Below are 57671 nucleotides of genomic sequence, written 5' to 3'. Positions count from 1 at the left end.
CGCGTTGCACGAAGGCAATCTGCGGATCATCGCACCGGAGCGGCCCTATTTCGGCTCGGCGCCCGGTTGCGGCCGCCGGGTTTCGGACATGGTCGACGGGGTGGCCGGTGACGTGCTCGAAATCCTCGATGCGCTCAAGCTCGAGCGGGTGGCCGTTGTCGGCCACATGGCGGGGGCGGTCTATGCTTATGGCCTTGCAGCGCGCGCGCCCGACCGGGTGTCGGCGATCGTGAACGTCTCGGGTGGCGTGCCGATCCGCTCGATCGCGCAGTTCAAGCACATGTCGCGCCGGCAGCGCACGATTGCCTACACCGCGCGTTTCGTTCCACGTGCCCTGCCGCTGCTGCTTCATGCCGGCGTGCGACAGATCGAGTTTGGTGGCATTCGCGATTTCGTCGAGGCGCTCTACGAGTCCTCCGAACCTGACAAGGCGCTTCTGGCCGACGCTGCGGCGGCGGGGTCAATCATGGATGGCATCAAGTTCGCGGTGGGCCAAGGCTACAAGGGTTTCGAAATCGACAGCTATCACGTGGTGCGTGACTGGTCGGCCTACCCGGAAGCGACCCGTTGCCCCGTGCACCTGATACACGGGCGCCACGATCCGGTTGTGGCGTTCGCCTCGGTCGAGGACTTCGCGAAAAGGCTGGGGCCAAGATGCCGGTTGATCGGCGTAGAAGAGGCCGGGCAGATGGTGATCTATGCCCGGCCCGATCTGCTGCTTGAAACGCTGGCGGCGCTCTGAACCCGGCTTACGCCTCGGCCTCGGCCACATTCGGTTTCGCGGCCTTCTTGCCTTTCTTCGCCGCCGCGGCGGGAAGATCGGAGATCCGCTGAACGAGGTGGCCCATGTGCCCCAGCGAGGCGAGATGGAAGTGGATCAGCGCCAGCGTATCGTTGCGGAACAACTCGGCGATCGTATCCGTCTCGAGCGCGGCGAGCTTGGCGCGGTTGACACGGCGGAAGCCGGTCAGCGAATGCGACTGGCCATCGGGCAGCTTCATCGTGGCCACCGCCGGCTCAAGCAGATCCAGCTCGACCAGCCGGGCGCAGAACGACCGCGTGAGCACGTGCTGGGTCTGGTAGTCGGAGGTGAACTGCAGCATGTTTTCGAGGTAACGGGTGCGCTCGCCGTCGCTGTCGAACAGGCGCTCGCCGCGGCCCTCCTTGTTGAGCCCCTCGAACCCCTCGTCGATGCAAAGCGTGAGGGTTTCGCCGTTCTCGCCGCTGGCCGCGAAGACGAAGGGATAGCGGCGCAGAAAGGCCGGCACGTATTGCCCCGTCCAATTGCCCTCGGGCGAGACGAACAGGTTTTCCTCCGCCCGCAGCCCAAGCAGGGCGACCGGCGCAACATCGTCTCCTTCACCGGCGAAGACGATCGGCATCTCGATGCAGGCCGGCTCGAATTCGGCAGCCACGATCGGCACCGAGTTCAGCGTTTTCGAAAAGGCCCAGTTCGCACCGGTGCGCACCGAGATATCTCGATGGGTTTCCGCCGAAATCGGAACGGCGTTTTCGTAGATCAATAGCTGGTTGGTCATATCTGTTCTGCCTTTATGTTCGTTGCCCGCATCGCAAGGACACCGGTACGGGGCCGGAAAACGCTCCGGCGAAAGCCTCACAAGGATTGGGAAACGCGACCAAAAGTCAAGACGCCCTCTCCCCTGCGAAAGCCGCTTCGCACGCGCTGCGAGGGTCAGGAGATTGCGAGCCCGCCTTCGTCTTCGATGAAACGCACCACCTGTTCAACCCCGATACCGTTGCGCAGCTGGGCCAGAACGTAAGGGCGCGCCCCGCGGGCGTGTTCGGTGTCGGCCTCCAGCCGGGCAAGATCGACGCCCACGTGTGGCGCGAGGTCGGTCTTGTTCACCACGAGAAGGTCCGATTTCGTCACCCCGGGCCCGCGCTTTCGGGGAATGTCCTGCCCAGCGGCGGTGTCGATCACGTAGATCGTCAGATCGGCAAGCTCCGGGCTGAACGTGGCGGCGAGATTGTCGCCCCCCGATTCGATCAGGATCAGGTCGAGATCGGGGATCGTCCTGCGCAGATCGGCGACGGCGGCGAGGTTGATCGAGGCATCCTCGCGGATCGCGGTATGCGGGCAGCCGCCGGTTTCGACCCCCCGGATCCGCTCACCCGGCAGAACCTGCGCGCGGATCAGGAACTCGGCATCCTCGCGCGTGTAGATATCGTTGGTGATCACCGCCATCGAGCAGCGCGCGGCCAGCGCGCGGGCGAGGTGCTCCGTCAGCGTCGTCTTGCCCGCGCCCACCGGTCCGCCGATGCCCACCCTGAGCGGGCCGCTCATCTTGCCTTTGTTCATGTGCGGAAAATCCTCACCTCCATGGTTTCGTGTTGCAGCGCCGCAAGGTCGCCCGCCAGCGCGCAGCCGGCGAGATCATCGAGCGGCGCGACGGCGGCGGCTTCGGCCAGCGAAGCGGTCAACGGCTGCAACCGGTGCAACACCGCTTGCGCCTCGCTCTGGCCCAGCGGGACGTGCCGCGTGGCGATGGTGACGAGATTGCCCGCGAAGCCTTGCAGGTGCAGCGCCGCGACATCCGCCTTGGGCAGGCCCAGCCCCCGCGCCGCCTCGCCCAGCGCCACCGGCAACATGCGCGCAGGCAGCGCGCGCCCGGTGATGGCCGCCACGGTGCGGGCGAGGGCCGCACCCTGCTCCTGCCCCTCCTGCAAGCGTTCGGCGGAGGGCTGAAGCGCGCGGGCGAGATCATCGAGCGCCTCGGTGTCGGCATCGGCATCAAGGGCGTGAGCGAGCAGCACCGCGTCTTGCCAGCCGGCACCGAACCGCAGGATGTTTTCCAGCCAAAGCTCAAGGCTGGCTGCGTCGGTCACGTTGCCCAGCGCGATCTCGCGCTCAAGCCCATGCGAATAGGCGAAGGCGCCGGTGGGAAAGGCTGGCGAAAGCCATTGCACGAGCGCGAGGTGGGCCGGCGTCAGCATCAGGCGTGGGAATGGTCGTGGTGGTGGTCGTGTCCCATGGTGCGGCCTGCGCCATAGGCCCCGCCCTCGGGGCGGAACGGGCCTGTGACCGGGCGCAGCCGGGCGCCGAGCTGGGCGAGCATCGCCTCGATCACGTGATCGCGGCGGATGCGCAGGGCCGCGGCCCCGATCTCGCAGGGGGTGTGCCGGTTGCCGATGTGCCAGGCCAGCCGCGCCAGATCGCCCGTCACTTCCACAAGGTCTTCCGGCGCGGGCTCCACCCCGATCGCGCGCCCGTCTTCGAGCTGGAAGCCCCAGTGATCGTCAAGGTTGGTCACCTCGGGAAGATCGGCGAGGAAGGCCAAGCCTCCCTTTGTCACCAGCCTGCGGCGGCGCAGCAGGCGTTGGTCATAATCCAGGACCACATGGTCGACGGCTTGCCCCGGGGGATGTTTCAACAGGCTGCGGGAAATGGGGAGATCAGTCATCAACCAGCCTCAATACATGAAATAGCGTTGCGCCAGCGGCAGTTCGCTGGCCGGTTCACAGGTGAGCAGCACCCCGTCGGCGCGCACCTCGTAGGTTTCGGGGTCAACCTCGATCCGCGGCGTGGCGCTGTTGAGCTTCATGTCGGCCTTCTGCAAGCCACGGCAGCCTTCGACGGCCACGGTATCCTTGCGAAGCCCCAGCCGCGCACCGACCCCGTCGGCCTGCGCCGCGGCGCTCACGAAGCTGACCGAGGATCGCTCAAGGCTGCGGCCCAGCGCGGCGAACATCGGCCGGCCATGCACGGGCTGCGCCGGGATCGACCCGTTGGGATCGCCCATCTGCGCCATCACGATGCTGCCGCCCATCAACACCATGTCGGGCTTGGCCCCGAAGAACGCGGGCGACCACAGCACGAGATCGGCGCGTTTGCCCGGCTCGATGCTGCCGATATGGGTGGACATGCCATGCACGATGGCCGGGTTGATGGTGTATTTGGCGATGTAGCGGCGCACACGCAGGTTATCGTTGTCGCCGGTTTCGCCGTCGAGCGGCCCTCGCTGGCGCTTCATCTTGTGCGCGGTCTGCCATGTTCGGGTGATCACCTCGCCCACCCGGCCCATCGCCTGGCTGTCGGAGGCCATCACCGAGAAGGCCCCCAGATCGTGCAGGATATCCTCGGCTGCGATGGTCTCGCGCCGGATCCGGCTTTCGGCGAAGGCCACGTCTTCGGGGATCGCCTTGTCGAGGTGGTGGCAGACCATCAGCATATCGAGATGCTCTTCGATGGTGTTGACGGTGTAGGGCATCGTCGGGTTCGTCGACGAGGGCAGGATGTTCTGCGACGACACCACCTTGATGATGTCGGGCGCGTGGCCGCCGCCCGCCCCCTCGGTATGGAAAGCATGGATCGTGCGGCCCTTGATCGCGGCGAGGGTGTTTTCGACGAAGCCGGATTCGTTGAGCGTGTCGGTGTGGATCATCACCTGAATATCGGTGTCCTCGGCCACGCCCAGGCAGCAATCAATCGCGGCGGGGGTGGTGCCCCAATCCTCGTGCAGCTTCAGCGCCGAGGCCCCGGCGCGCACCTGCGCGTGAAGCTCATCAGGCAGGCTGGCGTTGCCCTTGCCGGCGAAGGCGAGGTTCATCGGCAAGCCATCGGCAGCTTGCAGCATCCGCCCGATGTGGAAGGCCCCCGGCGTGCAGGTCGTGGCGAGCGTTCCGTGGGCCGGGCCGGTGCCGCCGCCAAGCATCGTGGTGATCCCCGATTGCAGCGCGTCGTCAACCTGCTGCGGGCAGATGAAATGGATATGCGAGTCGAAGCCGCCGGCGGTCAGGATCTTGCCCTCGCCCGCGATGATCTCGGTCCCCGGACCGATGATCACGTCAACGCCCGGCTGGGTGTCGGGGTTTCCGGCCTTGCCGATCGTGTCGATACGCCCATCGTGCAGGCCGACATCCGCCTTGTAGATCCCGGTATGATCCACGATCAGCGCGTTGGTTATGACGGTATCCATCGCACCTTCTTCGCGGGTGATCTGGCTCTGGCCCATGCCGTCGCGGATCACCTTGCCGCCGCCGAATTTCACCTCTTCGCCGTAGGTGGTCAGATCGCGCTCCACCTCGATGATCAGGTCGGTATCGCCCAGCCGCAGCCGGTCGCCAGTGGTGGGGCCAAACATGGCCGCGTAGTCGCGGCGGGAGATCGTCCAGGACATTTCAGAGCTCTCCCATCACGCCGCCATTGAAACCGAACACCCGCCGCGCCCCGCCATAGGGCACCAGCCGAACTTCGCGCGCCTGCCCGGGCTCGAACCGAACCGCCGTGCCGGCGGGAATGTCGAGCCGCTGCCCGCGCGCGGCGGCGCGGTCGAAGTCCAGCGCCGGGTTGGCCTCGGCGAAATGGTAGTGGCTGCCGACCTGCACCGGGCGGTCGCCGGTATTGGCCACCATCAGCACCGTGACCGGCGCGCCCGCATTCAACGTGATCTCGCCCTCGGCGGGCATAGTTTCTCCGGGGATCATCGGCGCCTCCTATCGGATCGGGTTGTGCACGGTGACAAGCTTGGTGCCGTCAGGAAAGGTCGCCTCGACCTGCACCGAGTGGATCATCTCGGGGATTCCCTCCATGCATTGCTCGGCGGTGATCACATGCGCCCCCGCGGCCATCAGGTCGGAAACGGCACGGCCATCGCGCGCGCCTTCGACCACGAAATCGGTGATCAGCGCCACCGCCTCGGGGTGATTGAGCTTCACGCCACGTTCCAGCCGCCCGCGTGCCACCATGGCGGCGAGGCTGATCAGCAGCTTGTCCTTTTCCCGGGGAGTGAGGTTCATCTCGTCGGTCTCCTAGATCTGCCATACCCGCGGCGGCGGGCCCGGCTTGAGCACCGCCAGCAGCCGCAGGATCTGTTTTCTGAGCGGCCACCCATCCGCCGCCATGAGCCGGACCACCAACTTGCCGTCGAACCCCGAAGCGCCACCGGATACGCCCGCCTCGTCCAGCTGCGCGCGCACCGGACCCACGGCGTCTTCCGCCCCCGGCCTGACCATGACCAGCGTCGCGAAGGCGCGCGCGCCGTGCAGAACGGCCACGCCGGAGGTGAGCGCCTCGGTGCCCAGCCGAAGCGGCTCGATGAACACGTGGCGCCCTTCGCGCAGGATGCGGCGCCGGTCGGAGAAGGCGATACGGGCAAGGGTTTCTCCCATCGCCGCGCGGCCCAGAACCACGGCTTCCAGCATCAGGCAGGCGGCGCCCCTGCCCAGTTCGATCACCGTCTCGCGGCGCAGGGCGCTGTCGTCGAACAGGATGGTTTCCTGCGGCAGCCAATCGAGCGTCGCCCCCGCGCCGAGCCGGTGCTCGACGGAAACTTTCGCCTCCGGCCCGTTGCTGCGGTAAGCGCGCTCGGCGGTCTGGGTGGTGGCCGTTGCTTGGCAGCCGGCCGCCAGATCGAGCCGATAGCGCAAGTGGTCGCCGCCGGCGAGGCCACCCGAGGTGTTGAGAAACACCACCTCCAGCCCGGACACCCCGCGATGAATGAACGCCTTCGCCGATCCAGCCTGTTCCAGTCCTTCCAGCCGCGCCCCCGCCGGCCCCGGGCGCAGCCGTACATGGGCCAAGCCGTGGCTGCGCTCGAAACGGGGGATCGCACTCGTGTTCGGGGGCATTCGCGGCTCCGGCTTTGACGAGTCGAACGCTACGCCTTGCGCCGGTGCGGACCAGACCAAGCGCTGGATCAGGGCCAGCGTTCCAGTCATGATGATCCGGATTGCCCATTTTTCGGGCGGGATGTCGTGGAATTCAGCAACAGGCGGATCGACAGGGCGAACTCCGCGCCCCCGGTCACGACGGCGCAACTTTCGAGGCGCTCGATTGAGTGGCATCGCGGCACTCCAGGCCCGAGCGCAGGAGCGGTATTCGAATGGGAACACGTCGCGGGCCGCGCCCGGGTTACCGGGCACGCAATCACGCCGAACCAGCGAAGCGGGCATCCGAAGAGGCGTAAGCGTCCGGTTAGGCCGCGTATTTTGACCAGTTCCACGGCAGGAGATCATCCACGCGGGTGATTTTGTAGTCGGGGATGCAGGCCAGCGTATCGGCGAGCCATCCTTGCGGGTCCACACCATTCAGCTTGGCCGTTTCGATCAGGGTGTATACGATGGCGGCGGCGCGGCCGCCGGTCTGTGAGCCGACGAACAGGTAGTTCTTGCGTCCGATGGCCACCGATCGCATGGCGCGCTCGGCTGTGTTGTTGTCCAGTTCGAGGAAGCCGTGATCAAGATAGGGCTGAAGCCGCTTCATTCGCGTCAGTCCGTATCGGATCGCCATGGCCAGCGGCGACTTGCCGGAGATCGTCGGCAGTTGGTCGTGAAGCCAACTTTCCAACCCATCGAAGATCGGCGCAGCTCTTGCTTGGCGGATCTCGACACGCCGGTCCGGCGGCGATCCCCGCGCCTCCTTCTCGATGGCATAGAGCAGCGCGATGCGCCGGATGGCCTCGTCGGCGATCGCCGATCCCTGGGCCCTGTGGACGTCGACGAACTTGCGCCGGATATGGGCCATGCAGGCGACCTCGTGGATGTCGCTGGACCGGTAGATGTCCTCGAACCCGGCGTAGCCATCGGCGTGCATCCAGCCTTGATAGCTTGCCAGATGATCCTTCGGATGCTGTCCCTTCCGGTCGGGCGAGAAGCAATACCAGCTGGCGGGTGGAGCATCGCCATTCCAAGGCCGCTCGTCCCGACCATAGGCCCAGAGACGCGCTGTCGCCGTCTTGCCGGTGCCGGGCGCCAGCATCTTCACCGGGGTGTCGTCCGCGAAGATCGCCTGTCCGGCCAGCACATGCCGTCCGATGGCATCGGCGAGCGGTTCCAGCAGTGCGGTGGACTTGCCGACCCAGTCCGCCAGCGTCGAGCGGTCGAGGTCAAGCCCCTCGCGCTCGAAGATCTGGCTCTGGCGATAGAGCGGCAGATGGTCGGCGTATTTGGAGACCAGGACATGGGCCAGCAGACCAGGACCGGGGCGACCGCGCTCGATCGGTCGCGATGGCAAAGCGGCCTGGGTGAAGGCTTCGCAACCGGAACAGGCCATGCGGGGACGGACGATCCGGTTTACGATGAACCAGCCCGGAACATACTCCAGCTCTTCGGTCACGTCCTCGCCGAGGCGGCGAAGGGTTCCGCCGCAATGGGCACAGTCCTCGTCGCCGGTGGTCAGTTCGATCTCTTGGCGCGGGATGTGATCGGGGATGGGACGACGCTTCGGCTTGTTCTTCTCCTCGTCCGGAAGCCGCAGCTTCGCGGTCATCTTCGCGACGGCGACCTCGCTCGCCTCGAGTGCCAGCTGAAGCTGTTCGATCGTCTCCGACGAGGTGCCAAAGCGATGGCTTCGGTGACCGGCCAGCTGATGACGCAGCTTCTCTATCAACATCGCCTGCGACTTCACTTCGGCGAGCAGAAGCGCCGTGAACCGCCGCAGCTCCTCGGGGTCTTCTGGCAGGGATTTGGCCACATCCAGCATGGCTAATCATAGCAAAACAAGGATGAAACGGGAATCCCGAACATGCTGTCGCACTCGGTTTATCCTGCCTTGAGCGGCGGCCAGCTACGCTGCGGCAGACGCCAGTCGATCCCCTCCAGCAGCATCGCCAGCTGCGCTGGCGTCACGGCGATCTTGCCCTCCGTCGCCGACGGCCACACGAACCGCCCCCTCTCCAGGCGCTTCGAGAACAGGCATGCGCCCTGACCGTCCCACCAGATGATCTTGATCAGATCACCGCGCCGACCGCGGAAGACGAACATGTGCCCCGCGAACGGGTCCTGCTTCAGCACCGTCTCAGCCTGGGCCGCGAGCGTGGTGAACCCGCGCCGCATGTCGGTCACCCCGGCCGCCAGCCAAACCCGCGTGTTTGCCGGGACGGGGATCATCCTGACAGGCCCCAGATCAGCCGGACCAGCGCATCGGGGTCGTAGGCCCCGCTGATCCGCAGCTTATGACCACTGACCTGCTCCCGTGAAAGGTCCTCGGTTTGAGGTTAGCCTGTTCTCCAACTGAGGAGACAGACGATGAAGAGAAGCCGTTTCAGCGAAGAGCAGATCATTGGCATCTTGAAGGAGCATCAGGCTGGGCTCGGTGCGAAGGAGCTGTGCCGCAAGCACGGGATCAGCGACGCGACGTTCTACAAGTGGCGATCGAAGTACGGCGGCATGGAATTGTCTGACGCACGGCGTCTGAAGGCGTTGGAGGCGGAGAACGCCAAGCTGAAGAAGATGCTGGCCGAGCAGATGCTCGACGTGGCCACTCTCAAGGAGATGTTGGGAAAAAACTTCTGAGGCCCGGTTCGAGGCGACGCGCCGTGGACTGGGCCATGAAAGAGAAGAGCTATTCGCAGCGCCGTGCCTGTGCGCTGGCCGGGATCGATCCGCGTGTCTACCGGCGGCAACCGAAGCGGTCGGAGGATACGACGCTGCGCCGGCGGCTCCGCGAGCTGTCTGCCGAACGGCGACGGTTCGGCTATCGGCGGCTCCACATCCTGCTGAAGCGGGAGGGCTGGGAAGTGAACTGGAGGAAGCTCTACCGGCTCTACAAGGAGGAAGGGTTAACAGTGCGTAAACGAGGCGGGCGCAAACGCGCTGTTGGCACCAGGGCACCGATGGCGATCCCGCAAGGTCCGAACCAGCGCTGGTCGCTCGACTTCGTGTCCGACACGCTCTCTGAGGGGCGCAGGTTCCGTATCCTGAACGTGATCGACGACTTCAGCCGGGAATGCCTGGCCTCGGTGGTCGACACGTCTCTGTCGGGCATCCGTGTCGCCAGGGAGCTGGACCGGATTGCGGAGATGCGGGGCTATCCTTGCATGGTGGTGTCAGACAACGTCCTATGTCGGGAACATCTGGCTGCTTAGGTCAGCAGGTCGTGTGGCATCCGGCTGTCCGGATACCGTGATAAGGTTGCCCAGACGGGCTCTGCCGTCAAGAAATGATCTCTTCCATAGCAAACACAGGGTACGCGCAGCGGCGGCCCTCACCGTCCTTAATACGAGATCCCAAATCCCAAGCAGAAGGCCCGAACATTATCTACGAGGTCAGATGCCTGCCTCCACGGCTCATGTCAGAGAGAGGTCCTTCCGCCTGGGCTCACCCCCTCAAAGAAGGGGCGATAGGGTTCGCCGTTTTTGACCACGGCGTGTACTGTGCGCGCCATCTTTGCCGCGATAGCGGTGTAAGCCTTGCGGCGCAGATGGGCGTTATGTCGATCCTTCGAGATGTATCGTTCGAATTTGTCGCGGAAGCTGTTGGTCCGCTTGAGAACGGCTGTCTGGCCGGCCATCCAGAGCGTACGACGCAGGCGGGCATTGCCGTACTTCGAGATGCGGCTCTGGCCGCGGAACATGCCGGACTGAACCGTGGCAAGGTCCATGCCGCAGAACTTCAGGAACTGCCGGTGATGTCGGAACCGACGCAGGTCGCCTGCTTCGGCCAGGATGGTCATGGCGTTGATTGGACCGATGCCGGGAATGGTTGTCAGCAACTGGTAGTCAGGCAGATCGGAGAGCAACTCGACCGCCCGGGCCTCAATCTCGTTGCGCTGGCGGACAAGGCTCCGCCCTTCGGCGAGAACGAGACGAAACATGCGGACAGCGTCGGAATCCGGATCCACCGGTAGTCCGACAGAGTCGACGGCAGTGGCGTAAATATCTGAAAGCAGGCGCTCTTTGGAGACCTTCTTGCCAACCACCTGCCAGGCATCAGCGATGAAGGCGTCCCGGCCCATGGTCGTGATCATCATCGGCGTTGGATACTTCTCAAGGAACGCCAGGAACCAGTCGGTTCGCGAGCTGCGATGAAACCGTTCGGCCTCTGGGAAGTAGAGCGGCAGGTAATGCGTCAGGATGCGGTGCCACAGCTCGGTCTTCGACCGCGAGACGATCTCGTGGGTCTTCGACAGCTCCTGGATGTCGGCGGTGCCGGACGCCAGCGGGTCATGGAAGAACTGCACCGCGCCGATCTCCAGCATGTGCAGGATGACCTGAGCATCCTTCGGGTCATTCTTGTCCCAGCTGTTGTGCAGCGCCTCGCGCGTCCGGGCCAATCCGACGGACGACACCAGCTTCAACTCGAACCCGAGCTGTCCGAGATGATGCGCGAGGGGCCTGTGATAATTGCCGGTCGCCTCAAACCCGATCCGAACCGGCAGGTCGTAGCTGGCAAGGGCCGTGGAGAGGCGCTGGAAGTCCTCCAGGGTATTCATAACCGTCAAACGACGGCGGCGCTTCTTCCCCGGAACAGCGATCAGTACCTCGTGGCGGTGCTTGGAAATGTCGATGGCGACCAGAACGGTCGCGGCGGTAGTATGGTGGACGGTCATAGCCGGTCTCCTCAGCGGTGTGGTTCAGCAAAACCACTGTTGAGACCTGAGACCCGGTTATGGCCACCCGCTGCGCAATGTGGAGGCTGCGCGCGCGGCCATAACCTGTCGGCAGCGCCTGTTCCCGACGTGCTATGGGACGGAGCTGACCTCGAATGCGATCCTGAAATGGCAGCAAGAGCGCGGCGTCGAATGGCACTACATCGCGCCGGGCAAACCGATGCAGAACGGGTTCGTGGAAAGCTTCAATGGCCGCCTGAGGGACGAGTGCCTGAACGAGCATCTCTTTGCCAACCTGCGCCACGCCCGCCATTTGATCGCGGCATGGCGCGACGACTACAACCATCACCGCCCCCACTCGAGCCTCGACGGGCTCACCCCATGGGAGTATCATCAACGGTCAAGAGAGGACCAAACCCTGAACAGAGCTAACCAATAAACGCGGACTCTCGGGGGAGCATGTCAATATGGCCAAGCGCGTGTCCAGCTGTCGTGGGTTTCTCGCGGAACAGAGGCAGCAGTAGGTCGAAGATCTCTCGCCTGCGGATCTGGTTGATCGGGCGCTCGCCCAGCGTCGGTGCGATGTGGTGTTCGTGGATCGCGCGTGGCCGGCGTCGACTGGGACCTACCTGAAGCGTAGGTTCCACGTCCGCGAACCAGAGTTCCCACATCTGTGAGTAGGTGGGAACGGCTGATGTCCTGTCATGGCTGAGACCAGCCAAGAGCTCGCCTCGGACAATCCCCTCCAGCTCCACGCCGGTTCGGCAGTTTTCGAATCCGCGCTTCAAGGCAGAGTTCGGAAACCCCTCTTTCTTGAGGCGCTTCGCAACGACAGCCAGTTCCCGGGCGGTCGCCAGGCTCACATCGGGGTAGTCGCCAATTTTCAACCACGTTCCGGTCCGAAAATAGAATGCCTTGGCGCCACTGGGCCAACCACGAACATACAGGCCATCACGCCCACCTGTGCTGCGAGCTTCACCTGGGCCCGCAGCTCTCCACTTGCGGATAGATAAATCAGTTGAGAGTGATTTGGGCATCGGCGGAATCGTGGATACAGTTAGAGACACTTTTTGTGTGCCATTTACTGAGGCTGGCTGCAAGTCAATGATACCGGATGATGTATTATATCAATAATATCAGTTAAATAGGCAAAATCTACGGAAGGGTGGCAAGGCTGGTATTGCTCCCATCCCCTCCGCCACTTGCCCTTTGACCCTCCGGGCAAGTCCAGATCTCAAGAGCGAAACTGACGAATCCGGCTTCTGTTGCCGGACACCGGCACAGCAGGTGCGCCGGGGTGGCATCACGTCGCGGCAGGTGCCCCCTGACCATCTTGAAAAGCCGGGCGAGCCGAGTTTCGACATCTTCAAGACCTGTTTTCCGAGCCGAGCCGCACGTCAGGCCCGCTTTTTTCGCGTGCCCCGGCACCAAGTACTTCCCATGTAACTCGTTTCATAGTAGCAGTTGGTCATTGTTGATCGCGTTAAGGTTGTTCCCGGTTCGAAGATCGAGGCGCACGCGGCGGTCGAGATGGATTTGCGGGGAGCACGTCGGTATGCAGCTGTTGAAGATCACCCCGAAGATGCGCGTTCTGATCGTTTTCGGGACCCGGCCCGAAGCCATCAAGATGGCGCCCGTCGTCACCGGGCTTGCCGCGGATCCGCGGTTCGACGACCAGGTCTGCGTCACGGCGCAACACCGTGAGATGCTGGACCAGGTCACCGGCCTGTTCGGGATCACCCCCGATTACGATCTCGACGTGATGCGGCCGGGGCAGGATCTTTACGGCCTGACCTCCGATATCCTGCTCGGGTTACGCGAGGTTCTGGCCAGGTCCCGCCCCGATTTCGTGCTCGTGCATGGCGACACGGCGACGACGCTCGCCGCCACCCTCGCGGCGTTCTACGCACGTATTCCGGTTGGCCACGTGGAGGCCGGGCTCAGAACCGGCAATATCCATTCTCCCTGGCCCGAGGAAGGCAACCGGCGGGTCGCCGGGTCGCTGGCCGCGCTGCACTTCGCGCCGACGGCGTCCTCCCGCGCCAGCCTTCTGCGCGAAAACATTCCCGAAGAGCGCATCACGGTGACCGGCAACACGGTGATCGACGCCCTGTTCAAGGTGCTCGACCTGATCCGGTCCGACCCGGCCACCGAGCGGGCGCTGGCCGGGCAATTCGGCTTTCTCGCGCCCGGGCGGCGCGTGGTGCTCGTCACCGGGCATCGCCGCGAAAGCTTCGGTGGCGGGTTCGAGCGCATCTGCCAGGCGCTGCGCCAGATCGCGGAGCGGCGCCCCGATGTCGATATCGTCTACCCGATGCATCTCAACCCCAATGTCCGCGAACCGGTGCAGCGCATCCTCGGGGGCGCCGGGAACATCCACCTGATCGAGCCTTTGGATTACCTGCCCTTCGTCTGGCTGATGAACCGGTCGCACATCATCATCACCGACTCGGGCGGGATCCAGGAGGAAGCGCCGGCGCTCGGCAAGCCTGTGCTGTTGATGCGCGATACCACCGAACGGCCGGAAGCGGTCGAGGTGGGCACCGTCCGGCTCGTCGGCACGGATACCGCGCTGATCGTGAACGAAGCCCTGCGGCTGCTCAGCGACCGGGCGGCTTATGACGAAATGAGCTGCGCCCACAATCCATACGGCGACGGACGGGCGACGCAGCGCATCCTCGATACGCTCGCGAATTCGATGGCGGCTGCATGACGGCGGGCTTTGACAAGGTCTGCATGGTCGGCCTTGGCTATATCGGGCTGCCGACGGCCGTGATTTTCGCCCTGCGCGGGATCAAGGTGGTGGGCCTCGATATCGACCCGGTCACCGTCGAGACGATCAACCGAGGCGAGACCCACATCGTCGAGCCCGGGCTGGACGACGCGGTGCGCCGCACCGTGGAGGCGGGTAGCCTGCGCGCAACCACCGTGCCCGAACCCGCCGACGCCTTTCTCATCGCGGTGCCGACCCCGTTCCTTGCCGGTGATGACGGCCTCGTGCCCGATCTTTCCTTCATCGAATCCGCGGCCCATTCGATCGCGCCCGTGCTCAAGCCCGGCGATCTCGTCATCCTCGAATCCACCAGCCCGGTGGGCGCCACCGAGCGGATGGCGGGCTGGCTGGCTGAAGACCGCCCCGACCTCACCTTTCCCCAGGCCCATGGCGAAGCCTCCGACATCCGCATCGCCCATTGCCCCGAACGCATCCTGCCCGGCCACGCGCTCAGCGAGCTCGTCAGCAACGATCGCGTCATCGGCGGGATGACGGAAGCCTGCGCCGACCGCGCAGCCAAGCTCTACCGCCTTGCCGTCGAGGGCGCCTGCATCGAAACCGACTGCCGCACCGCCGAACTGGCCAAGCTCGCCGAAAACAGCTTCCGCGACGTGAATATCGCCTTCGCCAACGAATTGTCGCTGATCTGCGACAAGCTTGGCGTCAACGTCTGGGAACTGGTCCAGCTCGCCAACCGCCACCCGCGGGTGAACATCCTCCAACCCGGTCCGGGCGTGGGCGGGCACTGCATCGCCGTCGATCCCTGGTTCATCGTGAGCGAGGCGCCGGAAGACGCGCGCCTGATCCGCGCGGCGCGCGAGATCAACGACGCCAAGCCCGACTGGGTCATCGCGAAGGCGCGAAAGGCGGCCGACGAACATGTGGCGAAAACCGGCGCGCTGCCGCGCATCACCTGCTTCGGCCTCGCCTTCAAGGCCAATATCGACGATCTGCGCGAAAGCCCCGCGCTGGAAATCGCCACCCGCCTCGCCGAGGCCTACCCCGGCCAGGTCGACATCGTGGAGCCCTTCATCGAGGAGTTGCCGCCCGTCCTCGCCACCAGGGCCCGCCTCGCGCGCCCATCGGAAGCGGTGAACGAGAGCGACATCATCGTCCTCCTCGTCGACCACGACGACTTCAAGGCAATGCCGGTCCCGCAAGCCGCCCGGCTGATCGACACGCGCGGCGTCTGGGCCGGCCATTCGAGCTGAGGGGGTGGCAGCTTGCCGAAGGATACCCAGACCGCCCACGCGCTCACGACCGCCGCTCATTTCCTCCTGAAATCCGGGCGGGCGGCCTCGGCCGAGACCTTGCTTGCGGAGCTCGCCGCCGAGCCAAAGGCAATGCCCCGGATCCGCCTGAAGGCGCAGATCGCGGCGCAGACAGGAACGGCGCGGCCGGACCCGAGCGACTGGGCGCGCCACGGCACGATCCGGCGGCAGCCGCCAAGCTGCATGACCATTCTCGATCCGATCAGCGATCTGAACTGGTCGGGCGCGTTCGCCACCACCCGCTTCGAGCGCGAGGCCGCGCTGCAGCAGGCCACAAGGGCGGATTTCGATTTCGTGCTGATCGAAAGCATCTGGAGCGGCCACGCGAGCGACTGGCGCTATGCCTGCACCTCGCCGGGCCTGAAACACGCGAACGCACAGGCGCTGCTGCGGCTGCTCGAATACCTGCGCCGATCCGCCGACGCGCCCATCGTGATGATCAACAAGGAAGACCCGCTTCACTTCGAGAAATTCCTGCCGGTGATGCAATACGCCGATCACATCTTCACCACCGATGAAGACATGGTGGCGGAATACCGGGCCCGGACCAATGCGCTGAGCGTAACGGCCCTGCCCTTCGCCGCCAACATGGCGTTGACCAATCCGGTCAACCGGGTGCGCAAGCCGCAGGGCAGCCTGTGCTTCGCCGGGTCGTATTATTCCGAGGGGCACGAGGAACGCGCGCGGCAGATGGAGTTCATGCTCGAGCCGATCGTCGATTTCGACGGCACGATCTACGATCGCATGTCGGCGCAGCAAAGCCCGCGCTACCAGTTTCCCGAGCGGTTCCGGCCCTTCATCCGCCCGGCGGTGGATTTCGCCGAGATGACGCAGCTCTACCGGCGTTTCAAGGTGTTCCTGAACGTCAACACCATCGTCACTTCGCCGACGATGATGGCGCGCCGGGTGTACGAGTTGCTGGCGAGCGGCACCCCTGTCGTGTCGGCGCCGTCGAAGGCGCTGGAGCGGTATTTCCCCGGTATCGTGGCCACCGCGACGACCGCGCAGGAGGCCCGGCGCGAAGTGGGCCGATTGCTCGAGAACGAGCGCCATTGGTGGAAGACCAGCCAGAAAGGTATCCGCGAGGTTGCGCTTCACCATCAATACGCCCATCGCGGCGCGTTGATCCGCGAGATCGCCTTGGGCCAGTCAACCGACCTGCGCCGGCCGTTGGCAACGATCGTGACGTCGACGAAGCGCTGGACGTTTCTCGACCGCATCGTCGAAAACATCGCGCGCCAGACCTATCCGCGCATTGAGGTGGTTTTTGCGCTGCGCGAAAGCTGGCCGGACGACAGGATCGCCGAACTCGTCCGGCGCATTTCGGCGGCGCCGAACATCGAGAACGTGACCGTGCTCAGGTTTTCCGAAAACGTCTCGCTTGGGTCGAAGCTCAACGCCGCCGTCGAAGCCGCGCAAGGCGAATTCGTCGCCAAGTTCGACGATGACGACTGGTATTTCCCGAACTACCTGCAGGACATGATCCTGACCTTCGACTTCTCGGGCGCGGATCTTGCCGGGAAGTGGACGTTTCCGGTCTGGCTGGAAGGCTCCGACACGCTGCTGCTGCGCAACCCCGGCCACGAGCACGTGCACCCGGCGCCCTTCATCGCCGGGGCGACCTTCGTCTGCCGGAAATCGTGGCTGGAAAAGCTGCCTTTCGCGGATCGGTCGCAGGGCGAAGACACCGACCTGATCAAGCGCACGAAGGCCGCCGGCGGCACGGTCTATTCCGCCGATCATTTCAACTTCATCCAATACCGCGCGGCGGACCTGGCGCACCACACCTGGCGGGTGGACGACGACCAATACAAGCAAAGCGGAAAGCTCATCGGGGGGCGGAAGGATTTTCATGACTTCATCGTGTGACGATCATCCGAGCGGCGCCATTCCTCCCAAGGCGGGCAGAAAGCGTTCGGGAAGGAACGGCCGGCCGACGAGCGCGGTCGGGTTTCCGGCACGGCATTTTCAAGCGGGGGCAGAACGATGAACATCCGGAACATGCAGGAAAGCACCGCAAAGCCGGCGGCGGGCGCGGAGATCGCCTTCGGGCCAGGGCACGCCCCGGTTCCCGTCGGGCAGGAACCTTATCTCCCCTTCTCCAGTCCGGCGATTTTCTGGCGTCCGCGCTGCGTGGTCGACTCGCCGATGCTGGCGCAGGTGCCCTACCTGTTCTGGCTGATGGAAACGCTGCAACCGGACTCCGTCGTCCAGGTCGGCCTAGGGGATGGGCTCGTCTACATGACGCTGTGCCAATCCATCGAGCGATTGGGGGCGCGCGGTTCGATGATCGGCCTTGCGGGGGCGGACGAGGCGCCTTTGCTTCCCGAACGATTTCAGCGCGATCACGATGCGCACTATGCCGATTTTTCGGTGCTGGCCCGCAACGAGCCCTCCGAGGCCGGCGCGCTCGTCTCCGGCAATCTGGACCTGCTCGTGCTGAACGCGCCGATACCGGAAGACCAGGTTGCCACGCTGACCGAAGAGTGGCTGCCATCGCTCTCGGAGCGCGCGGTCATTCTCGTCTGTCAGCCCGAGCGTGTCACCCGCCACGGCGCTTTGCGGCGAAGCCGGATCACGCCGCCGGGCCGGCCATCTATATCCGGGCCGATGTCGGCCGGGCGCGGCCAGCTCGACGTCATCCTTGCGGGGCGCGACCAGCCCGACCGCCTGACCAGCCTCGTCCCCGAAATCGGCGACGCATCCACGCAGATCATCGCCCGGCAGGTGTTCAGCCGGCTCGGGGAAGGTCTGGTTGATGCGCTGCGGCGCGAAGGGCTGGCGCGCGAACTGCGCGAGCGGGACGCGGATCGGCAACGGCTTTCGGCCGACATTCAGCAATCGAGGGCCGAAGCCTCGGCTTTGAAGGCCGAAAGCGAGGCGTTGCAGGAGGCCATGACGGAGGCAAACCGCCGCCTGGCCGAGCTCGAGACGACGAGCAGCGCCGAAACCGCGCGTGTTGTCGCGCTTCGCCACGAAAACGCAGCGCTGAAAAGCGAACGCAACAGGTTGACCGGCGAAGTTGCCCGGCTCGAGGAAGACGCCGTGAAACTGCGCGGCGCGCTCACGGCCGCCAAAACCGCGCGCGCATCCGCCGACGTGAAGCTCAAGGACCTGCGAGCGCAAAAGGCCGCCGACCGCACGCGCCACAAGGCGAAGATCCGCGCCCTGCATGACAGCAGGTCATGGCGCATCACCCGGCCGCTTCGCCGCCTGAAACGGCTCCTGACCAGACAACGCGGGGGCTGACGATGGACACCTGGCTCCGCAGCATCGAGACCGCGGATATCGCCGTCGCCACCTTGTCGGACGGCGGCACGACCTACCAGATCGCGGTGCCGGATCACGCCACCGATTACATCCAGAAAAAGCTGTTCGAAACCGGTGTGCCCTACGAACTCGAGATGCTGCGCGACATGGCCGAGCGGGTATCGCCGGGCGATCTGGTCATCGACGTTGGCGCGAACGTCGGCAATCACGCCCTCTACCTCGCGGCCGTGTGCCGCTGCCGCGTGCTCGCGTTCGAGCCCAACACCCACCTCGCCGAGGCCCTTGAACAGAGTGCGCGGATCAACGGCGTTGCGGACGGGATCAGGGTTCACGCCGTGGGGGTGGGGGCCAAGGCGCAAAGCGCCGCATTCACATCGCTCCGGCCCGACAATCTCGGCGCGCAGGCCCTGACGCTTGGACAGGGCGAGATACCCGTTGTCACGCTCGACGAGGCCGCGCCGGGCGACGGCATCCACATGATGAAAATCGACGTCGAGGGCATGGAGCTTGCGGTTCTCGAAGGCGCGCAAAAGCTGATCTCGGGGAACCGCCCCATCATCTACGTCGAAAGCGCCACGGAAGAGAGCTTTCAGGCTGTTGCGGAGCTTCTCCGCCGCCATGATTACGTGTTCTGGAACACGTTCAACGCAACCCCGACGCATCTTTTCCTGCCGGCGGAGACCGCCCCGCCCGAAGCGCAGGCCCGACTGCGGGCAGAGGATGCGCGCAAGGCAATCCGCCAGTCGGAGAAGCTTCGGCAGCTCCGGGCGAAGCTGGAGGATACCGGCGAGGAATTGAAGGAGGCCCGGGCGAAATCCCGCAGGGACAGCGCGCGATTGCGACAGGCAGTCGCCGATCTGGAGGGGGAAAAGGCCAGGGTAGCCGCGCTCACAGGCGAAACCGCCGCGCTTGGCGAGGAATTGGAGGCAGCCCGCACCAAGTATCGCACCGTGACGGCGCAGTTGCGAGAAGCGCGCTCGGAACGGGATTCCGAGCGCGCGGCGTGGGCGGCCGAGCTCTCGGAGTTCCGCGCCGCAAATGCAGGGCTTCTTGCCGCGCTGGACGAGGCCGAATGGAGGGCGACAAGTGCCACCCGCAGCCTGACCGAAACCCAGGCCTTGCGCGACGCCGAAACCCGCCGCGCCGATGCGGCGGAGCGCGAAGCCCGATCGCTGCAGGACGATGTCGAAGACCTGGCGCGGCGTTTGCGCGCGCACTGGGCCATCCCGGCAAGGGCGCCCGCTTCCCCATTGGAGAGCGGCCAAACGCCCCGAGTGATGGCGGCGTGGTTGCAGGCCCTGGCCGTGGAGCCGGATCACGTGGCGCGGCGCTGGCTCGAACTGGCCGACGAACTGGACGACACGCAGCCGGATCAGGCGCTTGCCTTGCTGGCCACGGTGCACGCCTTCGCGCCCGACGCCCTCAGCGCCCGACGGCTCGGCTTCAAGCTGATCGAAAGCGGCGCGGGCGCGGCGGCGCTCGAGATCCTCGCGCCGGTCGTCGAGGGACTGAACCTGTCTTCGCGCGAGGTGCGCCTGCTGCAGCTTGCCCGCAGCGGCATCGACGGCGCGGAGCTTCGGGCGCGCGCGGCGAACGTGGTGCGCAGCCCTTTGCGGGCCGCCGTCATCATGGATGAGTTCACCGCGCTCGGTTACGCCCCGGAATGTGACCTGCAACAGCTTTCGGTAACCGGCTGGGCGCAGGAACTCGAGGCGTTTCGCCCGCAGATCCTGCTCGTCGAATCCGCCTGGCGGGGGCTTGACGAGGCATGGGGGCCGAAGGTCGGCCAGCTCAGTTCCGAGGTTCAGGGCATCCTGTCATGGTGCGCGCAACATGGTGTTCCAACCGCTTTCTGGAACAAGGAAGACCCGGTTCATTTCGAAACCTTCCTGACCACCGCGCAGAAATTCGATCACGTCTTCACCACCGATGTCGACTGCATCGCGCGCTACAAGGCCGCGCTGGGGCATGACCGGGTGCACCTGCTGCCCTTCGCCTGCCAGCCCGAGATCCACAACCCAATCGAAAGCGAACCGCGCAAGGATGCCTTCTGCTTTGCCGGCGCCTATTACACCCGCTACCCCGACCGCACCCGCGACCTCGACGAGTTCCTCTCCAGCCTGACCGGGCACCGGCCTTTCGAGATCTTCGACCGCAACCACGGCAAGGATCATCCCGACTACATGTTTCCGCAAGCCTACCGGCACCACATCGTCGGCAGCCTGCCGCCCTCGCAGATCGACCGGGCCTACAAGGGCTATGCGCTCGGGATCAACCTGAATTCGGTGAAGCATTCGCAAAGCATGTTCGCCCGCCGGGTCTACGAGCTGTTGGCATGCAATACCCGGGTGGTGAGCAATTACGCCGCCGGTCTGCGGCGGATGTTCGGCGATCTGGTGATCGCGACCGACAGCGGCGCGGAAGCCCTTCGCCGCATCCGCAAACAGGACGAAACCGGCCTCGGGGAGCGGCTGCGGCTGATCGGTCTGCGCAAGGTGATGTCGCAACATACCTATGGCCACCGGCTTGCGCGCATTGCCCGCTTTGCCGGGCTCGACACCCGCGATCCCGCCGCCCTGCCCCGGGTCACCGTGCTGGCCCGGGCCGATAGCCACGCCGAGGCGGAAACGCTTCTCGCGCAGATCGCCCGCCAGAGCTTCGCAGGCCTCGACGGGGTGCTCGTGATCCCCGACGATATCCCGCTGCCGGAGACCGAGCCGGGCGTTTCGCTGCGGCGGATCGCGCCCGAGGCTGCGGCGGGGATGCGCCTCGCCGACCTTGCCGCCCCGGGCGACTGGCTCGCGGGCTTCGTATCGGCGGACTACTACGGCCCCGAATACCTGACCGACCTCATCCTTGCCGCGCGCTACAGCCACGCGCCGGTTCTGGGCAAAGCCGGCTATCACCGGCTGGGCGAAGATGGCGCAGTTACGCGCGTCGATGGCCCGGCCTATGTGCCGGTCTGCGCGCTCGCGCTGCGCCGGTCTCTGATCCGGAGCGACTGGGCACCGCAAGACCGGCTCACAGAGTGGCTCGACAACCTGCCTCGCGCATCGGCCGAGGGGGAGGGGCTGCTGGCGCTCGACCCCTTCGGCTATTGCGAAGACGGGGCACGGGAAGCGGCCGACGCCGGCGGCGTAGCCGCCGCGGTGGATGATCCGCAGGATCTGGACCTTGGCATTGCCGAGCCGGACCTCGCCGCTTTCGCCGACGCGATCAGGCCGACGGAAGAACCTGAACCAGACGCGCCACGGCTGACGGGGGCAGACCTGGCTGCGAACATGACGCTGCCGCAAGCGGGCAAGATCAGCTGGTCCACCGATGCTGTCGGCGCGCTGGATATCGTGAGCGGACTCGACGACGAGGAGCATGTCTACATCTACGAACAAGGGCTCCGCCCGCTCTCGGACCTGCGCGGACCGGAGGGAGCGCAACGGATCTTTCCCATGGTCGGCCCGGGGCTTCATACAATGTTCGTTGTCGTCTGGCATGACGCGCAGGAGACGAAACTGGGCCACCAGATGCTGGTCGGCAATCGCAATGCGGTGCTGGACCCGCCAGAGGAAACGCGGTTCGTCCGCCTCGGCGTCCGCCTGCGCGGCAGCGGGCGGTGCCGCCTGCAGGGCCTTGTTCTCGGCCATCATCGCCCGCCCCCGCGCCCGATCCTCTCGCGCTCACGGGTGCTGCTGCTCACCAATCATTACCCGTCCTACGACGATCTTTACCGCAACGGCTTCGTCCACAGTCGGGTGCGCGCCTATCGCGACCTCGGGGGCATCACCCCCGACATCTACCGGCTGCGGCCCGATCAGGATCTGACCTGGCATGAATTCCAGAACGTCGACTGCATGACGGGGTCGGCCGAGCAACTCGACGCCCTGCTTGCCTCGGGCGCCTACGATCATGTTCTGGTCCATTTCCTCAGCCCGGCCATGTGGGAGGTGCTTGCGCACCACATCGGGCGCGTGCGCGTCACCGTCTGGGTGCACGGGGCCGAGGTTCAGCCCTGGTGGCGACGCGCGTTCAACCATACCACAGAGGAGGAACTGGCCAAGGCCAGGGCGGCGAGCGAGGCGCGCCTCGCGTTCTGGCGCAGCCTCTTCGCGCCGCTGCCGAAAAACCTGCATTTCGTTTTCGTCTCGCAGTATCTTGCCGATGAGGTCTTCGAGGATCTGCAGGTCGTCTGCCCACCCGAACAATATGAGATCATCCACAACCCGATCGACGACAGCCTGTTTGCCTATCGCCGGAAGACGACCCGCCATCGCGGCAAGATCCTGTCGATCCGGCCTTTCGCATCGCGCACCTACGCGAATGACCTGACGGTCGCGGCCATTCTCGCGCTGCAACGGCGCGATTTCTTCAAGGATCTGGAGTTCCGCATCATCGGCGATGGGCCGCTGTTCGACGAGATCACCGCGCCCTTGGCCGGTTTGCCGAACGTCACCTGCCAGAAGCGGTTCCTGACCCAGGCGCAGATCGCCGCGCTGCACCGTGATTACGGGGTCTTCCTGGTTCCCTCACGAACAGACACGCAGGGCGTCTCGCGCGACGAGGCGATGAGTTCGGGCCTTGTTCCGGTCACCAGCCGGGTGGCCGCGATCCCGGAGTTCGTGGATGAAACCTGCGGCTACCTCGCCGAGCCCGACGATGCCGATGGCCTCGCCCGGGCGATAACGGAGATCTGGAAAAACCCCGAAACCTTCCGCCGCAAGTCGCGCGCCGCCGCCAGACGGGTGCGCCAGCAGAGCGCCCGCGACAAGATGATCGCGGCCGAACTGGCGTTGTTCGCCCCACTGGCTATGGTGTTTCCAGATTGATCCGCCAGCGGGTGGTCATCGGCGCGGGATAGAGCACGATGTTGTCGGAGCGGGCGAAGAAAAGCCCCGTCCGGTCCGCCCGGCGCGAGCTGATCCCGTTCATGAAATTTCTCTTGGTGCCACGAAGATTGGGAATGGGGATCGTCACCTCGACCCGTTCCGCCTCGAGGTCGATCAGCGAGATCGTTGCGGCCTCCCTGTCGAGCTTGGCTTCCGACACCGCAAGGGCGTGGCGCGCGTCGATCCGGATCAGGTTCCGGATTTCGTTCGCCCCGCATGTTCCCTCGAAGACCCGGACGTTGCCCGGATCGCCCTTGTCCATCACGCAGACCCGGGCCCCGCGCTGTTGAAAGGTCTCGTCCGTCGCCCGGACGAGGCGGTCATCGGTCTGGATCAGCGCGGTGAAACGGTGGACGAGCGGAAGAAGGGCCTCCGGCAGATCCCGCGCCCCCGGGCCGGTGACGCTCCGCAACGGCACCTCCTGCCAGGTGCGGCCATCGTCTTGCGAGATCCAGAACCGGCACTGGGAAAGGTGATCGCCGGACGACAGATACCACCGCCCCGGCGCGCTGCTGCACGCCTGGACCACGTGAAAATGCCGTATATCCCCCTGTTTCGGATCGGTTTCATGGCCCTCGGCGACGAAGCAGAACGACCAGCTTCTGCCCCCGTCGACGGACCGCCAGACCTTCACCGCCTCGGCGCAATAGGGATATTCCGCCCAGATGATCGTGCCGGTTTCGCCCGCCTGGTCGACGCTCCACGAGCCGTGCCAGGCGTGGGCGCCGGTTTCGATCCGCTCGAGCAGCGTCCAGGTCTCATCGTAGAGATCGATCGTTCCGCTCCGGTCCTGCAACAAATGCCAGCCCGCCCGGGTGGTGAACCACTTCCGCGCCGGTCGAGCGACCGGATGCCGCGCCCAGCTCTGCCCATCGTCGGCGCTCTCGTGGATCACATCGTCCTGGATCGAGATGATCCGCCGCGCCGTGCCGGGATGGAAGACATCTTCCAGAAACATGGTGTGTGCCCGCACCGGCAGAATTTCTGCGACAAGCTCCACCTGCATGCCCGAGCGCGCGGTTGCGCGGTATTCGAAGCGGTCGCTCGCCCGGTGCACCTGCGCGGCCGGGGAAACCGGCAGAGCCGGAACCGATCCCGCCAGAGATTCCGCAAGCGCCTCATCGGCCAGCAGGAAATGGTCGAGTCCTTCGGCGTTCAGCGCGCGGGCGAGGTCATCGTAATTCTCGATCGCCTCGGAAAGATCATCCGAGGTTACCTTCACCAGCTCGCTCTCGCGCAAGCTCCCCGGCTTGAAGGGATTGAGCCCGAGGAAGCTGCAAATCCCTTTGACGACGCTCTCCCGGTCGCGCAGCAGGTCTTCGTAGTAGACATCGAGCGCCTCGAACCGCGCCGAGGCCCAGGCGCGGTATTGGTTGTCGAGCCGTTCCCGGTCGCGGCATTCCTTGAGCGCACGGGGAATGTCGAGCCTGAGTTTCTCAACCTTCTGCAGGTCCGATGCCCGGAACAGATGCGTTTTGCCGGTAACCCGCTTCAAGGCTTCCGCGTTCTGTTGCGAAATCGCCCCTTTCAACGTGTTGCGGCGCTTCAGTAACAAGACCCGCACGGAAGCCGGATGGCGGTCAAGGATCTGCACGAACTCCGGGATTTCGGTGAAATGCCGGGGGTATCGAAACTGGATGCCCCGAACGGGGCATGGCGACAGCAGCACCTCGCCAAGCCCCTCGAACAGGGCCGCATCGGTGGGAAAGCGCTTTTCGCGGTCATGGAAGAATTCGCCGAAATCGTGAGCATCGGGATGCTGGTTCAGAAGACTCCTGAGAAATTTCGAGCCGCTGCGCGCCATGAACAGGGTCAGAAACAACGGTCGCACCATGTAAATTCATCTCGAACAGGAGAAATCCCGGTCGAGGGAATTGAAATTGACGCGCTCGTGCAAGTTGTGGATATGGATTGTGAACCCGCTATGCGGTATCCAGATCGAGCGCGCGCGTATTCGCCGGCGCAGCAACCGCCTGGTGCAGAAGGGTCCGCATGGCCGAATTACAGATGACCGCCCTCCTGCGCCCCGTCGCCGCGTTGACCGACCGCGATCTCTTGTGGCTGTCGCGCCACGGCCGGACCGGGGCGGCGGATTCAGACCGCCTCGACCTGGCGCGCGTGACCTGCGGGCGCGGTGTGGCCTCGGACGCCGGGGGCCATGTTCGGGTGCATTTCGGCGCGTCGGGCGAGGGCGAGGCGATCAGCGAGCAGGTGCGCTACGGCGTGCCCGAAGGCCCCGTTGTGAGCGGGGTGGGCATGCGGCTGCGCCTGCGCGGATGGGACAAGATATCCTACATCGCGATCGGGCATACCGAGGACGGCACGTATCACCACGCCAAGGCCACGCATCCCGTGCAGGGCGCATGGTTCGATCTCGCGCTCGGCTTTCGGGATCTGGCATGGGGTTGGCGCAACGGCTGGTCGCGCCACGAGGATCGCCGCGTCACCGACGTGAGATTCTATATCAAGGGGGTGCCCGGCCCGGATGCCGGCTGCGATCTCGGCGAGGTCTGGCTCTGGCGCGAGGCCGAGGATCCCGAGGCCGTCTTCGGGCCCGACTTTCCGGTGCCGGGGGCCGTGCAAGAAGCGCTTTGCGACTATCAGAAAGCCTATTTTCCCGATTACGACCGCCTCGCGCGCGCGTTCATGACCGAAGGAAAATGCCCGCTCGCCGGTAACGCGCTGCTCGACTGGCCCACCGACGCGGCGCGCCCGCCAAGGCTCGGCGAGAACGGGACGTTCCAGTATTCCTGGCATTCGCTGCACCCGGCGGTGCTGCTGATCCTTCTGGCGCAGGACACCGGCGCGGTGGCGCCGCTGATGGCGGCGCGTGGTGTGGTCTCGGACTGGCTTGCGCGCAGCTACGACAAGCCCGATCCCAACGTCAAATACGCCTGGTACGATCACGGCGTTGCCGAGCGTGTCTTCGCCCTCATCATGCTCTATGCGCAGGGGCAGAAACATGGGTTCGATGCCCGGATCATGGCCCGCCTGCGCCGCGCGATCCACCGTCACGGGCAATTGCTGGCCTCCGAAATCTTCTATGCCGGTCACCAGCCGGTGCGTTACCATAACCACGCGTGGTTCCAGGATCTTGCCCTGATGACCATCGGCCTCGCCTTTCCCGGCTGGGCCTGCGCCGATCACTGGATCGACACCGCGCTGGCCCGGATCACCGATCAGTTCGAAAAGCTGATCGTGCGTGATGGCCGCTTCGCGGTGTTTGCCGAGAATTCGATCGGCTACCACCTCGGGATCGCGCGGCTCGTCGCCAACATCGGCACCTTCGCCGAGCTGAGCGGGCGCGAGACGGAGATTGCCGCGTTTTCCGAAGGTCTGGCGGCGTTTTCGCAGCTGATGCGCTACCCGGATGGCAAACGCACCCCGGGGCAAGGCGACACGTTTCGCCTCGCCAACCGCCAAGAAGGAGATCCGACGGGTCGCCGCCCCTACGCCGCGCCCGAGGTGGCGATCCTGCCTCGGGCGGGTTACGCGGTGGCGAGGGCCAATCACGAGGGCCGGCCCTTCATGCTGGCTTTCTTCGCAACGTCGCGGGCGTCCACCCACAAGCACGCGGACAACCTTTCCTTCACGCTCTATCTCGATGGCGTCGAATGGCTGGTCGATCCGAGCTTCCATTCCCACGAATACGAAAACCCGATGCCGGCCTATCTGCGCGGGCCGGACGCGCACAACGCCTTCGTCATGCCCGGGGCGCACTATGATATCGTCCCCGGTCTTGCATCGCTGCTCGGCGAGCAGAACGCGGACGGGTTTCGCTTTTCCGGCGAACACCGGGCGGTTGCCTCGCTCCGGTTCCGGCGATCCATCACCGGCAGCAAACATGCGCTCGACCTCGAAATCTCCGACCGGCTGGAATGGAACGAGGCCGTGGGCACGCCGGGCGGTGCGCGGCTGATGCTGCATTGCGGCGAAGGGGTGGAGGTGGACCGCCACGAGCGCGGGCTTGATCTGAGCCACCCGGCCAGCCCGCTAATCCTGCGCCTGACCTTGCCCGAAGGAAGTGCCGCGCGCCTGTGGCACGGGCAGGAGGAGCACCCGGTGCGCGGCATCGCCGGCCAGGGGTTTCTGCAATCTGCGCCGATCACCACGATCGAGATAACCGCCGCCGAGGCCGACCGGATCGACTGGCGCCTGCAGGCCATCGAAGCCGAGGTGCGAGGCAAGGGGCACACGGGTTCATGACGCCGGACAATCACGATGCGCTGCTTGACGCGGCGATGAAACTGCACCGTCTCCAGAGGCCGACCTCGGCAGAAACCCTGCTGGACCACGTGCTGCGCAAGCCCGGCGGGCCGGACCGACTGTCGGGCTTCGTCGGCGATGCCGCGGGTCGGGGCGATACCGCCGTCGCTCTGCTGGCGCTCGAGCTGATCGCCAACGACGAGTCCGACCAGAAGGCAAGCAGGCTCACGGAAGCCTGGGAAACGCTGGCGCAAAGCACCACGCGGCGCCCGATGGCGCCCGAGCTTTTCGATGCGTGGCTCCGCCACCTTCCCCGCGACCATACGGAACCGCAGGGCAACCCGGGCGCAGATGTCTGTTACGTGCTCGCCCTGAGCCTGCCCCAGAGTCCCTCGGGGTATGCCATGCGCACGCACTACCTCGCGACGGCCCTGGGCCATCGCGGGCTCGATCTCCATTGCCTGACCCGTCCCGGCTTTCCGAAGACCGCCGGCGCCGATGCCCCTCCCGGCCCCAAGCCGGTCGGCCCGATCACCTATCATCGCTGCGGCGGGCCCGATCATCCCGCTCGGAACGACCTTGCCGCTTTTCAGGCCTCGACGGCCGAATTGCTCTCCCGGTTCAGACGGATCAGGCCACGCGTGGTGATGGCCGCCTCGAATTATGCCAATGCCCTGCCAGCCTTCATGGCGGCGCGGCAACTGGGCCTGCCCTTCGTCTACGACGTGCGGGGCTTCTGGGAGCTGTCGCGCGTGGCCAGGGAACCGCTCTGGGCGAAGAGCGAGGCCTTCGCGAATGCCCGCGCGCTGGAATCGCGGATCGCGTCCCAGGCCGATCTCGTTCTCACCTTGACCGCACCGATGCGCGACGAACTCATGGCGCGCGGCGTCCGGCCCGATCGCATTCGGCTCCTGCCCAACGGCGCCGACCCCGATCGCTTCGCGCCGCGCCCGCGATCGGCCAAGCTTTCCCGGCGGTTCGGCCTGCCCGACGGGGTGCCGGTGATCGGATATGTAGGATCATTCGTCGGCTACGAGGGGCTGGACGTTCTGGTTGCGGCCTGCGCCACGCTGGTGCGGCGGGGGCGCGATTTTCGCCTGCTGCTCGTTGGCGACGAGCCTCAGGGAAAGACCGATCTGCGCGACGCCCTCATCCAGCAAGCCAGAGACGCCGGCCTCCGGGACCGGCTGATCCTGCCGGGCCGCGTGCCTGCGGAAGAGGCCCCGGACGTCTATTCGCTGATAGATATCGCGCCGATCCCCCGCAAGGCGGCATCGGTCACCAGGCTGGTTTCGCCGATCAAACCTCTCGAGGCGATGTCGGCGGCGCGGGCGGTGGTGGTCTCCGATCTCGCGGCCCTGACCGGCATTGTCGAACACGGCCGAACCGGCATGGTTTTCCCGGCCGATGACGCCGAAGCGCTCGCGCGAGTGTTGGAAGCCCTGCTGGACGATCCCGCTCTGCGGCACGAACTGGGAGAACGGGCGCGGCACTGGGTTATCGCGGAACGCAGCTGGGCTACGGTTGCAGGGCTGGCCCACAAGGCGCTTTGCGAAGTCATGCCGGGAGGTGCGGCGTGACCGCGCCTTGCCAAAATGAGAGGACACGGCGGCGCTTGCCCCCCTTCTTCGCGGCGAGTAGAAGTTTCCTAACGCAGCCTGAACGTGTCCCACCCCAACCCCCGTTCGCGACGCGGCCCGGGCAAGGCCCCTCGGCCCGAAACGCACATGGCGAAAGGCACATGCAGCGAAACCCGGTGGCAACGCCGAATTCAGGAGCCCGCCTTGCCTGACCTCTCCAAGCCCGCCGTCGGCGCGGCCAGCCTGCCCGCCCCGCAGCTCGGCGCCGCCGCCTTCTGGAAGCCGGTGCATGCCGCCCCCTCGCCCCTGCTTGGGCATATTCCCTTCCTGTTCTGGCTCGTGGAGACGATCCGGCCGCGCCGGACGGTTCAACTCGGTCTTGGCGATGGCGTCGCCTATCTCGCTCTCTGCCAGGCCATGGAGGGGCTCGTCGCCGACCCGCTCTGCCTTGCCTTCGACGGCGGCACGGCCGCGCGCCCCGCCGAACTCCACGCCCTGCACGACGAGCACTACGCCGCCTTTTCCACCCTCGTGCCCGGTGGTTTCGAGCCGTCTGCCCTGCCGGGGGATGCGAAGGTCGATCTCCTCGTCGTCGCGCGGGAAGCCCGCGCGGAAGACCTCGCCGCGCTCGAACGTGAACTTATGCCCCGCCTGTCGGCTTCGGCGGCGATCCTGTTCTGTGCGGACGGGATGGAGCGCGAAACCCGCGCCGGGGTGATGCGCCTGCTGGGCGAGCGGCTTCAGGTTGTGACGTTGGATCCGCCGGGTCAGGAGGTGCCAGGGATGGACCTCGTCCTGCTCGGTACGCCGGAAAGCGCCATCCTGAGCAGTGCCGCGCAGCAGCCCGATGATCCGGCGTGGCGCCAGACCCGCCGGGCATTGCAGCGGCTCGGACAGTCGATCGCCGCCGGCCAGCGCGTTCAACGCCTGGAAAAGGAACTTCGCACCGCGCAGCGGGCGCTCGAAGAGGCGCGGGCGCAGCACGAGGCGCGGATTGAAGACATTGCTGTCTTGAGCCGGGCCTTCAACGAGGAAACGGACGCGATTCTGGGCGCGACACAGCAGACCACCGACAAGGGCGAGGCCCTCGAAAACCGGGTGAAACAGCTTGAAAAGCAGCTTCGCAACGTGAAGGCCCGGCGCGATCAGATCGTCGCCAGCACCTCGTGGAAGATCACCGCGCCACTGCGGCGGCTGATGCGCCTGCTCCGGCGCCGCTGAAGCCGCGCGCGGTTCCGAAGGCTGCCGCTTGGCGGGACCGCGCCGGCGACGGCCCGCATCGCCCCACCCGGCGGGCCGGCCTACCCCAGGGCGTATCCCGCGCCGCGCACCGTCCGGATCGGGTCGGTCCCGCCGTCGCGCCCCAGCGCCTTGCGCAGGCGGCCGATGTGCACGTCGACGGTGCGGGTGTCGACATAGATATCGCGGCCCCAGACGCGGTCGAGCAATTGTTCGCGGCTCCACACCCGGCCCGGCTTTTCCATCAACGTGGCGAGCAGGCGAAACTCGGTCGGCCCGAGCCGAACCTCGGCCCCGCCACGGGTAACGCGGTGGGTTTCGCCGTCCAGAAGGATGTCGTTGAATTCCAGCCGTTCGCCCACCGAAACCGGCCGGGTTCGCCGCAGCTGGGTGCGAATCCGCGCCATCAGTTCCGAGACCGAATAGGGCTTGATCATGTAATCGTCGGCCCCGGTTTCGAGCCCGCGCACACGATCGACCTCTTCCGACCGCGCGGAGAGCATGATGATCGGGATCTCGCTGCTGGTCCGGCGGGATTTCAACCGGCGCAGAACCTCGATGCCGCTCACGCCCGGCAGCATCCAGTCCAGCAGCACAAGATCGGGCTTCACCTCTTCGGCAAGCAGAAGGGCGTCATCGCCGTTCTCGGCAATGGTCACGTCATAGCCTTCGGAAGTCAGGTTATAGCGCAGAATCTCACGCTGCGCCGGCTCGTCTTCCACGAGCAGAACACAGGGTTTTTCGGCTGTCACTCGTCCGACTCCTGGAAGGTGTTCAGATCGTAGGGCGCGCCGTTGCCCTTGGGACGGGCCTCGTCGGGCATTTCGCCGGTGGCCAGGTAGACGACCTGATCGGCGATCGAGGTGACGTGGTCGCCCGCGCGCTCGATGTTCTTGGCGATGAAATGCAGGTGCATGCAGGCCGAGATGTTGCGCGGGTCTTCCATCATGAAGGTCAGGAATTCGCGGAACAGCGCGTTATACATCTGGTCGACCTCGAGGTCACGATGGCGGACCTCCTCGGCCAGCGGCGCATCGCGCCGGATATAGGCGTCGAGCGAGTCGGAGAGCATGTGCTGCACCTCCTTCGCCATGCGCTTGACGGCCCCCGACGCCCCTTCGATGGCGGGCAGTTGCGAGAGCACCTCGGTGCGCTTGGCGATGTTCTTGGCGTAATCGCCGATCCGCTCCAGGTTGGTCGAAATCCGCATCACGGTGAGCACCGTGCGCAGATCGGAGGCCGCCGGCTGGCGCAGCGCAAGAACGCGGGCGCACTCGAGATTGATCTGCTCGTCGAGCTCGTCGATCTGCTTGTCGCCTTTGCGGACTGTATCGGCAAGCTCGAGGTCACGCGCCTTGAGCGCCTTGGCGCTCTGGCGGATGCTTTCCTCGACGAGGCCGCCCATTTTCATGAGCAGGGCCTGGATGGCTTCGAGATCGCGGTCGAAGGCGGACGCGATGTGATGATGGTCGGTCATGTCTTCTGGGCCTCCCTGCCCCTCAGCCGATACGGCCGGTGATGTAGCTTTCGGTGCGCGGGTCGACGGGGTTGGTGAAGATCGTGTCGGTATCGCCGTATTCGACGAGATAACCTAGGTGGAAGAAGGCCGTCTTCTGGCTCACCCGCGCGGCCTGCTGCATCGAGTGGGTGACGATCACCACCGAGAAGTTCTGCTTGAGCTCGTCGATCAGTTCCTCGACCTGCGCGGTGGCGATCGGGTCGAGCGCCGAACAGGGTTCGTCCATCAAGAGAACCTCGGGTTCGGTGGCGACGGCACGGGCAATGCAGAGGCGCTGCTGCTGGCCGCCCGACAGCCCGGTGCCGGGCTCCAGAAGGCGATCCTTGGCCTCGTCCCAGAGCGCCGCGCGACGCAGGGAGTTCTCGACGATGACATCGAGATCGGCCTTCGTCGAGGCGAGCCCGTGGATGCGCGGGCCATAGGCGACGTTGTCGTAGATGGATTTCGGGAATGGGTTGGGCTTCTGGAACACCATCCCCACCTTGGCGCGCAGTTGCACCGGGTCGATCCCGGAATGATAGATGTCCTCGCCATCGAGCAGCAACGTGCCCTCGACGCGGGCGCTCGGGATGGTGTCGTTCATCCGGTTGATGCAGCGCAGGAAGGTGGACTTGCCACACCCCGAGGGACCGATGAAGGAGGTCACCGTCTTGTCAAGGATATCGACGCTCACGTCCTTGATCGCGTGGGTGTCGCCGTAAAAGACCTGCACGTCGCGGGTCTCGATTTTCACGTCCATCTGGTTCACGAGCTTGCGTCCTTCCAGGTTGTCTTTCATGGGTTTGCCCTGCCTCTTACCATTGTTTGTGAAGGCGCTGGCGCAGGTAGATCGCGATGGCGTTCATCGTGATCAGGAAGCCGAGCAGCACGAGAATGGCAGCCGAGGTGCGCGATACGAAGCCGCGTTCGGGGCTGTCGGCCCAGATGAAAATCTGGGTGGGCAGCGCTGTGGCGCTGTCGAAGGGGCTCGTCGGCGCCGAGGTGATGAAGGCGTTCATGCCGATCAGCAGCAGCGGCGCGGTTTCGCCGAGCGCCTGGGCCAGGCCGATGATCGTGCCGGTCAGGATGCCCGGCATCGCCAGCGGCAGCACGTGCTGGAACACCACCTGGTGTTTCGAGGCCCCCACCCCGAGCGCCGCTTCGCGGATCGAGGGCGGCACCGCCTTCAGCGCCGCGCGGGTGGCGATGATGATCGTCGGCAGGGTCATCAGGGCCAGCGTCATGCCGCCGACGAGCGGGGCCGAGCGCGGCAGGCCGAACCAGCCGATGAACACCGCCAGCGCCAGCAGGCCGAACACCACCGAGGGCACCGCCGCGAGATTGTTGATGTTGATCTCGATGAAATCGCTGATCCTGTTCTTCGGCGCGAATTCCTCGAGGTAGATCGCGGCGCCGATCCCGAGCGGGAAAGAGATCACGAAACAGGTGAGCAGCGCCCAGAACGAGCCGATCAGCGCCCCCTTCAAGCCGGCAAGCTCGGGGAAGCGCGAGTCCGCGTTGGTGATCAAAGCGGTGTTGAGCGGCTTCGACACCAGCCCGAGCTCGTCCAGCCGGTCGAACTTTTCAATCGCGGCATCGTCGACCCGGCGGTTCTGTTCTGCCGTGTCGCGCTTGATCAGGCCCTTGTTGAGCTGGTCGTAAGGGTCCGAGGTGGGCACCTTGAGCTTTATGGTCTGCCCGATCAAATCGGGATCGGCGACCACCATGTCGCGCAACTTGAACTGCGCGCCATTCGACAGGATCGAGGTGATCTCGCGGCTCGCTGCGCGATCGGACAGGTCGACATCGGGGAAGTATTGCCCCATCGAAGTCGCCAGAACGTTGTTGAAACCGCCCCGCGGGAGGTTTTCCGACTTGATCTCCTGGGGATCGACGAAGACCTCGATTTCGACGTGGGTCTGGGTGAAGGCCTGGAAGCCGGTGCTCACGAGCGTGCCCACGAGGATCAGCAGCATCGACAACGCGAAGACGATCGCGGCGATCCCGAGCCCCTGCAGGATGACCTGTTTGCGATTGCGCCGCGAAAGGCTCCGCCGCACGGCCTCGGCCGTGGAGTTCGTCTGGCCCGCGTTGACGTTGTCTGGCGTGATATCGGTCATGTCTGGCGAGCCCTAGTCGTAGATTTCACGGTATTTGCGGACGATCCGCAAGGCGAACACGTTGATCACCAGCGTCACCAGGAACAGCATCATCCCCAGCGCGAAGGCGGCGAGCGTCTTCGGGTTGTCGAACGCGGTATCGCCGATCAGCAGGGTGACGATCTGCACGGTGACGGCGGTCACGCTGTCGAGCGGGTTGATCGTCATCCGGGCGATCAGGCCGGCGGCCATGACCACGATCATGGTTTCGCCGATGGCGCGGCTGACGGCCAGCAGGATGCCGCCGACGATGCCGGGGATGGCCGCCGGGAAGAGTACGTTCAGCATCATCTCGGCCCGGGTCGCGCCCAGGGCCAGCGCCCCGTCGCGCAAGGAGCGCGGCACTGCCGAAAGCGCGTCTTCGGCAAAGGAGGAAATGAACGGGATCAGCATGATCCCCATGACCCCGCCAGCGGCGAGCGCGGTGTTGGAGGCGACCTCCAGCCCCAGGCTCTGCCCGAATTGGCGGATCGCCGGGGCCACGGTGAGGATCGCGAAGAAGCCGTAGACGACGGTGGGCACGCCGGCGAGGATCTCCAGCACCGGCTTGACCGATGCGCGGAACTGGCGCGAGGCGAATTCGTTGAGGTAGATCGCGGTCATCAACCCCACCGGCACGGCGATGAACAGCGCGACGGTGGCGATGACGATGGTGCCGAGAAACACCGGCACGGCGCCGAATGCGCCCTCGGCCGCGATCTGGTCTTCGCGGATCGGGATCTGCGGCTCCCAGCTGGTGCCGAACAGGAATTCGGTGATCGGGACCATCTGGAAGAATTTGATGGTCTCGAAGGTCAGCGCCGAGACGATGCCGACGGTGGTGAAGATCGCCACCACCGCGCAGAAGATCATCAGGCCGGAGACGATCCGTTCGACCCGCTGGCGGGCGCGAAACTCGGCCGCAACCCGGCTGCGGGCGAAAACGACGATGGCAAGCGACAGAACCGAGACCACGGCCACGAGCAGCCAGGCGGCGTTCTCGCGGTAGTTGATCAAGCGGTCGGCGGCCTCCAGCTTCCACTCCTCGGGCGTGCCGAAGATCCGGCCGCCGGCGATCGAGCGGATCTCGGCGCCGATCAGTTGCACCTGCCCCGATCCCAGCTCCTCGAGCACCCCCGGGGGCAGCGAGGCCATCAGGATCCGGTTGATCACCGCACCCTCCACGGCCAGCCACAGCAGCACGAGCGTCAGGACCGGCACGATCACGAGCAGCAGCGAATACAGCCCGTGGAAACTTGACAAAGAGTGAAGGCGCGTGCCGCCCTGGCGGATCGCCCGGGCTGACTTGACGTTGATCGCGTAGCCGACGATGGCCGCAAGCAGCAGGATCACGAAGGGCGCAAGTGTCATGTGGATCGACCTACAGAGACAAGGATGACCGCCCGGCTGGTGCCGGGCGGTCGGAAAGGCAGGTCTGCCTTACTGTTTGGCGGGCATGTTGACGGAGTTCGCCACACGCTCGCGCAGTTCGTCGCGGCGCTCATCGCTCAGCGCAACCAGACCGCGCTCGGAGAGGTAGCCGCCGGGGGCCAGCGCGTCCTCGGACATGTACTCTTCGAGGAACTCCTCGAAGCCCGGGATCACGCCGCGGTGGGCGTTCTTGATGTAGAAGAACAGCGGACGCGACACCGGGTAGGAGCCATCGGCGATGGTGTCCATTTCCGGCTCGACGCCGTCGATCTTGACCGCCTTCAGCGTGTCGAGGTTCTCGAACACGAAGGAATAGCCGAAGATGCCCATCGCGTTCGGGTCCGACTGCAGGCGCTGAACGATCAGGTTGTCGTTTTCGCCGGCTTCGATGAAGGGCCCGTCGGTGCGCATGCGCGAGCAGTTCTCTTCAACCCAGTCACCGTCGAAGCCGCCGTCCTTGACGAAGTCGAGCTCTTCACAACCGACGTTCATCGCGAGTTCCACGAAGGCGTCGCGGGTGCCCGAGGTCGGCGGCGGGCCAAGCACCTCGATGGCAACGTCGGGCAGGCGGGCGTCGATCTGCGCCCAGCTGGTGTAGGGGTTGTCGGCCCACTCGCCGTCAACCGGAACCTGGGCGCCAAGCGCGAGGTAGATCTCGGCCAGCGAAAGATCCCAGTCGAAATCGTTGTCACGCGAGATTGCCATCGACAGGCCATCGGAGCCGATCTGGGCTTCGGTGATGTCGGTGACGCCGTTGGAAACGCACAGTTCGTATTCCGAGGCTTTCATCGCGCGCGAGGCGCCGGTGATGTCGGCGAAGTCTTCGCCGATGCCGCCGCAGAAAATCTGCATGCCGCCGCCGGTGCCGGTCGATTCGACGATCGGCGAGGGGAAGGAGGTTTTGTTGGCGAATTGCTCGGCGACGGCCTGGGTGTAGGGGAACACCGTCGACGAGCCAACGCGACGGATTTCGTCACGGGCCGCTGCGGCCGTCGCGGAGATCGCGAGGATGGCAAGGGCCGAGGTGGAAAGCTTGGTGAAAGACATGGTCACTCCTAGGTTTCGATGCAGGCCGGCTCTTTCGGCCTCGTCGTGACGCGTAAAGAGATTCTGTAATCTATATGCAAAAGTTTTATGACAGTTATATGACAAACGCCACCGTTGGCAAAGTCCGTTCGTTGCCCGCGGCGCCTCGGCGGGATCCCGCACAGGTCTCGCCCTCGCTCCGACGCGCGGATCGGCATTGACGCAACCGGGAGCACGCCGAACGCGCCGCGTCGGGCAGGCCGATCGCGCGGGTTCAGGCCCCGCCCATCGGGGGCCGGAAGGCGTTTGACCGGCACGGAGACAGGTCGGACCGCTGCGGACGGCTCATCCGGCGGGGGCGATGACAGGGATTCGGAGGGCCGCACCCCCGCAATATCGCGGTGGGTGCGCAGGGTGATCGGGCCGGGCCTCAGCTTGCCGTCGTCTTGCCTTCCTTGGCGTCGGCGTAGATCATCAGCGGCTTGGCGGCGGAGGTTGCCGCCTCCTCGTTCACCACGACCTCGTCGACATTTTCCATCGAAGGCAGTTCGAACATGGTGTCGAGCAGGATGTCTTCCATGATCGAGCGCAGGCCGCGGGCACCCGTCTTGCGGGCAATCGCGCGCTTGGCGATGGCGATCAGCGCATCGTCGGTAAAGGTGAGCCGCGCGTTTTCCAGCTCGAACAGGCGCTGGTATTGCTTCACCAGCGCGTTCTTGGGCCGGGTCAGGATCGTCACCAGCGCCTCTTCATCGAGGTCTTCCAGCGTTGCGATCACCGGCAGGCGGCCGACGAATTCGGGGATCAGGCCGAATTTCAGAAGATCTTCCGGTTCGAGATCCTGGAACACCTCGCCGACGCCGCGCTTGTCTTCATCCTTGACCTCGGCGCCGAACCCGATCGCCGAGCCCTTGCCGCGTTGCGAGATGATCTTGTCGAGCCCGGCGAAGGCGCCGCCGCAAACGAAGAGAATGTTGGTGGTGTCCACCTGCAGAAATTCCTGCTGCGGATGCTTTCTGCCGCCCTGCGGCGGCACGGAGGCCACGGTGCCCTCCATGATCTTGAGCAGCGCCTGCTGCACGCCCTCGCCCGACACGTCGCGGGTGATCGAGGGGTTGTCCGACTTGCGGGTGATCTTGTCGACCTCGTCGATGTAGACGATGCCGCGCTGGGCGCGCTCGACGTTGTATTCGCTGGCCTGAAGCAGCTTGAGGATGATGTTTTCCACATCTTCCCCGACATAGCCCGCCTCGGTCAGCGTGGTGGCATCGGCCATGGTGAAGGGCACGTCGAGAATGCGCGCGAGCGTTTGGGCCAGCAGCGTCTTGCCCGAGCCGGTGGGGCCGATGAGCAGGATGTTGGACTTCGAAAGCTCGATCTCGTCGGCACTGGTGGCGGCGTGATTGAGCCGCTTGTAATGGTTGTGCACTGCGACCGACAGCACCCGCTTGGCGCGGGCCTGGCCGATCACGTAATCATCGAGCACGTCGCAGATTTCCTGCGGCGCCGGGACGCCGTCGGTCGACTTGAGGCCGGAGCCCTTGGTTTCCTCGCGGATGATGTCCATGCACAGCTCGACGCATTCGTCGCAGATGAACACCGTCGGCCCCGCGATCAGCTTTCGCACCTCGTGCTGGCTCTTGCCGCAGAACGAGCAATAGAGGGTGTTCTTGCTGTCTCCACCTGAGGAGTTGTTCGCCATCTCGTCGCTTCCCTGAGGCCAATGCCCCGTTCGTGATCGGCCCCGATGGACCATTTTGCCCCGCCCCGGACCTTAGGACAGGGGGTACAGCCGCACAATGTCAAATTGCCCCCCTATGACCGGGGGGCAACAGGTCAGCTTTCTTCCGGCTTCGGACGCGCCTCGAGGATCTCGTCGATCAGGCCCCAGTCCTTGGCCTGTTCGGGATCCATGAACTTGTCACGCTCGAGCGCCGCTTCGACATCCTTGAGCTTGTTGCCGGTGTGCTTGACGTAGATCGCGTTCAGCCGGTCCTTGAGCTTCTGGGTTTCCTGGGCGTGGATCATGATGTCGGTCGCCTGGCCCTGGTAGCCGCCGGAAGGCTGGTGCACCATGATCCGGCTGTTGGGCAGCGAGAAGCGCATGCCCTTCTCGCCGGCGGTGAGCAGGAGCGAGCCCATCGAGGCCGCCTGGCCGATCACCAGCGTCGACACCTTCGGCCGGATGTATTGCATCGTGTCGTAGATCGACAGGCCCGAGGTGACCACCCCGCCGGGCGAGTTGATATACATCGCGATCTCTTTCGAGGGGTTCTCGGCCTCGAGGAAAAGAAGCTGCGCGCAGATCAGGCTCGACATGCCATCGTGCACCGGGCCGTTGAGAAAGATGATGCGCTCCTTGAGCAGGCGCGAGAAGATATCGTAGGCCCGCTCGCCGCGGCTCGTTTGCTCCACCACCATCGGCACGAGGGTGTTCATGTAGGTCTCTAGGGGATCGTGCATGCTTGCTTGCCTTTGCTCTCGGTCAACCGGGCCATCCTCCCCGGGCTTGGTTGAATCCTAATGGTGCGTACCGGGGGCTTCAAGGCCACAAAGACCAACCGGCCTCATCCGTCGCACGGCAGAGGTTAACTTCTGGTTGATCAGGCGCCGCCGGGGAGCCGGACGCGGCGCGAGGATGGCAAGGGAAACGGTGGCGGTGTCACGCACGCTGTCCCGGCTGGCGCCTGTGTCCCCGATCCCGTCGGGAAAACCTCGGCACGCGGCGGGTCGTGGCCGCGTCGCTCTTCGCCCTGCCGGGTTGCGGCCCGGCATCGCCCAGTGGGGCCGGCCCTCGCCTCAGGCGACCTTTTGCAGCGCGACGCGCGGCACCACGCCCAGCGCGTGGGCGATGTCGCGGGTGAGGTGGGGCTTGTTGAGGGTGTAGAAATGCAGGTCTTCCACGCCGCCGTCGATCAGGTCGGAGCACAATTCGGCCGCCACCGCGACCGAGAGCAAGTCCTCGCGCCCGTCGCGCACCGCCTTCTCGAAGGCATCGTCGAGCCAGCCGGGCACCTGCGCGCCGCAGCTCGTGGCGAACTTCTTCACCCCGCCCCAGCTCTCGATCGGCAGGACGCCGGGGATGATCGGGGCGTCGATGCCCGCCTTTTCGCACTTGTCGCGGAAGCGGAAGAAGGTTTCGGCCTCGAAGAAGAACTGGGTAATCGCGGAAGAGGCGCCCGCGTCGATCTTGCGCTTTAGCCAGTCCACGTCGGCGCTGTCGTTCGCGGCTTCCGGATGCGGATCGGGATAGGCGCCCACGCGGATGTTGAACTTGCCGGTTTCGGCCAGCGCCTCGATCAATTCGACCGAATTGGCAAAGCCCTCCGGGTGCGGCGTGAAGCCGCCCTGCCCCTTCGGCGGGTCGCCGCGCAGGGCCACGATCTCGGTGATTCCCGCCTCGGCATAGGCTTGCGCGATCTCCAGCGTCTCGGCGCGGCTGGCATCAACACAGGTCAGGTGCGCGGCGACGTTGAGGCCGTAGCGGTTGTGAATCGTCGTCACCGCGTCGTGGGTGAGTGCCCGGGTGGTGCCGCCGGCGCCATAGGTGACCGAGACGAAGCTCGGATCGAGCGGCGCCAGGTCGCGCACGGTGTCGGACAGGCGAAAGGCGCCCGAGATGTTCTTGGGCGGGAAGAATTCGAACGAGATACGCGGGGTCGGCATGGCGGGCTCCACATCTTGGGTTGCTGGCCTTGTATCCGGCGCGGGCTTGTGAGACAAATTCATAAATCTCAGAAAGATCATGAAGGCTGCTCATGTATCTCGAATTCCGGCACCTGCGCACCATCCGCGCGATCCACGAAGCGGGCGGCCTCGCGCGCGCCGCCGACATGCTGCATATCACCCAATCGGCGCTCTCCCACCAGGTCAAGGCGCTGGAGGAGCAGGTCGGCATGGAATTGTTCCAACGCCGCTCAAAACCGATGAAGCTCAGCCCCGCCGGGCTCAAACTGCTGCGGCTGGCCGAACACATCCTGCCCGAGATCGCCGCCGTCGAGGAAGAATTCCGCTCGATGCAGGCGGGCCGCTCGGGGCGGCTGCACATCGCCATCGAATGCCACGCCTGTTTCGACTGGCTTTTCCCTGTGCTCGACGGGCTGCGATCGGCCTGGCCGGATGTCGATGTCGATATCCGCATGCGCCTCGCCTTCGACGCGATCGAGGCGCTGAGGCGCGAGGAGGTGGATTTCGTCATCTCCTCCGACCCGGTCGCGCTGCCCGGCATCACCTTCCAGCCGCTGTTCGATTACGAGCCGATGTTCGTCTGCCCGCGCGGTCACCGGCTGGCCGACAAACCCTTCATCGAGGCGGCGGATTTCGAAGCGGAAACCCTGCTGCACTACCCGGTCGAACGCGGCAAGCTCGACATCTTCACCCAGTTGCTCACCCCCGCGCGCGTCGAACCCCGCGGCATGCGGCCGGTGGAACTCACCGAGGTGATCCTGATGCTGGTCGCGGCCGGGCGCGGCGTGACGGTGCTGCCCGACTGGGTCTTGCGCGACGTGCGCGCCCGGCCCGACTACGTGGTGAAACGGATCACCCGGGCCGGGCTTTCGAAGCGGATGTATGCCGCCGTGCGCGAAGAAGACGCCACCCGCCCCTACATCGCCCACATGATCCGCCTCGCGCGCACCGAACCGGTGAAGCTGCAGCGGGGATAGGGGGGCGAAATCCGTACGGATTTCGGCACGGAATCCGTACGGATTCCGGAGCGGTTTCTGCAAAGAAACCGTTCCCCCGCCTTGGCAAGGCGCGCGCCCGAGCGTATAGCGCCGGCAACAGACAGGAGCGCCCCATGCAGCAAGGCAGTGCCAACCTCAACGTGATGATCAAGGCCGCGCGCAAGGCCGGCCGCAGCCTGGTGAAGGATTTCCGCGAGGTCGAGAACCTGCAGGTCTCGATGAAGGGCGCGGGCGACTTCGTCTCCAAGGCCGATATCGCCGCCGAGGAGATCATCAAGAACGAGCTCACCGCAGCACGACCGAACTACGGCTGGCTCGGCGAGGAGGGCGGCGGCGAAGACGGCAAGGACCCGACCCGGCGCTGGATCGTCGACCCGCTCGACGGCACCACCAACTTCCTGCACGGCCTCCCGCACTGGGCGGTGTCGATCGCCCTCGAACACAAGGGCGAGATCGTCGCCGGCGTGGTCTTCGATCCGGCGAAGGACGAGATGTTCTTTGCCGAGAAGGGCGGCGGCGCCTTCATGAACGAAACCCGCCTGAGGGTTTCGGGCCGCGCGCGGATGATCGAGTCGATCTTCGCCACCGGCCTGCCCTTCGGTGGCCGCGCCGATCTGCCCGAGACCCTGCAGGATCTCGCCCGGCTGCTGCCCACCTGCGCCGGGGTGCGCCGCTGGGGGGCCGCCGCGCTCGATCTCGCCTACGTCGCCGCCGGCCGCTACGACGGTTTCTGGGAGCGCCGCCTGAACGCGTGGGACATCGCCGCGGGCCTCGTCATCCTGCGCGAGGCCGGCGGGCTGGTGGAACCGATCGACAAGGGCGACGACATCCTCGCCGCCGGCGAGCTGATCGGCGCCAACGAGGTGATCTTCGACAAGTTCGCCGCGGTGATCCGGGGGGAATGAGGGCGCCGCGTCGTTTCGACACGGTTTCAAGAAATCTGCGCACGAAAACCGCAATCCTGCCGGATTTGCCATTCATCCTGGCAAATCAAGGTCGAAATCACAGGATTGGGTTCCTCATGTCGTACCCGCATTTCATCACCTGTCCGGCGAAATTCGCCGAAGACGAGCAGGGTGCCGTCACCGTTGACTGGGTGGTGCTCACCGCCGCGATCCTGCTGCTGGGCGCGGCATCGGCGTTCTATGTCACCTCTTCGGTGCCCGAGGTTGCCGATGCCATCGTCAACTACCTCGAAGGGGTCGAGGTCGTCCCGGAATGATCCGATCGGCCCCGAGGTAGCGGTCTCCGCCCCGGGCCGAGGCTTCTCCGGCGAAGCCCTGCATCGCCGAGGCTACCGCTTCCGCCGCCGCACTTTCGGCACCGAGCTCTCCACCAGCCGGTAGCGCGCCTCCGGATGATCGGGATGTCCCTCCGTCCGGGCCCAGAACCGCGGCCCGCCCGCCCGGATCCAGTAGGGCAGGATCGCGGCGAGGCCGAGGGCGAATCCCCCGGCGTGAGCCCAGTAGGCCACGCCGCCATCGGCGGGATTACCGAAGCCGCTGACCAGCTGGATCGTGAACCACAGCCCGAGCATCAGCCAGGCCGGCACCGCGAAAACCCTGAAGTAGACGATGAGGATCAGGAGCACGTCGACGCGGGCGCGCGGGAAGAGAAGCAGGTAACCGCCCATCACCCCCGCGATCGCGCCCGAGGCGCCCACCATCGGCACCGGGCTCGTCGGCGCCGCGGCGAACTGCAGCAGCGCCGCGCCGATGCCGGTGGCGAGGTAGAAGGCAAGAAAGCCCGCGTGGCCGAGCCGATCTTCGAGGTTGTCGCCGAAAATCCACAAAAACAGCATGTTGCCGCCGAGGTGAAGCAGGCTGCCGTGCAGGAACATCGCGGTCAGCAGGCCATGATACCCGGTGCCGCTCACCAGCTTGGCCGGCACCATGCCCCATTCCCAGAACAGAATCGCCAACGCCCGCTCATCGCCGAAAAGCGGCAGGTAGCTGAGGAAGATCACCACGTTGGCCGCGATCAGCGCCCAGGTGACGATGGGAAACCGTTCGGAAGGGTTATGATCGCGGATCGGGAACATGGGGCGAGGTCACACCAGCCGCCGCGCGCCGTCAAGCGCCACGCCTCGCACGCAGTTGACTTGACGGCGCGGGGCGCGGCGGCAACCGTTGCTTCATGCGCATGTTCTTCACCTCGGCCCTCGTCCTCCTCGCCCTGCCCGCGCAGGGCAATACCTGCCCGCCCGCGCCCGACATTACCGCCGCTCTCGACGCCCTGATCGCCGATGCGCAGGCGGCCGAAACCTACATGGCCGGGCGCGACGCCTTCTACGACATGCGGGCATTGTGGAGCGCCGCGCCCGATACCTGGTCGGGCGAGTTGCTCGACATCGCGCTCGAACGCATCGCCATCGCCGATTACGACGGGGCGCTTCGCGGCCTCGACGCTTTGGTGGAACACTGCCCGCACTGGGCCGAGGGCTGGAACCAGCGCGCCTATGTCCGCTTCCTGCAGGAAGACTACGCCGCCGCGCTCGCCGATCTCGACCGCGCCCTCGCGCTCAACCCCCGGCACGTCGCCGCACTCTCCGGCAAGGGGCTCACGCTGATGCGCATGGGCCGCGACGAGGAAGGCGACGCCGTGCTGCGCGAAGCCGTGGCGCTGCATCCCTGGCTGCCCGAACGCGGCCTGCTCGACCCGCCCGCCGGGGCGCCGCGCTGAACCGGGCGGCGCGGCCCGCCTCGCCCCGACGGGTGCCGCAGGGGCCAAGCCTTGCCATCGCCGGCTGAACCGGGGTCAGGCGCGTTCAAAAACGAAGATCAGGTTGTTCGCCGGCATCTCGATCAGGTCAAGCCGGTCGAGCCCGGCCTCCGCCGCCACCGCGTCGACCCACTCGACATCCTTGTAGCCGATCGCGGGATCGGAGGCGGTGAGCCGGGCGTGGAAGCTGGCGTCGCCCTCCGAGCGGAACCTGCCGCCGGCGCGAAACGGTCCGTAGAGGCAGAACCGCCCGCCGGGCGCGAGCGCGCGCGCCGCGCCGCGGATCACGTTGGCCGCCGCCGCTTCCGGCACCAGGTGCATGAGGTTGGCCAGATAGACCACCGCGACAGGGTCCACCCGCCAATCCGGCCCGGTGGCGTCGAGCAGGGTTGCGACCCGCATGTTGCTCACCCCTTCGGCGGCGCGCCAGGCATCGATGCTGGCGAGCCGGAGGGGGTCGATATCGGTTGGATGCCAGTCCAGCCCCGGATTGCCGCCCGCCAGCGCGACGGCGTGCTCGCCGGTTCCGGCGGCGATCTCGAGGGCGCGGCCGCGTTCCGGCAGCCAGCCGGCCAGCGCCGCGACGATGGCCGGGGCGTTGCGCACCGCGGCGGGCGCCGAAAGCCGACCGTCGGCCAGGCTGTCGGCGTTGCTATGCGTCTGCGTCATGTCACCTTTGCGAGTCATTTCGGCAGGTTGCACCGCACCGGACGATTGGGCAACATGCAGCGCAGCACGAGGAGCCAGAAATGACGCTTGAGATCGAAACCGTTCCCTGCCTTGCCGACAATTACGCCTTTCTCGTGCATGACCGGAAGTCAGGCGCCACGGCCTTGTTCGACGCGCCCGAGGCCTGGCCGATCCGGCGCGAGCTGGAAAACCACGACTGGCAACTCACCCATATCTTCCTCACCCATCACCACGCCGACCATATCGACGGGGTGGCGGAGCTGGTGGCGGCGTATCACCCCGAAGTGATCGGCGCCGCGCGCGATGCCCACCGCCTGCCGCCGCTCGATACCGCCGTGGAACCGGGCGAGAGCTACGACATGTGGGGCCGCGAGGTTCAGGTGCTCGACGCCGCCGGGCACACCACCGGCCACGTCGCCTATTACGTGCCCAAGGCGGGCGCGGTGTTTTCCGGCGACAGCCTGATGGCGCTGGGATGCGGGCGGCTGTTCGAGGGCACGCCCGCACAGATGTGGGACACGCTCACCCGGCTCGCGGCGCTGCCCGACGACACGATCGTGTGTTCCGGCCACGAATACACCGCCGCCAACGCCCGCTTCGCCCTGACCATCGAGCCCGACAACGCGGCCCTGGCCGAGCGCGCGGCGCAGACCGAGCGCGCGCGCGCGATCGGCACGCCCACGGTCCCCTCCTCGCTGGCGCTGGAAAAGGCCACCAACCCGTTCCTGCGCGCCGGCACGCCCGAACTCAAGGCGGCGCTGGAGCTTTCCGGCACGGCGGATGCCGAGGTCTTCGCCCATATCCGGGCCGCGAAGGACAAATTCTGAGCCATTGTGCGCCACTCTCATCCTCGTGAGAGTTTAATTCGCAGAAAAGCCTTGAAGACGCGGCGGGAAAACCGAACTCTAAGGGTATCGGAACAGGGGCCCGGCTGAGCGGATGCTCCCCGACCCGGAAACGCGAACGAGGAGGGAACAAGGTGCCATCCTTTTCCAACACGCTAGAACAGGCAATCCACGCAGCCCTGGCGCAAGCCAACGAGCGGCGTCACGAGCTTGCCACGCTGGAACACCTGCTGCTCGCGCTGATCGACGAGCCCGACGCGGCACGCGTGATGAAGGCTTGCAGCGTGAACCTCGAGGAGTTGCGCGGCACGCTGGTCAAGTACATCGACGAGGATCTGACCACGCTGGAAACCAATATCGAAGGGTCCGAGGCCGTGCCCACGGCCGCGTTCCAGCGGGTGATCCAGCGCGCCGCGATCCACGTGCAAAGCTCCGGCCGCACCGAGGTGACCGGCGCCAACGTCCTCGTGGCGATCTTCGCCGAGCGCGAATCGAACGCCGCCTATTTCCTGCAGGAGCAGGACATGACCCGCTACGACGCGGTGAACTTCATCGCCCACGGCGTGGCCAAGGATCCCTCCTATGGCGAATCCCGGCCGATCTCGGGCACGCCCGAATTCGACGACGAAACGGCCGAGGGCAGTGCGGATGACGCCCCCGATGGCGACAGCGCGCTGGGCAAGTATTGCGTCGACCTCAACGCCAAGGCGAGGAAAGGCGGGATCGACCCGCTGATCGGCCGCGATTACGAGGTTGAACGCTGCATTCAGGTTCTGTGCCGCCGGCGCAAGAACAACCCGCTCCTGGTGGGCGACCCCGGCGTCGGCAAGACCGCCATCGCCGAGGGCCTGGCCTGGAAGATCGTCGAGGGCGCTGTTCCGGAGGTGCTCTCGAAGACGACGATCTATTCGCTCGACATGGGCGCGCTGCTGGCCGGCACCCGCTACCGCGGCGATTTCGAGGAACGGCTGAAAGCGGTCGTGAACGAACTTGAAGCGCATACCGACGCGGTGCTCTTCATCGACGAGATCCACACGGTGATCGGCGCGGGCGCCACCTCGGGCGGCGCGATGGATGCCTCCAACCTGCTCAAGCCGGCGCTTCAGGGCGGCAAGCTGCGCACCATGGGCAGCACCACCTACAAGGAATTCCGCCAGCACTTCGAAAAGGACCGCGCCCTCTCGCGCCGGTTCCAGAAGATCGACGTGAACGAACCCACGGTTGACGACACGGTCAAGATCCTCAAGGGCCTCAAGCCGCATTTCGAGGAACACCACCGGATCAAGTATACCAACGACGCGCTGAAATCGGCCGTCGAGTTGTCGGACCGCTACATCAACGACCGCAAGCTTCCCGACAAGGCGATCGACGTGATCGACGAGGCGGGCGCGGCCCAGCACCTGCTCACCGCCTCGAAGCGGAAGAAGTCGATCGGGGTGAAGGACATCGAGGCCATCGTCGCCAAGATCGCCCGCATCCCGCCGAAAAACGTGTCGAAGGACGACGCCGAAACGCTGCGCGGACTCGACGCCAAGCTCAAACGCGTGGTCTTCGGCCAGGACGCCGCGATCGAGGCGCTGGCCTCGGCGATCAAGCTGGCGCGCGCGGGCCTGCGTGAACCCGAGAAGCCGATCGGCAACTACCTCTTCGCCGGCCCCACCGGCGTCGGCAAGACCGAGGTCGCCCGCCAACTGGCCGACAATCTCGGCGTCGAACTGCTGCGCTTCGACATGTCGGAATACATGGAGAAACACGCGGTTTCGCGCCTGATCGGTGCACCGCCGGGCTACGTCGGCTTCGACCAGGGCGGCTTGCTCACCGACGGCGTCGACCAGCACCCGCATTGCGTTCTGCTGCTCGACGAGATCGAGAAGGCACACCCGGATGTCTACAACATCCTGCTGCAGGTTATGGATCACGGCGAACTGACCGACCACAACGGCCGGACGGTGAATTTCCGCAACGTGGTGCTGATCATGACCTCGAACGCGGGCGCGATGGAACAGGCCAAGGAGGCCATCGGCTTCGGCCGGTCGCGCCGCGAGGGCGAGGATACCGCCGCCATCGAGCGCACCTTCAGCCCGGAGTTCCGCAACCGGCTCGACGCGGTGATCAACTTCGCGCCGCTGGGCAAGGAGGTGATCCTGCAGGTTGTGGAGAAATTCGTCCTCCAGCTCGAGGCCCAGCTGCTCGACCGCGGCGTCACCATCGAACTCACCAAGAAAGCCGCCGAGTGGCTGGCCGAAAAGGGGTACGATGACAGGATGGGCGCACGGCCGCTGGCCCGGGTGATCCAGGAGCATATCAAGAAGCCACTGGCGGAGGAGCTGCTGTTTGGCAAGCTCACCAAGGGCGGGATCGTGAAGGTGGGCGTGAAGGACGGCAAGATCGACCTTCGGGTCGAGGCGCCCGGCGCGCCGCGCTTGACATCGGGCAAGAAGCCGCCGCTCCTGACCGCCGATTGAGCCTGCCCGCACGGCACGAACAAAAGGGGGGCTGTCTGCCCCCCTCGCCCGTGCCGGGCTCACCCCCCGAAGGTATTTTTTTCCGACCCAAGAATTGCAGCGGACTCCTTCCGGAGGCCTGCTGCGCCGCGGGGCGGTGCTGCTGCTCGAAGACGCGCCCGCCTAACCTGCCTGATCCCTTCATCCGGGCCGAACGCGTTCGCGGTTCGGCGCAGGCTCACTTCTCGGTCAGTTTCAGCTCGATCCGGCGGTTGGCGGCGTAGGCCTCACGGCTGTCGCCTTCGGCGACCGGCTGGTATTCGCCAAAGCCCGTCGCGGCGAGGCGGCCCGGCGGGAAGCCCAGTTCCTCGATCATGTAGAGCACCACCGCCCGCGCGCGCGCCTGGCTGAGCTCCCAGTTATCGGCGTAGGGACTGTTGGCGCCCAGTTTCGTCTTGTCGGTGTGACCATCGACGCGGATCACCCAGTCGATCTCGGGCGGGATCTCGTCGGAGACTTCCGAGAGGATCTCGGCGACCCGCGCGATCTGGGCCACGCCGCCGGGCGAGAGGTCGGCCTTGCCCGGGTCGAACAGCACCTCGGAGGAAAACACGAAGCGGTCGCCGACGATGCGCACGCCCTCGCGGTCGCCGAGAATCTCGCGCATCCGCCCGAAAAACTCCGACCGGTAGTTCGCCAACAGCTTGGCTTCCTCTTCCAGCCGCTTGCGCTCGGCCTCTTCCAGCGCGGCCCGGCGGCGCTCTTCGGCGGCCACCTGGGCCAAAGCCGCGTTCAGCCGCGACCCCAGCGCCTCGATCTGCACCTGCGCCTCGGCATCGCGCTCGGAGGCCTCGTCGAGCACCGCCTGCAGCGACCCGAGCTGCGCGCGCAAGGTCGCGATCTGCTCGTTGAGCAGGGCCATGCGCCGTTGCGCCTCGGCCGATGCGGCTTCCTCGCGCGCCAGCGCGGTATTGGCGGCAGAGAGGAGTGCTGCCTGGCGCTCGGCCTCGCTCAACGCGGTATCGGCCTCTTGTTCGGCCGCCAGCTTCGCGGCCAGCGCATCGGCCAGACGGTCGCGCAACGCGGCCTCGTCACCGACATCCGCCTCCAGCGCCTCGACCTGCGAGAGCGCGGCTGCAAGCCGGGCATCGAGATCGGCATTCCCCGCTTCCGCCGCGGCAAGGAGGGTGAGCGTCTGCTCGGCATTTCGGCGTTGTTCCTCGAGCGCCAGCGTCATCGCGGTCAACTCGTCCTCGGCGTTCTCGAGCCGGTCGCGCAGCGCCTGCGCCGCCGCGGCCTCGGCGATACGGGCTGTCTCTTCCTCGGTCAGCGCGGCCTCCGCCTCGGCCAACCGCGCGCGCAACGCCTCGGCCGCCGCCGCCTCGGCAAGGCGCGCGGCTTCTTCATCGGTCAGCGCCGCCTCGGCTTCGGCCAGCCGCGCACGCAGCGACTCGGCCGCGGCCATCTCGGCCAGGCGGGCCGCCTCCGCCTCGTCGAGGGTGGAATCGATCTTGGCCATCCGGTTGCGCAATTCCTCCAGCGCGGCGGCCTCGGCCAGACGCGCCGCCTCTTCCGCGCTCAGGTCGGCCTCCAGCGTCTCGATCCGCGCCGCCAAGGCTTCCGCGTCGGAGTCGCGTTCCTCGAGCCGGGCGAGCACATCCGCCAGCGTGGCCTCGCGCGTCTCGAGCCGGGCCACCACCTCCGCCAGCGTCGCCTCGCGCGCCTCGAGCTGCGACATTGCCAGCGCGAGGCTTTGCTCGCGCGCTTCCGCGCCCGCCTCGAGCTGGGCGATCATCGCCTCCAGCGCCTCGCGCCGGGCGGCGGCGAGGCGCGCGGCCTCCTCGCCGGCGTCGATCTCGTCGCGCGCCCGGGCGAGCGCGAGGTTCAGCGCTTCCTGTTCGGAGATCAGCCGCGCCTCGGCGGCCTCGAGCTCGTCCACCCGCGCGGCCAGTTCGGACCCCAGGGCCAGGGCATCGTCGCGTTGGGAAAGCAAGCCCGCCACCTGCGCCTCGAAGGCGGTGATCTGCGCCGCCTGCCCGGCCAAGGCCTCGTCTTTCTCGGCGATCTGCGCGGTGAGCGCGGCGATCAGCGCCGATTGCGCCTCGGCCTCGGCGCGCGCCTCGCCCAGCGTGGTGCTCAGGCGCCCGACCTCGCCGCGCAACTCGGCGCTGCGCGATTGTTCCACCCCAAGCGCATCGGCCAGTTCCGCCACGCGCGCCGAGAGCGCATCGAGCTCGCTCGCCTGCCCCGAGATCGTTTCGCGCAGCACGAATTGCACCACCATGAAGATGGTGAGCACGAACATCAGCACCAGCAGCAGCGCCGTCATCGCATCGACGAAACCGGGCCAGATCGAGGACGAGACGTTGCGCGTGCCACGACGGGTGAGGGCCATCTCAGCCCCCCCGCCCGCCGCCAAGCTGGCGGATCGCCCGGGTCAGCGCCGCGAGATCCGAGCGCAGATCGCTCAGGCTTTCCTGGCGGCCGGCCGAGATTTCCTCTAGAATCCGCAGGAGCTGAACGTCGATCGAGCGCAGCCGCATTCGGCTTTCGGCGTCGACATGCGCGCCGCCCTCCTCCACCCGGCCTTCGAGCGCGGCGATCAGCCGTTCCTGCCCCTCGGCGATGCGGATGAGATAAGGCGTCGACACACCTTCCGCCTCGATCTGGCGCGACAGCCGCTCCACCGCGTCGGCGAGCTGGCCGAGGCGCTCGTCCACCAGCGCCCGGCTCACGTCGGACTGGGTGAACATCTGCTGCAGCGCTTCCATCTGATCCGACATATGCGCGAGCCAGGCCGAGGCCCCGCTGGCCTCGGTGGGCGGCTCGCCGTCGCCGGGGGCAAAGCCCAGACGGGTGATCGACGACAGCCATTCCTCGAGTTCACGGTAGAAGCGGTTCTGCCCGTGCGTGGCGAAAAGCTCGAGCAGACCCACCACGAGCGAGCCCGCGAGGCCAAGCAGCGACGACGAAAACGCCGTGCCCATGCCGCCAAGCTGGCTTTCGAGCCCGCTCATCAACCGGTTGAACACCTCGACCCCGCCGTCGCCCTCCTCGGGGGCGAGCGAGCGGATCGTCTCGACAACGGCCGGAACGGTGGTCGCCAACCCGAAGAAGGTGCCGAGCAGGCCGAGGAAGATCAGCAGGTTGGTGATGTAGCGGGTGATGTCGCGCTCTTCGTCGATCCGCTGGGCGACCGACTCCAGGATCGAGCGCGCCGAGGTCGCGCCGATCTGCATGCTCTTGCCGCGCCCCCGCAGAAGCCCCGCCAGCGGCGCGAGCAGGCGCGGCGGGCGATCGGCGTCGTGGCCTTCGCGCCCGGTGACATAGCCCTTGATCCAGCCCACCGAAGCGAACACCTGAACCACCTGCCACAGCGTGGCGAACAGGCCGATGACGAACACGAAGGCGATGAAACCGTTCAGATAGAGGTTGGCGAGGAAGACCGGCAGCACCTTCGGCAGCGCGATGAATACCCCGAAGCCCACCAGCCCGAGGGCGATCAGCATCAGGAATATCTGGCGCACGGGCCTGGTGAAATTCGGTTCTGCCCCGCGATCGGGCTGGTCCATGAGGACCCCCTTGCCTGCTTGTTTCCTCGGGCGCGAGGATAGGGGCAAGCCGCTCCGGTGCCAAGGGAAATGCCGCGCGCGGCCTCAGTCCTCCATCGCGCGCACCACGCGGGCAAGCCAGCTCAGCTCGGGGTCTTCGATCCCCAGCGCGGTGAGGTGGTCGGCGGTGTTGAAAAGATAGTCGCGGTTGGGGCCGCGGTCGCCGATGGCGCGGGCGATGATCTCGGCCTGTTCGCCGAGCGGCAGCCCGCCGCAATATTGCTCGTGGTCACGGTCGATCACGTAGGCCACCGCCTCGACGCGGCGCCCGTCGGCAAGTGCCACCTCGTGCACCTGCTCGACATAGGCCGAGGAAATCAGTTCGCGTTCCCGCAGCGCCGCCATCGTCTCGACATGCGCACCGGGCTCGACGCGGAAGGCCATTCCGGTGCAGGCCGCGCCCGGGTGTGGATCGAGCGCCAGCACGAGGCCGGGTTGCGCGACGGTGCCGCGATGGTGGATGGAGCGCATGCAGAAGCTGCGGGAATGATCCGGCAGCGTGGCGAGAACGGTCTCGACATGGGCAAACCCCGCGTGCCAGATCAGAGATCCGTAGCCGAACACCCAAAGATCACCGCTCGCCATGCCACTGGCCCTCGCCTGTCAAGGTCGCTAGAACGTGCCGAGTCCTACCAGAGAGTTCCCCATGCGCAAGCTCACCGTGATCATGCTCCTCGCCGTGCTCGCCGCCATCGGGTGGGGGCTGTTCTGGCTCATCGGCGCCACCGCGATGGAAAAGGCGCTGGCGCAATGGCTGGACGACCGGCGCGCCGAAGGCTGGCGGGCCGAGACCACCGCGCTGGAGACGCGCGGCTTTCCCAGCCGGTTCGACACCACCTTCGAGGGGCTGGACCTCGCCGATCCCGATACCGGGGTGGCCTGGTCGGCGCCGCTGTTCCAGCTTCTGTCGCTGAGCTACAAGCCGACCCAAGTGATCGCGGTTTTCCCCGGCGTTCAGCGGTTTTCCACCCCCGAGGCGGCCTACGAGATCGAGGCCGAAAGGATGCGTGGCTCGATGAGCCTTGCCCCGAGCCTCAGCCTCGAAACCCGCAACTCCACCATCGAGATCGACATGGCCCGGCTCACCTCGTCGCAGGACTGGGTGGCGACACTCGAGCGCGCGCAGCTCTCGATGCGGCAAAGCCCCGACTCGCAAGACCCCGGCATGAATGACGTTTTCATCACCGCGCGCGGGATCGACCCGGGCTCGGCCGTATTCACGCGTCTCGACGGGATCACCGGGCTCGGCCAGTTGATCGACGAAGTGACGCTAACGGCCAGGGTGCGCTTCGACCGGCCGTGGGACAGGCGCGCGATCGAGGTCGCCCGGCCACAGCCGCGTGCGGTCGAGATCGAGGCGCTGACCGCGCGATGGGGCGATCTCCTGCTCACCGGCGCAGGGGCGGTCGAGGTCGGCCCCGAAGGCGAGCCGCGCGGGGAGATCGAACTGGAGGCCACCAACTGGCGCGAGATGCTCGCCATCGCCGAGGCCGGTGAGGCGATCAGCGCGCAGGAGGCGGACCGGATCGAACGGGGGCTCACGCTGTTGGCGGGCCTCGGCGGAGACCCCGACCGCCTCGACGTGACCCTGCGCTTCGAGCGTGGCCTGACGTTTCTCGGCCCGGTGCCGGTTGGGCCGGCGCCGGATTTCAGCCTGCCGTGATCCGCGCGCCCGGCCGGGTGCGGCGCAACCCGGCGGGATCGGCCCTTGCACCATCACCGGCTCATGAACGGCCGCCCGGATCCTCCGCGTCCGTGAGCGCCCTGTCGATCGCGTCCCAAAGCGCGTCCGCCGGCTCGGTTCCCACGGAGAGGCGTACGAAACCCGGGGCGACGTCATCACCCCAGCGCGCGCGCCGCTCGCCGGTGGTGTGAACGCCGCCGAAGGAGGTGGTCGGTTCGATCAGCGGACAGGCGGCGATGAAGCGCTCCGCCGTCGCGGCATCGGCGAGGGACAGCCCGATCAGGAAGCCCGCGCGCCGCATCTGGCGGGTGGCCAGCCCGTGCTGCGGATGGTCCGGCAGGCCGGGGAAGCTGAGCGCGTGAACCGCACGATGGCGCGCGAGGCGCGGCGCGATCGCGTCGGCCGTGTCGCACATCCGCTCGAAGCGCAATTCGAGCGTCTCGAGGCTGCGGTGCAGGAGCCAGGCGTCGAAGGCGCCGGGGATCGAGCCGGTCATCGTCCGCCAGTCGCGCATCGCGGCCAGCAATGCCGTGTCGCGGCTCGCGACGTGGCCCATCAGGAGGTCGGAATGCCCGCCCGGCGCTTTCGTGTCCGAGGCCACGACGATATCGGCCCCCAGCGCGAGCGGCGCCTGCCCGAAGGGCGTCATCGTGGTGTTGTCGACGATCGAGACGCCCCCGGCGGCGCGGATCGCCGCGGTGATCTGTTCGAGATCGCACAGGTCGAGCCCGGGGTTCGAGGGGGTTTCGATCAGCACCGCGCGAATACCCTCGAAGCCCCCCTCGGCAAGCCGCGTGGTCGGCCTGGTCTCGACGGTGATGCCGAGGCCCTTGAGGAAACGGTCGGCCAGAACGCGCGGGGTGTAATAGCCATCGGCGGGCAGGAGCAGCCTGTCGCCGGCCTCGAGGGTTGCAAACAGCGCCGCCGTGATCGCTGCCATGCCCGAGGGAAAGGCGAGCACCGGCGCACCTTCGAGGTGGCCCAGAGCCTCTTCCAGCGCCACCCATGTCGGGTTTGACATCCGCCCGTAGGCATCCACCCCCGCCTCGGGCTCGCCGGGAAGGCGGAACATCGAGGCCGGCGTGATCGGAAGCGCCAGCGGCGCGCCCTTCACCAGCCCAGCCGCGCGCAGGTGCAGCAGCGCCGCCGCGTCCGGTTTGTCGTCGCTCATGCCAAGCCTCCTCAATCCCGCCAGAACCGCAGGGTGAACAACACGTAGACCGAGAGCAGTTCGAGCCGCCCGATCAGCATCGCCGCGATCAGCAGCCACTTCGCGGTGTCGTTCAGCGGCGCGAAGTTGCCAGCCGGACCGATCACGTCGCCAAGCCCCGGGCCGATGTTCGCAAGCGCGGTGGCCGCGCCGGACAGCGAGGTGACGAGATCAAGCCCGGTCATGCTCAGCGCCACCGCGAACACGCCGAGCGACACCACGAACATCACGAAAAAAGCCATCACCGAGGAGAGCACATCCTCGCCCACCGAGCGGCCCGCATAGCGCGGCGTAAACACGCCGTGGGGCGAATGAATGCTGCGCACCTGCGCCTTCACCGCGGCAATCAGCAACTGGTAGCGGAAGATCTTGACCGAACAGGCGGTGGACCCGGCGCAGCCACCGATCAGGCCGATGAAGAAGAAGGCCACCATCGGGAACATGCCCCAGAGCTGGTAATCGGTGCTGGCGTAGCCGGTGCCCGAGATGATCGAGGTGACGTTGAAGAGCCCCTCGCGAAACCCATGCTCGAAGTTGTCGTCGTTGGCGATCACCCGGAACACGGTCATCGTGAGCGTCAGCGTCAGGATCGCCCCGAGATAGGCGCGCACCTGCGGATCGGTGAACAGCGGCCGCGCGGTGCCGGCGACGACCTGGATGTAGCGCACGAAGGGCAGGCTCGCGAGGATCATGAAGATCGCCGCGACGTATTCCGCCGGCCCCTGGAACGCCCCGAAACTGGCGTCGCGCGTCGAGAACCCGCCGGTCGACATCGTTGTCAGGGCGTGGTTGATCGCGTCGAACGGGCCCATGCCGAGCGCGAGATAGGCGAGCGCATTGGCCAGCGTCAGCCCGAGGTAGATCCACACGATCTGGCCCGCGATCTGCACCGCGCGCGGCAGCACCTTGCCCATCGTGTCGAAGGCCTCGGAGCGAAACACCTGCATGCCCCCAACCTTCAGCTCCGGCAGGAACACCATGGCGACGACGATGATGCCGATACCGCCGAACCATTGCAGCATCGAGCGCCACAGCAGCAGGCCCGCGGGCAGATCATCCAGCCCGGAAAACACCGTCGAGCCGGTGGTGGTCATCCCCGACATCGCTTCGAAAAAGGCATCGACCACCCGCGCATCGAGCTCGCCGAGGGCAAAGGGCAGCGCCGCGAACAACGGCAACGCGATCCAGATCACGGTTGTGAGCAGGAAGGTTTGCTGGATCGTCAGCCCCGGCCCCGCGGTATTGGCGGTGGCGATCGCCATCGTGCCGCCAACCACCATCGTGATCACGGCGCTGGTGAGAAACACCGCCCAGTCATCGCTGCCATAGTAGAGATCGACCGACATGGGCACCAGCATCGTCGCCCCGAGCACGGCAACGACAAGGCCGATCACGTAGAAGATGGGGCGTGCGTCGATCATGGGCGAGAGCGTTGGCGCGGCTCGCGGGCGGTGTCAAGCGCCCAGGGCGGTGGGCGTGGCGCCGGAGGCGGACCGCCCGCAAACCCCGCCCCGCGGCGGGATCAGCGCCGCCAGGCTGCGGCGGTCGAGTTCGGGCAAGGCGAGCGGGCCGTAGCTTGCCTGGGCATCCGCCCGGCTCCGGATCGTCGCGAAGGCGGGAAAGCGCAGGAACAGCCGCGCCCTGGCAACCGGATCGAGCGCCGCCAGCGCCTGTGGACCGGGATAGAAGCTCTCGACCGGCGCGCCCTCGGCCAACACCACCGCGTGGCGCGGCAAGAGCAGGTGGATGTAGGTGACCGTGCGCTTGCCGCGCGCGATCCGGAAGCGCCCGTCGCCATCCTCGGCGAGCCAGCGCGCGGGCACGAAGCCCTCCAGCGCGGTGCCGCCACCAAGCGCGACGCGGTGCTGCGGCGAAAGCAGCAGATCGCGGGCGTTGCCGAGCGCCCCGGCGCGAATGCGCACCGGGCGCAGATCGGGGCTGGCCAGGAGCGCCGCGGCGTCGAGCACACGCCGGCCGGTCCAGATGACCGGCAGAGGCGCACCATGCGCGACCGCGACAAGATCGCCCGGCACCAGGCTTTCCACCGGGCGCGCGCCGTTGGGCGTTTCGATCCGCGTGCCAGCGGAAAAACAGGGGATCCCCATCGCGTTCAGCGCCGGCGCATCGAGGGCGGACGGGTTGACCCCGTCGAGCGTGATCGTGGTGCCATCGGCGAAGGTGAGCACGGCGTTGCCGGCGCCATCGCCGGACACCGCAACCTCGTTCACGTGCACCGGGTTGCCCATCGCATCGGTCAGGCCGGATACGTCCAGCTGGTCATTGGTGAAACCGTCGCCATCCGCGTCGCCGATGTCGAAATCGGTGATCGTGTTGTCGCCGTTGCCGTCGGCGAACACGAAAAGATCGTTGCCATCGCCGCCAGTGAGAACATCGTCGCCGTCGCCGCCCGCGAGCGTGTCCGCGCCGCTGCCGCCCGCGAGCGTATCCGCACCCGCACCACCGATGACGAGGTCATCGCCCGCGCCGGCATCCACCGTCACCCCGCTCGAGGTGGCGGAGGCGTCGATGCTGTCATCCCCCGCGCCAAGCCGGACCTCCTCGATCTCGGTGAAAGCCGCGCTGTCGGTGCCGGTAACAAGCGTGCCCGCCTCGTCGCCGGTAAAGGTGAGCGTGCTGTCACCGGTGATCGCGTTGGCGTCGATCACGTCCCAGTCGGGGCCACCCTCGCCGCCCGCGATGGTATCGGAGCCATGCCCATCGTGCAGAACGAAGGTGTCCATGCCGTCGCCGCCCAGCATCTGGTCGTCGCCCGCGCCGCCCCAGATCGCGTCGTCGCCGGCGCCGCCGTCGATCACATCGTTGCCGGCCGCGGCGTCGGGGCCGAGGATCATCGCGCTGTCGGCGAGGTCTTCGGTGAGGCCGCCGGGGGAGGTGACGGTGCCCGAGATCACCTGCTGGCCCGCGTTTTCCCAGTGCCGCACCTCGATGGTGTAGGAAACGCCCTCCTCCAGGGTGACCTCGCCCGCGCGGGTCGTGGCGGCCTGGTGGTAGTCGTTGTTCATGTAGCTGGCGGTGGAGCCGTCCTGGTTGGTCCAGGTCAGCGGCGTGCCGTCGGCGTCGAGGATGCGGATCGTCGAGCCGTCGTCGGAGGTGGTGGCGAAGGTGTAGACGCCGGATTGCGTGGGCTGCAGCGTCGAGGTGTAGACCACGCCGAAATCGCT

General features: G+C 66.3%; 46 protein-coding genes and 2 pseudogenes (2 of these 48 only partly in view). 18 read left to right on the top strand and 30 right to left on the bottom strand.

Features of this window, described 5'->3' with window-relative positions; all coding sequences use genetic code 11:
• On the top strand, positions 1-742 hold the 3' portion of the coding sequence (locus IEW01_RS10095; protein WP_188527509.1) for a bifunctional helix-turn-helix transcriptional regulator/alpha/beta hydrolase. It extends 959 nt beyond the left edge of the window; only the last 742 of its 1701 coding nucleotides appear in the window; its start codon lies beyond the left edge, outside the window; it ends in the stop codon at positions 740-742.
• 7 nt (positions 743-749) lie between these two features.
• Here the strand turns inward: IEW01_RS10095 and IEW01_RS10090 are convergent, their stop codons facing one another.
• From IEW01_RS10090 to tnpB, 10 genes are all read right to left on the bottom strand, one after another.
• A complete protein-coding gene (locus IEW01_RS10090) occupies positions 750-1538 on the bottom strand; it encodes a SapC family protein (RefSeq protein ID WP_188527508.1) in 789 nt (262 codons plus the stop codon).
• A 155-nt stretch (positions 1539-1693) separates the two neighbouring features.
• Positions 1694-2320 carry an urease accessory protein UreG gene (gene ureG / locus IEW01_RS10085; protein ID WP_438810821.1) on the bottom strand — a complete coding sequence of 209 codons (627 nt, stop codon included), beginning with the start codon at positions 2318-2320 and terminating at the stop codon, positions 1694-1696.
• Positions 2317-2955 (bottom strand): urease accessory protein UreF, encoded by a 639-nt coding sequence (locus IEW01_RS10080; RefSeq protein WP_438810820.1) that lies wholly within the window; start codon positions 2953-2955, stop codon positions 2317-2319. The genes ureG and IEW01_RS10080 overlap by 4 nt, the downstream gene beginning before the upstream one ends.
• Positions 2955-3422 carry an urease accessory protein UreE gene (locus IEW01_RS10075; RefSeq protein ID WP_188527507.1) on the bottom strand — a complete coding sequence of 156 codons (468 nt, stop codon included), beginning with the start codon at positions 3420-3422 and terminating at the stop codon, positions 2955-2957. Before IEW01_RS10075 ends, IEW01_RS10080 begins: the two co-directional genes overlap by 1 nt.
• A 9-nt stretch (positions 3423-3431) precedes the next feature.
• Complete coding sequence (gene ureC, locus IEW01_RS10070) at positions 3432-5138, bottom strand: urease subunit alpha (RefSeq protein WP_188527506.1); 1707 nt, start codon at positions 5136-5138, stop codon at positions 3432-3434.
• A gap of 1 nt (position 5139) precedes the next feature.
• A complete protein-coding gene (locus IEW01_RS10065) occupies positions 5140-5445 on the bottom strand; it encodes an urease subunit beta (protein WP_188527505.1) in 306 nt (101 codons plus the stop codon).
• Between the two features lie 9 nt (positions 5446-5454).
• Positions 5455-5757: an urease subunit gamma gene (locus IEW01_RS10060; protein WP_188527504.1), complete on the bottom strand. Its 303-nt coding sequence runs from the start codon at positions 5755-5757 to the stop codon at positions 5455-5457.
• A 12-nt stretch (positions 5758-5769) separates the two neighbouring features.
• Complete coding sequence (locus IEW01_RS10055; protein ID WP_188527503.1) at positions 5770-6588, bottom strand: urease accessory protein UreD; 819 nt, start codon at positions 6586-6588, stop codon at positions 5770-5772.
• A gap of 346 nt (positions 6589-6934) precedes the next feature.
• Positions 6935-8440, bottom strand: a complete 1506-nt coding sequence (gene tnpC, locus IEW01_RS10050) for an IS66 family transposase (protein WP_188527502.1) — start codon at positions 8438-8440, stop codon at positions 6935-6937.
• A 59-nt stretch (positions 8441-8499) separates the two neighbouring features.
• Positions 8500-8847 (bottom strand): IS66 family insertion sequence element accessory protein TnpB, encoded by a 348-nt coding sequence (tnpB, locus tag IEW01_RS10045; RefSeq protein WP_188527501.1) that lies wholly within the window; start codon positions 8845-8847, stop codon positions 8500-8502.
• Positions 8848-8985: 138 nt separating this feature from the next.
• Here tnpB and IEW01_RS10040 point away from each other — a divergent pair.
• A pseudogene (locus IEW01_RS10040) lies at positions 8986-9794 on the top strand (IS3 family transposase); the annotation flags it as partial.
• A 236-nt stretch (positions 9795-10030) separates the two neighbouring features.
• Here the strand turns inward: IEW01_RS10040 and IEW01_RS10035 are convergent.
• Positions 10031-11287 carry an IS110 family RNA-guided transposase gene (locus IEW01_RS10035; protein ID WP_188527500.1) on the bottom strand — a complete coding sequence of 419 codons (1257 nt, stop codon included), beginning with the start codon at positions 11285-11287 and terminating at the stop codon, positions 10031-10033.
• A 136-nt stretch (positions 11288-11423) separates the two neighbouring features.
• Here IEW01_RS10035 and IEW01_RS10030 point away from each other — a divergent pair.
• A pseudogene (locus tag IEW01_RS10030) lies at positions 11424-11726 on the top strand (integrase core domain-containing protein); the annotation flags it as partial.
• Here IEW01_RS10030 and IEW01_RS10025 read toward each other — a convergent pair.
• On the bottom strand, positions 11716-12324 hold the full coding sequence (locus tag IEW01_RS10025) for an integrase arm-type DNA-binding domain-containing protein (protein WP_188527499.1): 609 nt from the start codon (positions 12322-12324) through the stop codon (positions 11716-11718). The pseudogene IEW01_RS10030 and the gene IEW01_RS10025 overlap by 11 nt on opposite strands.
• Before the next feature lie 518 nt (positions 12325-12842).
• On the opposite strand from IEW01_RS10025, the gene wecB reads away from it, so the two are divergent.
• The 5 genes from wecB (at position 12843) to IEW01_RS10000 (ending at position 23421) form a co-directional block, all read left to right on the top strand.
• A complete protein-coding gene (wecB, locus tag IEW01_RS10020) occupies positions 12843-14000 on the top strand; it encodes a non-hydrolyzing UDP-N-acetylglucosamine 2-epimerase (protein ID WP_368855195.1) in 1158 nt (385 codons plus the stop codon).
• Entirely contained in the window at positions 13997-15271 is a 1275-nt protein-coding gene (gene wecC, locus IEW01_RS10015) for a UDP-N-acetyl-D-mannosamine dehydrogenase (RefSeq protein ID WP_188527498.1), read from the top strand. Before wecB ends, wecC begins: the two co-directional genes overlap by 4 nt.
• A gap of 12 nt (positions 15272-15283) precedes the next feature.
• Positions 15284-17200, top strand: a complete 1917-nt coding sequence (locus IEW01_RS10010; protein WP_188527497.1) for a glycosyltransferase — start codon at positions 15284-15286, stop codon at positions 17198-17200.
• A 117-nt stretch (positions 17201-17317) separates the two neighbouring features.
• On the top strand, positions 17318-18580 hold the full coding sequence (locus tag IEW01_RS10005; protein WP_188527496.1) for a hypothetical protein: 1263 nt from the start codon (positions 17318-17320) through the stop codon (positions 18578-18580).
• A 2-nt stretch (positions 18581-18582) separates the two neighbouring features.
• Positions 18583-23421 carry an FkbM family methyltransferase gene (locus IEW01_RS10000; RefSeq protein ID WP_188527495.1) on the top strand — a complete coding sequence of 1613 codons (4839 nt, stop codon included), beginning with the start codon at positions 18583-18585 and terminating at the stop codon, positions 23419-23421.
• Here IEW01_RS10000 and IEW01_RS09995 read toward each other — a convergent pair.
• Entirely contained in the window at positions 23402-25315 is a 1914-nt protein-coding gene (locus tag IEW01_RS09995; RefSeq protein ID WP_188527494.1) for a sulfotransferase family protein, read from the bottom strand. The two genes, IEW01_RS10000 and IEW01_RS09995, sit on opposite strands and share 20 nt — an antisense overlap.
• A 158-nt stretch (positions 25316-25473) precedes the next feature.
• Between IEW01_RS09995 and IEW01_RS09990 the strand changes: the two genes are divergently transcribed.
• From IEW01_RS09990 to IEW01_RS09980, 3 genes are all read left to right on the top strand, one after another.
• Positions 25474-27687, top strand: coding sequence for a heparinase II/III domain-containing protein (locus IEW01_RS09990; RefSeq protein ID WP_188527493.1), 2214 nt, complete (start codon positions 25474-25476; stop codon positions 27685-27687).
• Positions 27684-29267: a glycosyltransferase family 4 protein gene (locus tag IEW01_RS09985; protein ID WP_188527492.1), complete on the top strand. Its 1584-nt coding sequence runs from the start codon at positions 27684-27686 to the stop codon at positions 29265-29267. The genes IEW01_RS09990 and IEW01_RS09985 overlap by 4 nt, the downstream gene beginning before the upstream one ends.
• A gap of 204 nt (positions 29268-29471) precedes the next feature.
• The gene (locus tag IEW01_RS09980) at positions 29472-30488 is read left to right on the top strand and encodes a coiled-coil domain-containing protein (RefSeq protein ID WP_188527491.1); all 1017 of its coding nucleotides are present in this window, start codon (positions 29472-29474) and stop codon (positions 30486-30488) included.
• Between the two features lie 80 nt (positions 30489-30568).
• On the opposite strand, the gene phoB is transcribed toward IEW01_RS09980, so the two are convergent.
• From phoB to metF, 9 genes are all read right to left on the bottom strand, one after another.
• Positions 30569-31258 (bottom strand): phosphate regulon transcriptional regulator PhoB, encoded by a 690-nt coding sequence (phoB, locus tag IEW01_RS09975; RefSeq protein ID WP_188527490.1) that lies wholly within the window; start codon positions 31256-31258, stop codon positions 30569-30571.
• Complete coding sequence (phoU, locus tag IEW01_RS09970; protein ID WP_188527489.1) at positions 31255-31983, bottom strand: phosphate signaling complex protein PhoU; 729 nt, start codon at positions 31981-31983, stop codon at positions 31255-31257. The genes phoB and phoU overlap by 4 nt, the downstream gene beginning before the upstream one ends.
• A 22-nt stretch (positions 31984-32005) precedes the next feature.
• A complete protein-coding gene (gene pstB / locus IEW01_RS09965; RefSeq protein ID WP_188527488.1) occupies positions 32006-32803 on the bottom strand; it encodes a phosphate ABC transporter ATP-binding protein PstB in 798 nt (265 codons plus the stop codon).
• Between the two features lie 16 nt (positions 32804-32819).
• Positions 32820-34124, bottom strand: coding sequence for a phosphate ABC transporter permease PstA (gene pstA, locus IEW01_RS09960; RefSeq protein ID WP_188527487.1), 1305 nt, complete (start codon positions 34122-34124; stop codon positions 32820-32822).
• 12 nt (positions 34125-34136) lie between these two features.
• Complete coding sequence (gene pstC / locus IEW01_RS09955) at positions 34137-35513, bottom strand: phosphate ABC transporter permease subunit PstC (RefSeq protein WP_188527486.1); 1377 nt, start codon at positions 35511-35513, stop codon at positions 34137-34139.
• A gap of 69 nt (positions 35514-35582) precedes the next feature.
• Positions 35583-36620: a substrate-binding domain-containing protein gene (locus IEW01_RS09950; protein ID WP_188527485.1), complete on the bottom strand. Its 1038-nt coding sequence runs from the start codon at positions 36618-36620 to the stop codon at positions 35583-35585.
• 409 nt (positions 36621-37029) lie between these two features.
• Positions 37030-38301: an ATP-dependent Clp protease ATP-binding subunit ClpX gene (clpX, locus tag IEW01_RS09945; RefSeq protein ID WP_188527484.1), complete on the bottom strand. Its 1272-nt coding sequence runs from the start codon at positions 38299-38301 to the stop codon at positions 37030-37032.
• Positions 38302-38435: 134 nt separating this feature from the next.
• Positions 38436-39062, bottom strand: coding sequence for an ATP-dependent Clp protease proteolytic subunit (locus IEW01_RS09940; protein WP_188527483.1), 627 nt, complete (start codon positions 39060-39062; stop codon positions 38436-38438).
• A 336-nt stretch (positions 39063-39398) separates the two neighbouring features.
• Complete coding sequence (gene metF / locus IEW01_RS09935; protein WP_188527482.1) at positions 39399-40265, bottom strand: methylenetetrahydrofolate reductase [NAD(P)H]; 867 nt, start codon at positions 40263-40265, stop codon at positions 39399-39401.
• Positions 40266-40357: 92 nt separating this feature from the next.
• On the opposite strand from metF, the gene IEW01_RS09930 reads away from it, so the two are divergent.
• The 3 genes from IEW01_RS09930 to IEW01_RS09920 all read left to right on the top strand — a co-directional run bounded on the left by IEW01_RS09930 (position 40358) and on the right by IEW01_RS09920 (position 42506).
• A complete protein-coding gene (locus IEW01_RS09930) occupies positions 40358-41263 on the top strand; it encodes a LysR family transcriptional regulator (RefSeq protein ID WP_188527481.1) in 906 nt (301 codons plus the stop codon).
• A 134-nt stretch (positions 41264-41397) separates the two neighbouring features.
• Entirely contained in the window at positions 41398-42189 is a 792-nt protein-coding gene (locus tag IEW01_RS09925) for an inositol monophosphatase family protein (protein ID WP_229738188.1), read from the top strand.
• A gap of 116 nt (positions 42190-42305) precedes the next feature.
• Positions 42306-42506: a hypothetical protein gene (locus IEW01_RS09920; RefSeq protein WP_188527480.1), complete on the top strand. Its 201-nt coding sequence runs from the start codon at positions 42306-42308 to the stop codon at positions 42504-42506.
• Between the two features lie 72 nt (positions 42507-42578).
• Here IEW01_RS09920 and IEW01_RS09915 read toward each other — a convergent pair whose 3' ends face one another.
• On the bottom strand, positions 42579-43325 hold the full coding sequence (locus IEW01_RS09915; protein WP_188527479.1) for a rhomboid family intramembrane serine protease: 747 nt from the start codon (positions 43323-43325) through the stop codon (positions 42579-42581).
• Positions 43326-43420: 95 nt separating this feature from the next.
• Here IEW01_RS09915 and IEW01_RS09910 point away from each other — a divergent pair, with 95 nt between their 5' ends.
• Positions 43421-43966, top strand: a complete 546-nt coding sequence (locus IEW01_RS09910) for a tetratricopeptide repeat protein (protein ID WP_229738187.1) — start codon at positions 43421-43423, stop codon at positions 43964-43966.
• Between the two features lie 75 nt (positions 43967-44041).
• On the opposite strand, the gene IEW01_RS09905 is transcribed toward IEW01_RS09910, so the two are convergent.
• A complete protein-coding gene (locus IEW01_RS09905) occupies positions 44042-44692 on the bottom strand; it encodes a DUF938 domain-containing protein (protein ID WP_229738186.1) in 651 nt (216 codons plus the stop codon).
• Positions 44693-44754: 62 nt separating this feature from the next.
• Here IEW01_RS09905 and gloB point away from each other — a divergent pair, with 62 nt between their 5' ends.
• Both gloB and clpA read left to right on the top strand, forming a co-directional pair.
• Positions 44755-45522, top strand: coding sequence for a hydroxyacylglutathione hydrolase (gene gloB / locus IEW01_RS09900; protein WP_188527477.1), 768 nt, complete (start codon positions 44755-44757; stop codon positions 45520-45522).
• 152 nt (positions 45523-45674) lie between these two features.
• Positions 45675-48005 carry an ATP-dependent Clp protease ATP-binding subunit ClpA gene (clpA, locus tag IEW01_RS09895; RefSeq protein ID WP_188527476.1) on the top strand — a complete coding sequence of 777 codons (2331 nt, stop codon included), beginning with the start codon at positions 45675-45677 and terminating at the stop codon, positions 48003-48005.
• Between the two features lie 217 nt (positions 48006-48222).
• Here clpA and IEW01_RS09890 read toward each other — a convergent pair whose 3' ends face one another.
• The 3 genes from IEW01_RS09890 to IEW01_RS09880 form a co-directional block, all read right to left on the bottom strand.
• Positions 48223-50379 carry a peptidoglycan -binding protein gene (locus IEW01_RS09890; RefSeq protein ID WP_188527475.1) on the bottom strand — a complete coding sequence of 719 codons (2157 nt, stop codon included), beginning with the start codon at positions 50377-50379 and terminating at the stop codon, positions 48223-48225.
• Between the two features lies 1 nt (position 50380).
• Positions 50381-51556 (bottom strand): biopolymer transporter ExbB, encoded by a 1176-nt coding sequence (locus IEW01_RS09885; RefSeq protein ID WP_188527474.1) that lies wholly within the window; start codon positions 51554-51556, stop codon positions 50381-50383.
• A gap of 84 nt (positions 51557-51640) precedes the next feature.
• Positions 51641-52180, bottom strand: a complete 540-nt coding sequence (locus IEW01_RS09880) for a gamma-glutamylcyclotransferase (protein ID WP_188527473.1) — start codon at positions 52178-52180, stop codon at positions 51641-51643.
• Between the two features lie 61 nt (positions 52181-52241).
• On the opposite strand from IEW01_RS09880, the gene IEW01_RS09875 reads away from it, so the two are divergent.
• A complete protein-coding gene (locus IEW01_RS09875; protein WP_188527472.1) occupies positions 52242-53258 on the top strand; it encodes a DUF2125 domain-containing protein in 1017 nt (338 codons plus the stop codon).
• A gap of 61 nt (positions 53259-53319) precedes the next feature.
• On the opposite strand, the gene IEW01_RS09870 is transcribed toward IEW01_RS09875, so the two are convergent.
• The 3 genes in view from IEW01_RS09870 to IEW01_RS09860 are tightly spaced (at most 33 nt apart) and all read right to left on the bottom strand, a layout consistent with a single transcriptional unit that may run on beyond the window.
• On the bottom strand, positions 53320-54450 hold the full coding sequence (locus tag IEW01_RS09870; protein ID WP_188527471.1) for a cystathionine gamma-lyase: 1131 nt from the start codon (positions 54448-54450) through the stop codon (positions 53320-53322).
• Between the two features lie 11 nt (positions 54451-54461).
• Positions 54462-55910, bottom strand: coding sequence for a TrkH family potassium uptake protein (locus IEW01_RS09865; RefSeq protein WP_188527470.1), 1449 nt, complete (start codon positions 55908-55910; stop codon positions 54462-54464).
• A gap of 33 nt (positions 55911-55943) precedes the next feature.
• On the bottom strand, positions 55944-57671 hold the 3' portion of the coding sequence (locus IEW01_RS09860; RefSeq protein ID WP_188527469.1) for a Hint domain-containing protein. It continues 921 nt past the right edge of the window; 1728 of the gene's 2649 nt are visible here — the last part of the coding sequence; its start codon lies off the right edge, out of view; the stop codon is at positions 55944-55946.

Origin of the sequence: Sinisalibacter lacisalsi (assembly GCF_014640115.1) — a bacterium.
Lineage (GTDB): Bacteria > Pseudomonadota > Alphaproteobacteria > Rhodobacterales > Rhodobacteraceae > Sinisalibacter > Sinisalibacter lacisalsi.
Note: the sequence above shows the minus strand (reverse complement) of the source record. Positions and strands in the feature narration are given on the sequence as shown.

What these genes read in the sequence shown, in the direction of transcription:
- IEW01_RS10090 (WP_188527508.1), bottom strand. Translation starts at nt 1,538, where the DNA reads ATGACCAACCAGCTATTGATCTACGAAAACGCCGTTCCGATTTCGGCG.
- ureG (WP_438810821.1), bottom strand. Translation starts at nt 2,320, where the DNA reads ATGAACAAAGGCAAGATGAGCGGCCCGCTCAGGGTGGGCATCGGCGGA.
- IEW01_RS10080 (WP_438810820.1), bottom strand. Translation starts at nt 2,955, where the DNA reads ATGCTGACGCCGGCCCACCTCGCGCTCGTGCAATGGCTTTCGCCAGCC.
- IEW01_RS10075 (WP_188527507.1), bottom strand. Translation starts at nt 3,422, where the DNA reads ATGACTGATCTCCCCATTTCCCGCAGCCTGTTGAAACATCCCCCGGGG.
- ureC (WP_188527506.1), bottom strand. Translation starts at nt 5,138, where the DNA reads ATGTCCTGGACGATCTCCCGCCGCGACTACGCGGCCATGTTTGGCCCC.
- IEW01_RS10065 (WP_188527505.1), bottom strand. Translation starts at nt 5,445, where the DNA reads ATGATCCCCGGAGAAACTATGCCCGCCGAGGGCGAGATCACGTTGAAT.
- IEW01_RS10060 (WP_188527504.1), bottom strand. Translation starts at nt 5,757, where the DNA reads ATGAACCTCACTCCCCGGGAAAAGGACAAGCTGCTGATCAGCCTCGCC.
- IEW01_RS10055 (WP_188527503.1), bottom strand. Translation starts at nt 6,588, where the DNA reads ATGCCCCCGAACACGAGTGCGATCCCCCGTTTCGAGCGCAGCCACGGC.
- tnpC (WP_188527502.1), bottom strand. Translation starts at nt 8,440, where the DNA reads ATGCTGGATGTGGCCAAATCCCTGCCAGAAGACCCCGAGGAGCTGCGG.
- tnpB (WP_188527501.1), bottom strand. Translation starts at nt 8,847, where the DNA reads ATGATCCCCGTCCCGGCAAACACGCGGGTTTGGCTGGCGGCCGGGGTG.
- IEW01_RS10035 (WP_188527500.1), bottom strand. Translation starts at nt 11,287, where the DNA reads ATGACCGTCCACCATACTACCGCCGCGACCGTTCTGGTCGCCATCGAC.
- IEW01_RS10025 (WP_188527499.1), bottom strand. Translation starts at nt 12,324, where the DNA reads ATGCCCAAATCACTCTCAACTGATTTATCTATCCGCAAGTGGAGAGCT.
- wecB (WP_368855195.1), top strand. Translation starts at nt 12,843, where the DNA reads ATGCAGCTGTTGAAGATCACCCCGAAGATGCGCGTTCTGATCGTTTTC.
- wecC (WP_188527498.1), top strand. Translation starts at nt 13,997, where the DNA reads ATGACGGCGGGCTTTGACAAGGTCTGCATGGTCGGCCTTGGCTATATC.
- IEW01_RS10005 (WP_188527496.1), top strand. Translation starts at nt 17,318, where the DNA reads ATGAACATCCGGAACATGCAGGAAAGCACCGCAAAGCCGGCGGCGGGC.
- IEW01_RS10000 (WP_188527495.1), top strand. Translation starts at nt 18,583, where the DNA reads ATGGACACCTGGCTCCGCAGCATCGAGACCGCGGATATCGCCGTCGCC.
- IEW01_RS09995 (WP_188527494.1), bottom strand. Translation starts at nt 25,315, where the DNA reads ATGGTGCGACCGTTGTTTCTGACCCTGTTCATGGCGCGCAGCGGCTCG.
- IEW01_RS09990 (WP_188527493.1), top strand. Translation starts at nt 25,474, where the DNA reads ATGGCCGAATTACAGATGACCGCCCTCCTGCGCCCCGTCGCCGCGTTG.
- IEW01_RS09985 (WP_188527492.1), top strand. Translation starts at nt 27,684, where the DNA reads ATGACGCCGGACAATCACGATGCGCTGCTTGACGCGGCGATGAAACTG.
- phoU (WP_188527489.1), bottom strand. Translation starts at nt 31,983, where the DNA reads ATGACCGACCATCATCACATCGCGTCCGCCTTCGACCGCGATCTCGAA.
- pstB (WP_188527488.1), bottom strand. Translation starts at nt 32,803, where the DNA reads ATGAAAGACAACCTGGAAGGACGCAAGCTCGTGAACCAGATGGACGTG.
- pstA (WP_188527487.1), bottom strand. Translation starts at nt 34,124, where the DNA reads ATGACCGATATCACGCCAGACAACGTCAACGCGGGCCAGACGAACTCC.
- pstC (WP_188527486.1), bottom strand. Translation starts at nt 35,513, where the DNA reads ATGACACTTGCGCCCTTCGTGATCCTGCTGCTTGCGGCCATCGTCGGC.
- IEW01_RS09950 (WP_188527485.1), bottom strand. Translation starts at nt 36,620, where the DNA reads ATGTCTTTCACCAAGCTTTCCACCTCGGCCCTTGCCATCCTCGCGATC.
- clpX (WP_188527484.1), bottom strand. Translation starts at nt 38,301, where the DNA reads ATGGCGAACAACTCCTCAGGTGGAGACAGCAAGAACACCCTCTATTGC.
- IEW01_RS09940 (WP_188527483.1), bottom strand. Translation starts at nt 39,062, where the DNA reads ATGCACGATCCCCTAGAGACCTACATGAACACCCTCGTGCCGATGGTG.
- metF (WP_188527482.1), bottom strand. Translation starts at nt 40,265, where the DNA reads ATGCCGACCCCGCGTATCTCGTTCGAATTCTTCCCGCCCAAGAACATC.
- IEW01_RS09930 (WP_188527481.1), top strand. Translation starts at nt 40,358, where the DNA reads ATGTATCTCGAATTCCGGCACCTGCGCACCATCCGCGCGATCCACGAA.
- IEW01_RS09925 (WP_229738188.1), top strand. Translation starts at nt 41,398, where the DNA reads ATGCAGCAAGGCAGTGCCAACCTCAACGTGATGATCAAGGCCGCGCGC.
- IEW01_RS09920 (WP_188527480.1), top strand. Translation starts at nt 42,306, where the DNA reads ATGTCGTACCCGCATTTCATCACCTGTCCGGCGAAATTCGCCGAAGAC.
- IEW01_RS09915 (WP_188527479.1), bottom strand. Translation starts at nt 43,325, where the DNA reads ATGTTCCCGATCCGCGATCATAACCCTTCCGAACGGTTTCCCATCGTC.
- IEW01_RS09910 (WP_229738187.1), top strand. Translation starts at nt 43,421, where the DNA reads ATGCGCATGTTCTTCACCTCGGCCCTCGTCCTCCTCGCCCTGCCCGCG.
- IEW01_RS09905 (WP_229738186.1), bottom strand. Translation starts at nt 44,692, where the DNA reads ATGACTCGCAAAGGTGACATGACGCAGACGCATAGCAACGCCGACAGC.
- gloB (WP_188527477.1), top strand. Translation starts at nt 44,755, where the DNA reads ATGACGCTTGAGATCGAAACCGTTCCCTGCCTTGCCGACAATTACGCC.
- IEW01_RS09890 (WP_188527475.1), bottom strand. Translation starts at nt 50,379, where the DNA reads ATGGCCCTCACCCGTCGTGGCACGCGCAACGTCTCGTCCTCGATCTGG.
- IEW01_RS09885 (WP_188527474.1), bottom strand. Translation starts at nt 51,556, where the DNA reads ATGGACCAGCCCGATCGCGGGGCAGAACCGAATTTCACCAGGCCCGTG.
- IEW01_RS09880 (WP_188527473.1), bottom strand. Translation starts at nt 52,180, where the DNA reads ATGGCGAGCGGTGATCTTTGGGTGTTCGGCTACGGATCTCTGATCTGG.
- IEW01_RS09875 (WP_188527472.1), top strand. Translation starts at nt 52,242, where the DNA reads ATGCGCAAGCTCACCGTGATCATGCTCCTCGCCGTGCTCGCCGCCATC.
- IEW01_RS09870 (WP_188527471.1), bottom strand. Translation starts at nt 54,450, where the DNA reads ATGAGCGACGACAAACCGGACGCGGCGGCGCTGCTGCACCTGCGCGCG.
- IEW01_RS09865 (WP_188527470.1), bottom strand. Translation starts at nt 55,910, where the DNA reads ATGATCGACGCACGCCCCATCTTCTACGTGATCGGCCTTGTCGTTGCC.